This window comes from Pseudomonas oryzihabitans (assembly GCF_032027545.1).
In the GTDB taxonomy this organism is placed as follows: domain Bacteria; phylum Pseudomonadota; class Gammaproteobacteria; order Pseudomonadales; family Pseudomonadaceae; genus Chryseomonas; species Chryseomonas oryzihabitans_F.
In genome coordinates, this window is sequence record NZ_JAVSJB010000006.1 from 337,579 (window position 1) to 394,027 (window position 56,449).

Annotated in this window: 48 protein-coding genes and 2 tRNA genes (2 of these 50 running past the window's edge); 25 read left to right on the forward strand and 25 right to left on the reverse strand. The window is 66.5% G+C overall.

What is annotated here, in order from left to right; all coding sequences use genetic code 11:
* From RND78_RS13105 to RND78_RS13130, 6 genes are all read right to left on the reverse strand, one after another.
* On the reverse strand, positions 1-1,374 hold the 5' portion of the coding sequence (locus tag RND78_RS13105; protein WP_312729302.1) for a ligase-associated DNA damage response DEXH box helicase. Its footprint begins 1,248 nt before the window's first position; only the first 1,374 of its 2,622 coding nucleotides appear in the window; its start codon is at positions 1,372-1,374; its stop codon lies off the left edge, out of view.
* Positions 1,375-1,383: 9 nt separating this feature from the next.
* Positions 1,384-2,715: a deoxyguanosinetriphosphate triphosphohydrolase gene (locus RND78_RS13110; RefSeq protein WP_312729304.1), complete on the reverse strand. Its 1,332-nt coding sequence runs from the start codon at positions 2,713-2,715 to the stop codon at positions 1,384-1,386.
* A gap of 84 nt (positions 2,716-2,799) precedes the next feature.
* On the reverse strand, positions 2,800-3,987 hold the full coding sequence (locus tag RND78_RS13115) for an EAL domain-containing protein (RefSeq protein ID WP_312729306.1): 1,188 nt from the start codon (positions 3,985-3,987) through the stop codon (positions 2,800-2,802).
* Positions 3,988-4,087: 100 nt separating this feature from the next.
* The gene (locus tag RND78_RS13120) at positions 4,088-4,435 is read right to left on the reverse strand and encodes a hypothetical protein (protein WP_312729307.1); all 348 of its coding nucleotides are present in this window, start codon (positions 4,433-4,435) and stop codon (positions 4,088-4,090) included.
* A complete protein-coding gene (locus RND78_RS13125) occupies positions 4,432-4,821 on the reverse strand; it encodes a phage holin family protein (protein ID WP_059227254.1) in 390 nt (129 codons plus the stop codon). Before RND78_RS13125 ends, RND78_RS13120 begins: the two co-directional genes overlap by 4 nt.
* 15 nt (positions 4,822-4,836) lie before the next feature.
* Positions 4,837-5,232 (reverse strand): DUF883 family protein, encoded by a 396-nt coding sequence (locus RND78_RS13130; protein ID WP_312729309.1) that lies wholly within the window; start codon positions 5,230-5,232, stop codon positions 4,837-4,839.
* A 321-nt stretch (positions 5,233-5,553) separates the two neighbouring features.
* Here RND78_RS13130 and RND78_RS13135 point away from each other — a divergent pair, with 321 nt between their 5' ends.
* The gene (locus RND78_RS13135; protein ID WP_059227258.1) at positions 5,554-5,841 is read left to right on the forward strand and encodes a DUF3509 domain-containing protein; all 288 of its coding nucleotides are present in this window, start codon (positions 5,554-5,556) and stop codon (positions 5,839-5,841) included.
* Positions 5,842-5,973: 132 nt separating this feature from the next.
* On the opposite strand, the gene RND78_RS13140 is transcribed toward RND78_RS13135, so the two are convergent.
* The 4 genes from RND78_RS13140 to RND78_RS13155 all read right to left on the reverse strand — a co-directional run bounded on the left by RND78_RS13140 (position 5,974) and on the right by RND78_RS13155 (position 11,715).
* Entirely contained in the window at positions 5,974-6,387 is a 414-nt protein-coding gene (locus RND78_RS13140; RefSeq protein ID WP_312729311.1) for a hypothetical protein, read from the reverse strand.
* Positions 6,388-6,411: 24 nt separating this feature from the next.
* Complete coding sequence (locus RND78_RS13145) at positions 6,412-6,693, reverse strand: DUF3509 domain-containing protein (protein ID WP_312729312.1); 282 nt, start codon at positions 6,691-6,693, stop codon at positions 6,412-6,414.
* Between the two features lie 97 nt (positions 6,694-6,790).
* The gene (gene rfbD / locus RND78_RS13150) at positions 6,791-7,669 is read right to left on the reverse strand and encodes a dTDP-4-dehydrorhamnose reductase (protein ID WP_312729313.1); all 879 of its coding nucleotides are present in this window, start codon (positions 7,667-7,669) and stop codon (positions 6,791-6,793) included.
* Between the two features lie 575 nt (positions 7,670-8,244).
* Positions 8,245-11,715 (reverse strand): PAS domain-containing hybrid sensor histidine kinase/response regulator, encoded by a 3,471-nt coding sequence (locus tag RND78_RS13155; RefSeq protein ID WP_312729314.1) that lies wholly within the window; start codon positions 11,713-11,715, stop codon positions 8,245-8,247.
* 159 nt (positions 11,716-11,874) lie between these two features.
* Here RND78_RS13155 and RND78_RS13160 point away from each other — a divergent pair, with 159 nt between their 5' ends.
* The gene (locus RND78_RS13160) at positions 11,875-12,441 is read left to right on the forward strand and encodes a GNAT family N-acetyltransferase (protein ID WP_059227267.1); all 567 of its coding nucleotides are present in this window, start codon (positions 11,875-11,877) and stop codon (positions 12,439-12,441) included.
* Positions 12,442-12,627: 186 nt separating this feature from the next.
* The gene (locus RND78_RS13165) at positions 12,628-15,084 is read left to right on the forward strand and encodes an EAL domain-containing protein (RefSeq protein ID WP_312729315.1); all 2,457 of its coding nucleotides are present in this window, start codon (positions 12,628-12,630) and stop codon (positions 15,082-15,084) included.
* Here the strand turns inward: RND78_RS13165 and RND78_RS13170 are convergent.
* Positions 15,034-15,975 (reverse strand): bile acid:sodium symporter family protein, encoded by a 942-nt coding sequence (locus RND78_RS13170; RefSeq protein ID WP_312729316.1) that lies wholly within the window; start codon positions 15,973-15,975, stop codon positions 15,034-15,036. The two genes, RND78_RS13165 and RND78_RS13170, sit on opposite strands and share 51 nt — an antisense overlap.
* Before the next feature lie 110 nt (positions 15,976-16,085).
* Positions 16,086-17,006: a recombination-associated protein RdgC gene (gene rdgC / locus RND78_RS13175; protein ID WP_312729318.1), complete on the reverse strand. Its 921-nt coding sequence runs from the start codon at positions 17,004-17,006 to the stop codon at positions 16,086-16,088.
* Between the two features lie 219 nt (positions 17,007-17,225).
* Between rdgC and RND78_RS13180 the strand changes: the two genes are divergently transcribed.
* Together RND78_RS13180 and RND78_RS13185 are read left to right on the forward strand one after the other, a co-directional pair.
* A tRNA-Val gene (locus RND78_RS13180) sits at positions 17,226-17,301 on the forward strand.
* 13 nt (positions 17,302-17,314) lie between these two features.
* Positions 17,315-17,391, forward strand: a tRNA-Asp gene (locus RND78_RS13185).
* A gap of 458 nt (positions 17,392-17,849) precedes the next feature.
* On the opposite strand, the gene RND78_RS13190 is transcribed toward RND78_RS13185, so the two are convergent.
* Entirely contained in the window at positions 17,850-20,879 is a 3,030-nt protein-coding gene (locus RND78_RS13190) for an FAD-binding and (Fe-S)-binding domain-containing protein (RefSeq protein ID WP_312729416.1), read from the reverse strand.
* Between the two features lie 151 nt (positions 20,880-21,030).
* Between RND78_RS13190 and RND78_RS13195 the strand changes: the two genes are divergently transcribed.
* Together RND78_RS13195 and RND78_RS13200 are read left to right on the forward strand one after the other, a co-directional pair.
* A complete protein-coding gene (locus tag RND78_RS13195; protein WP_312729319.1) occupies positions 21,031-21,936 on the forward strand; it encodes a LysR substrate-binding domain-containing protein in 906 nt (301 codons plus the stop codon).
* Entirely contained in the window at positions 21,933-22,640 is a 708-nt protein-coding gene (locus RND78_RS13200; RefSeq protein WP_312729321.1) for a GntR family transcriptional regulator, read from the forward strand. Before RND78_RS13195 ends, RND78_RS13200 begins: the two co-directional genes overlap by 4 nt.
* 263 nt (positions 22,641-22,903) lie before the next feature.
* Here RND78_RS13200 and RND78_RS13205 read toward each other — a convergent pair whose 3' ends face one another.
* Together RND78_RS13205 and RND78_RS13210 are read right to left on the reverse strand one after the other, a co-directional pair.
* On the reverse strand, positions 22,904-23,857 hold the full coding sequence (locus RND78_RS13205; protein ID WP_312729323.1) for a PDR/VanB family oxidoreductase: 954 nt from the start codon (positions 23,855-23,857) through the stop codon (positions 22,904-22,906).
* An 11-nt stretch (positions 23,858-23,868) separates the two neighbouring features.
* Positions 23,869-24,927, reverse strand: coding sequence for an aromatic ring-hydroxylating dioxygenase subunit alpha (locus RND78_RS13210; protein ID WP_312729324.1), 1,059 nt, complete (start codon positions 24,925-24,927; stop codon positions 23,869-23,871).
* A gap of 255 nt (positions 24,928-25,182) precedes the next feature.
* On the opposite strand from RND78_RS13210, the gene RND78_RS13215 reads away from it, so the two are divergent.
* From RND78_RS13215 to RND78_RS13225, 3 genes are all read left to right on the forward strand, one after another.
* Positions 25,183-26,013: a p-hydroxycinnamoyl CoA hydratase/lyase gene (locus RND78_RS13215; protein WP_312729325.1), complete on the forward strand. Its 831-nt coding sequence runs from the start codon at positions 25,183-25,185 to the stop codon at positions 26,011-26,013.
* 51 nt (positions 26,014-26,064) lie between these two features.
* Positions 26,065-27,513 (forward strand): aldehyde dehydrogenase, encoded by a 1,449-nt coding sequence (locus RND78_RS13220; RefSeq protein WP_312729326.1) that lies wholly within the window; start codon positions 26,065-26,067, stop codon positions 27,511-27,513.
* Between the two features lie 263 nt (positions 27,514-27,776).
* Positions 27,777-29,645: a feruloyl-CoA synthase gene (locus RND78_RS13225; protein ID WP_312729327.1), complete on the forward strand. Its 1,869-nt coding sequence runs from the start codon at positions 27,777-27,779 to the stop codon at positions 29,643-29,645.
* 300 nt (positions 29,646-29,945) lie between these two features.
* Here the strand turns inward: RND78_RS13225 and RND78_RS13230 are convergent, their stop codons facing one another.
* Entirely contained in the window at positions 29,946-30,674 is a 729-nt protein-coding gene (locus RND78_RS13230; RefSeq protein ID WP_059227289.1) for an IclR family transcriptional regulator, read from the reverse strand.
* 501 nt (positions 30,675-31,175) lie between these two features.
* Between RND78_RS13230 and RND78_RS13235 the strand changes: the two genes are divergently transcribed.
* The 3 genes from RND78_RS13235 to RND78_RS13245 are packed head-to-tail and all read left to right on the forward strand — an operon-like array spanning position 31,176 to position 34,077.
* Positions 31,176-32,129: a tripartite tricarboxylate transporter substrate binding protein gene (locus RND78_RS13235; RefSeq protein ID WP_312729330.1), complete on the forward strand. Its 954-nt coding sequence runs from the start codon at positions 31,176-31,178 to the stop codon at positions 32,127-32,129.
* Positions 32,117-32,569 carry a tripartite tricarboxylate transporter TctB family protein gene (locus tag RND78_RS13240; protein ID WP_312729331.1) on the forward strand — a complete coding sequence of 151 codons (453 nt, stop codon included), beginning with the start codon at positions 32,117-32,119 and terminating at the stop codon, positions 32,567-32,569. The genes RND78_RS13235 and RND78_RS13240 overlap by 13 nt, the downstream gene beginning before the upstream one ends.
* Positions 32,569-34,077, forward strand: a complete 1,509-nt coding sequence (locus RND78_RS13245) for a tripartite tricarboxylate transporter permease (RefSeq protein WP_312729332.1) — start codon at positions 32,569-32,571, stop codon at positions 34,075-34,077. Before RND78_RS13240 ends, RND78_RS13245 begins: the two co-directional genes overlap by 1 nt.
* Before the next feature lie 43 nt (positions 34,078-34,120).
* Here the strand turns inward: RND78_RS13245 and RND78_RS13250 are convergent, their stop codons facing one another.
* Positions 34,121-34,987, reverse strand: a complete 867-nt coding sequence (locus RND78_RS13250) for a LysR family transcriptional regulator (protein WP_059227295.1) — start codon at positions 34,985-34,987, stop codon at positions 34,121-34,123.
* Positions 34,988-35,107: 120 nt separating this feature from the next.
* Between RND78_RS13250 and RND78_RS13255 the strand changes: the two genes are divergently transcribed.
* Complete coding sequence (locus RND78_RS13255; protein ID WP_312729333.1) at positions 35,108-36,310, forward strand: alpha-hydroxy acid oxidase; 1,203 nt, start codon at positions 35,108-35,110, stop codon at positions 36,308-36,310.
* A gap of 10 nt (positions 36,311-36,320) precedes the next feature.
* Here RND78_RS13255 and RND78_RS13260 read toward each other — a convergent pair whose 3' ends face one another.
* From RND78_RS13260 to RND78_RS13275, 4 genes are read right to left on the reverse strand one after another with little or no spacing between them, the layout of a single operon-like run.
* Positions 36,321-37,361: an amidohydrolase family protein gene (locus RND78_RS13260; RefSeq protein ID WP_312729334.1), complete on the reverse strand. Its 1,041-nt coding sequence runs from the start codon at positions 37,359-37,361 to the stop codon at positions 36,321-36,323.
* Positions 37,362-37,406: 45 nt separating this feature from the next.
* Positions 37,407-38,285, reverse strand: a complete 879-nt coding sequence (locus tag RND78_RS13265; protein ID WP_312729336.1) for an ABC transporter permease — start codon at positions 38,283-38,285, stop codon at positions 37,407-37,409.
* A complete protein-coding gene (locus RND78_RS13270; protein WP_312729338.1) occupies positions 38,278-39,102 on the reverse strand; it encodes an ABC transporter ATP-binding protein in 825 nt (274 codons plus the stop codon). The genes RND78_RS13265 and RND78_RS13270 overlap by 8 nt, the downstream gene beginning before the upstream one ends.
* Position 39,103: 1 nt before the next feature.
* On the reverse strand, positions 39,104-40,147 hold the full coding sequence (locus RND78_RS13275) for an ABC transporter substrate-binding protein (protein ID WP_312729340.1): 1,044 nt from the start codon (positions 40,145-40,147) through the stop codon (positions 39,104-39,106).
* Between the two features lie 208 nt (positions 40,148-40,355).
* Here RND78_RS13275 and RND78_RS13280 point away from each other — a divergent pair, with 208 nt between their 5' ends.
* Together RND78_RS13280 and RND78_RS13285 are read left to right on the forward strand one after the other, a co-directional pair.
* Positions 40,356-41,276 (forward strand): SMP-30/gluconolactonase/LRE family protein, encoded by a 921-nt coding sequence (locus RND78_RS13280; RefSeq protein WP_312729342.1) that lies wholly within the window; start codon positions 40,356-40,358, stop codon positions 41,274-41,276.
* A 56-nt stretch (positions 41,277-41,332) separates the two neighbouring features.
* Positions 41,333-42,676, forward strand: coding sequence for an MFS transporter (locus tag RND78_RS13285; protein WP_312729344.1), 1,344 nt, complete (start codon positions 41,333-41,335; stop codon positions 42,674-42,676).
* 388 nt (positions 42,677-43,064) lie between these two features.
* On the opposite strand, the gene RND78_RS13290 is transcribed toward RND78_RS13285, so the two are convergent.
* Positions 43,065-43,739 (reverse strand): RraA family protein, encoded by a 675-nt coding sequence (locus RND78_RS13290; protein WP_059227309.1) that lies wholly within the window; start codon positions 43,737-43,739, stop codon positions 43,065-43,067.
* Positions 43,740-43,954: 215 nt separating this feature from the next.
* Between RND78_RS13290 and RND78_RS13295 the strand changes: the two genes are divergently transcribed.
* The 3 genes from RND78_RS13295 (at position 43,955) to RND78_RS13305 (ending at position 47,345) form a co-directional block, all read left to right on the forward strand.
* A complete protein-coding gene (locus RND78_RS13295; RefSeq protein WP_312729346.1) occupies positions 43,955-44,932 on the forward strand; it encodes a hydroxyacid dehydrogenase in 978 nt (325 codons plus the stop codon).
* 79 nt (positions 44,933-45,011) lie between these two features.
* Positions 45,012-46,343, forward strand: a complete 1,332-nt coding sequence (locus tag RND78_RS13300) for an MFS transporter (RefSeq protein ID WP_312729347.1) — start codon at positions 45,012-45,014, stop codon at positions 46,341-46,343.
* A 69-nt stretch (positions 46,344-46,412) separates the two neighbouring features.
* On the forward strand, positions 46,413-47,345 hold the full coding sequence (locus tag RND78_RS13305; protein WP_312729348.1) for an amidohydrolase family protein: 933 nt from the start codon (positions 46,413-46,415) through the stop codon (positions 47,343-47,345).
* Positions 47,346-47,811: 466 nt separating this feature from the next.
* Here the strand turns inward: RND78_RS13305 and RND78_RS13310 are convergent, their stop codons facing one another.
* Both RND78_RS13310 and RND78_RS13315 read right to left on the reverse strand, forming a co-directional pair.
* Complete coding sequence (locus RND78_RS13310; protein WP_059227316.1) at positions 47,812-48,273, reverse strand: MarR family winged helix-turn-helix transcriptional regulator; 462 nt, start codon at positions 48,271-48,273, stop codon at positions 47,812-47,814.
* A gap of 54 nt (positions 48,274-48,327) precedes the next feature.
* Entirely contained in the window at positions 48,328-50,061 is a 1,734-nt protein-coding gene (locus RND78_RS13315) for a sigma 54-interacting transcriptional regulator (RefSeq protein WP_312729350.1), read from the reverse strand.
* 228 nt (positions 50,062-50,289) lie between these two features.
* On the opposite strand from RND78_RS13315, the gene RND78_RS13320 reads away from it, so the two are divergent.
* From RND78_RS13320 to RND78_RS13330, 3 genes are all read left to right on the forward strand, one after another.
* Positions 50,290-51,762 carry a benzaldehyde dehydrogenase gene (locus RND78_RS13320; protein ID WP_312729352.1) on the forward strand — a complete coding sequence of 491 codons (1,473 nt, stop codon included), beginning with the start codon at positions 50,290-50,292 and terminating at the stop codon, positions 51,760-51,762.
* Positions 51,763-51,945: 183 nt separating this feature from the next.
* Positions 51,946-52,713: a coniferyl-alcohol dehydrogenase gene (locus RND78_RS13325; RefSeq protein ID WP_312729354.1), complete on the forward strand. Its 768-nt coding sequence runs from the start codon at positions 51,946-51,948 to the stop codon at positions 52,711-52,713.
* Positions 52,714-52,784: 71 nt separating this feature from the next.
* The gene (locus RND78_RS13330) at positions 52,785-53,729 is read left to right on the forward strand and encodes a transporter (RefSeq protein WP_312729356.1); all 945 of its coding nucleotides are present in this window, start codon (positions 52,785-52,787) and stop codon (positions 53,727-53,729) included.
* A gap of 23 nt (positions 53,730-53,752) precedes the next feature.
* On the opposite strand, the gene RND78_RS13335 is transcribed toward RND78_RS13330, so the two are convergent.
* Complete coding sequence (locus RND78_RS13335; protein ID WP_312729358.1) at positions 53,753-54,235, reverse strand: DUF4124 domain-containing protein; 483 nt, start codon at positions 54,233-54,235, stop codon at positions 53,753-53,755.
* A gap of 178 nt (positions 54,236-54,413) precedes the next feature.
* On the opposite strand from RND78_RS13335, the gene lpxO reads away from it, so the two are divergent.
* The 3 genes from lpxO to RND78_RS13350 all read left to right on the forward strand — a co-directional run.
* Entirely contained in the window at positions 54,414-55,313 is a 900-nt protein-coding gene (gene lpxO, locus RND78_RS13340) for a lipid A hydroxylase LpxO (protein ID WP_312729360.1), read from the forward strand.
* A 131-nt stretch (positions 55,314-55,444) separates the two neighbouring features.
* A complete protein-coding gene (gene imuA, locus RND78_RS13345; protein WP_312729362.1) occupies positions 55,445-56,059 on the forward strand; it encodes a translesion DNA synthesis-associated protein ImuA in 615 nt (204 codons plus the stop codon).
* A 7-nt stretch (positions 56,060-56,066) separates the two neighbouring features.
* Positions 56,067-56,449 carry the start of a DNA polymerase Y family protein gene (locus RND78_RS13350; protein ID WP_312729364.1) on the forward strand. 1,027 nt of this gene lie beyond the right edge of the window, so only the first 383 of its 1,410 coding nucleotides appear in the window; it begins with the start codon at positions 56,067-56,069; its stop codon lies beyond the right edge, outside the window.

The following is a 56,449-nucleotide window of genomic DNA, read 5'->3' on the forward strand; positions in this document are numbered from 1 at the left end:
GTCGCCGCCGGTGCGGACGAAGGCCAGGGCCCAGGCGAATTCACCCTCGCTAAGCTCGCGGTAGGCCCAGGCGCTGCGGAGCTCCGGCAGCAGGTCGGCTGGCGTGAAGCCGCCGCCGAGGGCCACCGTCACCAGGTGCTGGACCAGGACGTCCAACGGCTTGAGCGGGGCGCTGCGTGCCTCGATCTCTCCGGCGGTCACCGCACGGCGCGCCGCCGCGGCGTCGAGCAAATCGAGGCTATAGGTGGGCACCAGGGTGGCGCGGGAGGCGCGCCCCGGGGCATGGCCGCTGCGCCCGGCACGTTGCAGCAGCCGGGCGATGCTCTTGGGCGAACCGATCTGCAGCACCCGCTCCACCGGCAGGAAGTCCACGCCGAGGTCGAGACTGGAGGTGCAGATCACCGCCTTGAGCTGGCCGTTCTTGAGACCGCCTTCCACCCACTCGCGGGCCTGTTTCTCGATGGAGCCGTGGTGCAGGGCGATCAGGCCGGCCCAGTCCGGGCGTGCCTGCAGCAGCGCCTGGTACCAGAGCTCGGTCTGGGCGCGGGTGTTGGTGAAGACCAGGGTGGTGGGGCTGTTGTCGAGTTCGCGGATCACCTGTTGCAGCAGGCGCATGCCCAGATGGCCGGCCCAGGCGAAACGCTCGACCCCGCCTTGGGGCAGCAGGGTATCGACCTGCAGGCGCTTGTCCTGGCGACCCTGCACCAGATGGCCGGGTGCTCCGCCCAGCAGGACGTCTAGGGCATGGGCCTGGTTGCCGAGGGTGGCCGACAGGCCCCAGGTGAGCAGGTCGGGATTCCAGCGCCGCAGTCGCGCCAGGGCGAGTTGCGTCTGGGTGCCGCGCTTGTTGCCGAGCAACTCGTGCCACTCATCGATGACCACCAGGCGGACCTGGCCCAGGGCTTCCTGGGCATCCTCGCGGGACAGCAGCAGGGACAGGCTCTCCGGGGTGGTGACCAGGGCCGTCGGCAGGCGACGATTCTGCCTGGCTCGCTCGCTGCTGCCGGTGTCGCCGGTGCGCAGGCCGAGGGTCCACTCCAGTTCTTCATCGAGTACCGGCCGTTCCAGGGCGCGCAGGGTGTCGGCCGCCAGGGCGCGCATGGGGGTGAGCCAGAGGACCGTGAGCGGCGGTGGTGCCTGCTTGCGCTTGCTGGGCAGGCCCTTGGCGGTGAGGGCTTTGGGCGCCACGAAGGCATCCAGGGCGGCGAGCCAGACGGCGTAGGTCTTGCCCGAGCCGGTGGTGGCGTGCAGCAGCCCGGATTCCCCGGCGGCGATGGCGCCAGCCACCTCGCGCTGGAAGGGGAAGGCCTTCCAGCCCTGGGCAGCCAGCCAGCGGCTGCCAGGGCCCTTGCGCATTCGCGTAGCGGTGGCCATCTGCACTCCTCAGACCGGACTGGAGCGCCCGGTCATCTCGGCCGCCATGGCGGTGGCGTAGCTGTCGGTCATGCCGGCGATGAAGTCGATCACCCGCATGAAGGCCTGGTGCAGCGTCCAGGAAGGATCGGGGGCATTGTTGCCCAGCAGGTCGAGGATGCGTCGGCTCTTGAACGAGGGTTCGCGTCCGCGGTGCTGCTCCAGAGCGGCGCCGCAGAAGGCATTGAGCAGGATCTCCAGGGTGGTGTAGGCGCCGATCTCGTGCAGGGTCTTGCGTTTGTCGTGGAAGATCTTCTCCCGCGCCAGGGCCTTGGCCCGCTGCACGCAGAGCTTGGCCGGACCGGCCATGTGCTCGACCAGGTCATCGCCCAGGGTACCGGCGAGCAGGGCATCCTGCTGCTCGACGAAGGCGCGGGCGGTGGCATTGGTCAGGTGTTCGATGGCCTTGCCGCGCAGGATCGCCAACTTGCGCCGGCGGGAATCCCGCGGGCCCAGTTGCCGATAGGTCTCCGGCAGGTCATCGCCGACCAGGCCCAGCAACAGGGCCTCGACCTCGGCATAGTCCAGCAGCTCCATTTCGAGCCCGTCTTCCAGGTCGATGAGGCCGTAGCAGATGTCGTCGGCGGCCTCCATCAGGTAGACCAGCGGATGCCGTGCCCAGCGCTCCGGGCCCAGCAGCGGCAGTTCGAGTTTCTCGGCGATCTGCTCCAGCAGCGGCAGCTCGCTCTGGTAGCAGCCGAACTTGTGCTTCTTGTAGCCCGGGGCCGCCGCATAGCGGGAGGTCCAGGGATACTTGAGATAGGTGCCGAGGGTGGCGTAGGTCAGGCGGGTACCGCCGTCGAATTGGTGGTATTCGAGCTGGGTGAGCACTCGAAAGCCCTGGGCATTGCCTTCGAAGTGCAGGAAGTCCTGGCGCTCCGGCTCGCTCATGTCGTCCAGCCAGCCGCGGCCGGCGGCCTGGGTGAACCAGTAGCGGATGGCGTCCTCGCCGGAGTGGCCGAAGGGCGGATTACCGATGTCGTGGGCCAGGCAGGCGGATTGCACCACCATGCCGAGATCGCTGGGGTCGCACCAGTCGGGCAGGGCGCCTCTCAGGCTCTCGCCGACGCGCATGCCCAGCGACCGCCCGACGCAACTGACTTCCAGGCTGTGGGTCAGGCGGGTGTGGATGTGATCGTTGCTGGTGACGGGGTGCACCTGGGTCTTGCGGCCCAGCCGGCGGAAGGCGCCGGAGAAGATGATGCGGTCGTGGTCCTTGTGAAAGGGGCTGCGCCCCAGTTCATCCGGGCTGTGCAGGGGTTTGCCCAGCCGTTCGCGGATAAGAAGTGTCTGCCAGTCCAAGGCCGTCCTCGAGCTATCACCGGTAGGGGGAGCGCCGGCGATTGCCGTTAAGCGCTTCTGCGTTCTGACCTCGGCAACATACGATCATCTCCCCTCACTTGCAAAACCAGGCAGCAGGCTGGCATCCAGGTCGATGAGCAGCAGGCGCTGGCCGCTTTCCATGAACTGGCTGGCGGTGAGGCAGTACTGGTTGGTGGTGGCGTCGCGATAGACCGTCGAAAGGGTCAGACGACGTTCGTTCCAGCCCTCGGCCAGCAGGGCGTAGAAGTAGGGCCGCCAGGACCAGTTGTGGTTGAGGTAGCGCCGATTCTCGCGCCAGAACATGCCATTCCATTCGAGGTTGGGGGTGATCTGGGTACCGCTGCGATCGCACTGGTAGATGCGCAGCAGGCCGGGAAACTCATGGGGATCGGGGAGGGCGCTGAGCGGGCCGCCCAGTTCTGCCCAGGGCTTCAGGCGGAGCATGAAGTCGGCCAGGCGCTGGCGCAATTCCAGCATGCGGGTCTGTTGTGCCAGCTTGGCGTCGACGAAACGCGTGCGCAGGGCGGCGAAGCGCTCCCGATACTGCTCGCTGGCAGCCAATTCGGCGGTGGCCTCGGCGAAGAGGAAGCCCTGGACGTAGCGCGCCCCGCATTCCAGGGCGAAGTCCAGTTCGGCCTCGGTCTCGACGCCCTCGGCGATCAGCCAGCAACCGGTTCTTTCGGCCATCTGGGCCAGGGCCTTGACCGCATCGCCACGGGGGCCACCACGGGCTGCGGCCTGGAACAGGCGCATGTCCAGTTTGAGGATGTCGGGCTGCAGGTCGAACACCCGGTCCAGTTGCGAGTAGCCGGAACCGAAGTCGTCGATGGCGATGCGGATGCCCATCGCCCGATAGCGCGCCACCGCCTCGATCAGGCGCGGCAGGTCGCCTGCGGCTTCGGTGATCTCGTAGACGATGCGATGCGGGGCGATACCGGAGCGCTCCAACTGCGAGAGACTGGGCAGGTTGGCGCCGGGCTCCAGCTGGCTGATCCAGAGTGGGGAGAGGTTCAGGCTCAGGAACCAGTCGTCCGGTGCGGCGGCGAAGCGCCGCAGGGCGTCGTCCCGCAGCACGCGGTCGAGTTGCAGCAGGTCGCCGGTCGCCAGGCTCGGATCGGCGAACAACGGGCCGACCGAGGCATGGGAGCCGTCGGGCTGACGCAGGCGGCCGAGGGCTTCGACGCCGGCGATGCGACCGGTTGCGGTATCGATGAAGGGTTGAAAGAAGGCAGCAGGCTGGCCTTGCAACACGAGGGAATCCTTATCTGCGGCAGCAACGCTCGCCGGTAAAGGGAGAACCTATGCGAGAAGGATGCCACAAAACCAAACGGCTCCCTAGGGAGCCGTTCGTTCAACGCGGGGGTGGTAGCGGATGGTCCGTCTGCTGCTGTTCGCGATGCCGCGTCTGCAGGCGATTGACGAGGGGATAGAGCGCCAATCCGATGCGGGCGAGGCGGCCTACCGCCCCGAGACGCTTGCCGAACAGCGAGAGGAACACCGTGGCCCCCAGTATCAGCGGTTTCTTCGCCGTGCTGGCGACCTTGTCCCGGTTCGGTCGTACCAGATCACCGATGAGGCTGATGGGGTTGTGCAGGGGCTGGGCGTTGTAGATGAGCTGCTGGCGGTACATCTCCATGCGTAGCCTTACCAGCTCCTTGCGCTTCTCACGACTCGTGGCGGCTGTCAGAGGCTGATTCATGGCAGTAGACGCTCCCGGTTGCGATTCAACTCTTCCAGGGTGGCATGGAAGGGGGCTGCACCCTTCACCAGGCTCAGGGCCCGCACGATGCATATCACCAGCGCCACTGCATAGAAGCCGCACAGCGCCAGGGTGGCGGTCATGCGATGGGTATCCCAGAAGGCGATGATGATCGCCGCGGAAACACCCACCAGCACCAGCAGCCCGAAGATCAGGCTGAGCCCGGTGAAGAGGAACAGTTGGAAGGTACGGACCTTCTCTTCCTGAACCTCGATTCCCAGCAACTCGAGATGACTCTGCAGCAACCCGACCACGGCACCGGCGAGGCGCTTGACCGATGGCTTTGGCGCTTCGTCCGGTAGCTCGCGTGGCGGTGAGGTATCCATGGACATCCCCCAGGCTCAGCGGCGCGAAGCCAGCAGGCCGATCAAGAAGCCGACGCCGGCTGCGATGCCCAGGGCCTTGAACGGATTGTCGACCACATACTCCTCGGTGGTCTCCTTGGCCGCGACACCCTGGCGATAGAGGTCTTCCTGCTTGGTCTTGAGCACGTCGCGCGAGCGCTCCAGGCTGGAGCTCAGCTTGGCACGCAGCTCGTCCGCCTGCTCGCCGGCGATACTGGCGGTGTGCTTGAGCAGTTGCTCGGCATCGGCCAACAGGGTGTGGAATTCATCGGTGAGCGCCTGCTCGGCCTCGCCGAGATGACGACGGACCCGCTCGGCGTTGTGCGTGTGCGCCTGCTTGTCGATATCGGCGGCGAGCTCGTCTTTGATCACGGGAGGGATTTTGTCGGTCATGGCACGCTCCTGTCAGGTAGTGGGTATCCGTTTCAGCCCTTTCGAGTGAGCGCCCGGAGCAAAGGTTCCTCGCGCCAGGGCCACCCGCGGCTGGCCACTGTCGGCAACGCTGCGCTTCAGGCCCGCGGCGAAGGGCCAGGATGCGCTTCGCTGGGAAAGTTCCAGATACTTACTCAATAACCGCCGTGGCTCACAAATTCAAGCGCTAGCGCCATTGGGCGACTTATTCAAGTCCCCAGTGAGAACTTTGCTGTTTTTATCACTGTCAGTTGCGTCGTATTTGATCGTCCATGCACTTCTAGGCAAATAAAAGGGGGAAGAATGGAAAACGCCATTGATAGACTCACGGCCGCTTTCAGTACCTATAAATGCTCGGTGACGGCACCGCGTCCCGACGGCAGCATCGTGCTGACCGTGCAAGACCAGCAGTGCGACGACGCCCGCGTCAATCGAGTGATCAGCGCCCGGCAACTGGGTGAAAGCCAGCTGCTCAAGACGGTGATCGACGAGGTGCGCAAGGACGTTTCGCTGCGTGCCGGCGCGCTGGCTCCACAGTCGATGGCGGTACTGCGCGCCACTGGCGCCAACATGCTGAGATACTCGGAGTAACAACTGCCGAGGAGGGGTTCAGATCGAGACTTGCAGTACGGATGCGCCCGCATTCGTTGGTCTCGAATGCTGGACGTCAGCCCCACCAGGCGGTGGCTGGGCGTACCTCTTAAAAATCTTAAAAATATTGCCCTAGCTCTTGCACTTCAGCAGGCGACATTGCGCACAAGGCAATTGTGCGGCGGGGACGCTGTACATGGGACAGGCGACATCGGCCACGCCCCAAGAGGGAAATCCCTGGCCTACCTGCGTAGCGGCCAACCGCGCATTGGCGATGACCCCATTGAGCAGTTCTTCTTCGCGATACAGCGCCTGGCGCAATGCCGGCGAGCGATAGAGGATGCGTCCGCACCTGTCCAGCAGGGTGAAGGAGAAGCGCCCGAAGCGATCCGGCAGAGTCGGCCAGACCTTCAACGGTGCCAGCTGGTCATCGAGTCGGGCGCAGGTCAGTTGGTAGACGGAAGGCTCGGCCGGATCTGCACCGGACAGGGTCGCATCGAACAGCGTGGCAGGGTTCGAGGGGTACAGCAGACTGGCACCGTCCATGGCTTGTATGCCTCTCATCCTGGTTCAGTTCGCGACGGACAGGCGATTGGCGGTACTACAACCGTTGGCGAGAAGTGCCGTGACACCCTGACCCGCGTCTATGGCCATGCCGAGGCGGATGCTGTCGATCAATCGTGCCAGGCGCGTCCGGTCGTGCAACTGTTGCTTGCTGATCAGGCGCTTCACCTTGATGCCCGTGTCGTCGGACAGGGTCAGGCTGACGCTGCCGTCGAGGCGCTCGATACGGAAATTGACCCGATAGTCGTGCTCGAAAGCCGCGGCGATGAGTTGGAAAGGGTTATCCATGGCGTACCTGACTGGCATGAGCGGGGTCAGAGCCATTGACTTCGCTGGGCAAGCGTAGTTCTGGAGCAATCTCCAGAAGTATGACCGACGGCCCGTTTCAGCCGCCCACCTGTCCCGTCCGTTCCGCCCAGCACTGGTCGAAGGCGCTCTGCCAGTCGGGCAGCGGCTGGCCCAGCACCCCGGCCAGCTTGTCGGTGGACAGGCGCGAATTCTTCGGACGGTAGGCCGGCGTGGGATAGGCGCTGCTGGGAATGGGGTTGAGCCGGGCCTTGAGCAGGCCTTCCTCGCGGAGCCGTTGCGCGATCTTCTCGGCGAAGCCGAACCAGGAGGTCTCGCCGGTGGAGGTCAGGTGATAGGTTCCCCAGAGTTCGTGTTGCTCGCTGCACGCCAGCAGACGCTGGGTAGCGTCGGCGATGGTGCGGGTCCAGGTCGGAGCGCCCACCTGGTCGGCGACGATGTTCAATTCGTCCCGCTCGCTGAGCAGGCGCACCATGGTGCGCAGGAAGTTGTTGCCCTGCCAGGAATACACCCAGCTGGTCCGCAGGATCAGGTGGCGTTCGGCGATGTCTCGTACGGCGTTCTCACCGGCCAGTTTGGTGCGGCCATAGACATTGAGCGGGCAGGTGGGGGCGTCCTCGCGATAGCGGCCTTCCTGGGTGCCATCGAAGACGTAGTCGGTGGAATAGTGCACCAAGGGTACGCCCAGTTGCTGGGCCGCCTCGGCAAAGACGCGCGGTACGCGCTCGTTGATCAGGGTAGCCGTCTCGGCGTCGCTCTCGGCGGCATCCACCGCGGTATAGGCGGCGGCATTGATGATGACGTCGGGTTGGGCTGCCAGTACCCGCTGGCGAAGCTCGTCCAGCTGGGTGAAATCCACCTGGGCACGACCGACCACGGTGACCTGGGCCTGCTCGGCCAGCAGCGCCTGGAGGGCTTGAGAGAGTTGTCCGTGTTGACCCGCGATGAAGACATTCATGTACTGATCGATTCCAGAAGGGCTGGCGCGTCCATGCCTGGGGTGACAGGTTGGCCGTCGCCACGACAGCCCTTGGCAAAAGGCGCCAGTCTACCCGATGACCGGCACAGAACAAGGATGGCGATTGGCCGGTGTACGGATGGCTCGACGGGCTCTAGTCCAGGGTCATCGTGCCGCTAGGCTGGGAAGGCCTGGATGATAAAATTTGTTTCACGAATACTTGACAATCGCGCGACGGATCGATGACGGCAGCGGGTCCTGTTCCTGCATAGTTGTGCACAACCTGTACTGGCGCTTGTCAAGCCCCTTTGGCAGTCGTGCGCTTTGCCCAAAAAACCGCTCTTTTGAATTAAGTTGTTGATAGTATTGAATTTATTAAAGTGGTTAAAAAATGATCAACTTGTTCCGGGAGCCCGCGGAGCAAGGCTCAGGGTTCTTTTCCACCATGTTTTCAACAAAGTTATCAACAGAAGCTGTGGATTGTTCCGTCCGGCTAGGGCGCCGCAACCTTAATCGGTGCTGAACGAAAGCGCCCTGACGCAGGCGCCCACGGCGGCTCTTTCGGCGGGGCGATTTCAGCCGGAAAGAGCCAGTTGTCGACTCAGTAGCGCGCGCAGCGAGGCTGGCTTGACCGGCTTGGGCAGGAAGTCCAGGCGCGCGGCGCGCACCCTGGCCAGGCACTCGGGGCGGCCGTCCGCGCTGATGACGATCCCGGGGATGTCCTGGCGGAGGGTCCGGCGAATCCACTCGGCGACCTCCGGGCCGATATCGGCGTCGCTCAGGTGGTAGTCGACGATCAGCAGTCGCGGTACCACGCCCTGTTCGAGCAGCTCCGCGCATTCTTCCCGGCTGCGTGCGGTCCAGACCTGGCAGCCCCAGCGCCCGAGCAGGCTGCGCAGGCCCAGCAGGATGCTGTCTTCGTTGTCGATGCACAGCACCGGGTCGCCCGGCAGCGGCTGGCTGGCCTCGGCGGCCGCAGCCGCCTGGACCGCCAGGGGGGGTGCCAGGGGCACCTTGACGCTGAAGACGCTGCCATGGCCCGGCCAGGAGCGTACCGACAGTTCGTGGCCGAGCACCCGGCAAAGGCGATCGGCGATGGCCAGGCCGAGCCCAAGGCCCTTTTCCGCGCGGGTCTGGTGGCTATCCAGGCGCTTGAACTCCTCGAAGATGAGATCAAGCTTGTCCGGCGGGATGCCGGGGCCGCTGTCCCAGACTTCCAGGCTCACGTGCTGTGCCTGACGGCGGACGCCGAGCAGTACCCGGCCGTCGGCGTATCTCAGGGCGTTGGTGAGGAAGTTCTGCAATACCCGACGCAGCAGCTTGCTGTCGCTGTTGACGACCAGCCGGCTGTTGCGGATCCGCAGGCTGGTGCCCTGGTCCTGGGCCAGGGCCTTGAACTCGACGCCGAGGGCGTCGAACAGGGTGGCCAGGGGGAAGGGTGCCGGATTGGCGAGGATGCGGCCGTTTTCCAGCCGCGAGATGTCCAGCAGGTCGGCGATCAGGTCTTCGCTGGATCTCAGGGCGCTGTCCATGTTGCGCACCAGCTCCTGGGCCTCGCGGGCCAGGCCGTCCTGATGGGCGAGGGCCGCGGTGAACAGGCGGGCGGCGCTGAGCGGCTGCATCAGGTCATGGCTGACCGCAGTGAGGAAGCGGCTCTTGGACTGGTTGGCCGCTTCGGCGTGGGCCTTGGCCTCCACCAGCGCCTGGTTGAGCTGGGACAGCTCGCGGGTGCGTTCCTCCACCCGCTGTTCCAGGCCTTCGTTGGCTTCGCGCAGGGCGCGCTCGGCCTCGCGGAAGGCGGTGATGTCGGTGAAGCTCATGACGAAGCCACGCCCCGGCATGGGGCTGCCGATCAGCTCGATCACCCGGCCATTGGGAAAGGTACGCTCGGAGGTGTGGGGAATGCCCTGGCGCATTCGCTCCACCCGGCGCGCCACGTGGTCATCGGGATCGCCCGGGCCGCAGAGGCCACGCAGGGCGTTGTAGCGGATGATCTCGGCGATGGGCCGGCCGACCTGGATCATGCCCTCGGGATAGTCGAACAGCTCCAGGTAGCGCTGGTTCCAGGCCACCAGCCGCAGGGACTGGTCGACCACGCTGATGCCCTGGGAGATGTTCTCGATGGCGCCCTGCAAGAGCGCCCGGTTGAATTCCAGTACCTCCGAGGCTTCGTCGGCGATGCGCACCACGTCGTCGACCTGCATGTCGCGGCCTTCGATGGCGGCCTTCACTACGGCCCGGGCGGAGGACGCGCCGATCACCCCCGCCAGCAGGCGTTCGGTGTGGGCGATCCATTCGTTGTTGGCATTGCTGCCGGGCCGGTAGGTCAGGCCACTCTGCTCGGCGAAGCGACTGAAGCTGAGGCGGGCGCGCTCATCGCCGACGAAGCGGGCGGCGAGCAGGCGCAGGTCTTCCAGCTTGACCGCCAGCAGGGCGCGGTTGCGTGGCTTGGGCAGGGCGTACTGGGCGATGAAGCGCCCGGCCTGCCAGTATTCCGAGACCCGGGTACGCGACAGCAGGGAGACCAGGGCGAACAGCAGGAAGTTGCCGGCTAGGGAGACCAGGGCGCCGACGGTAGTGGGCTGTAGGGTCCAGCCATTGCTGGGGTGCTCGAACCAGGCCAGACCGGGGAAGCCGTGCAGCGGCCAGTGCAGGCTGACGGCGACCACCGGCAGTACCATCAGGTAGCCCCACAGCAGGGCGCCGGCGGTGAGGCCGGCGAAGACGCCGCGGCGGTTGGCGGCTTTCCAGAACAGCGCCCCGACCATGGCCGGGCCGAGCTGGGCGATGGCCGCGAAGGCGATCTGGCCGATGGTGGCAAGGCTGGCGCTGGAGCCCAGCAGGCGATAGCTGCAGTAGGCCAGCACCAGGATGACCACGATGCTGGCGCGGCGCACCGTGAGCATCCAGTGGCTGAAGACCTCGTGGGGGCTTTCCACCTGGCCGCGGCGCCTGAGCAGCCAGGGCAGCACGATGTCGTTGGAGACCATGGTGGAGAGCGCCACGCAGGCGACGATCACCATGCCGGTGGCGGCCGAGGCGCCACCAAGGAAGGCCAGCATGGCCAGCCAGGGGCGATCCTGGGCCAGCGGCAGGCTGATGACGAAGGAGTCGGGCAGCACGCCGCCGGGCAGGTGCAGTTGGCCGGCCAGGGCGATGGGAATGACGAACAACGCCGCCAGCGCGAGGTAGAGAGGGAACACCCAGCGCGCCAGGTTGACGTCCCGGGTGTCGGTGTTTTCTACCACGGTGACGTGGAACTGACGCGGCAGGCACATCACCGCGATGAAGGCGACGCCGGTCTGGATCAGCAGGCCGGGCCAGTCGAGGGTCTCGCGCCAATAGTCCTGCAGTTGCGGCGCCTGCTGCGAGCGCTCGAGCAGATCGCCGAAGCCCTGGTGCAGTCCGTAGGTGACCCAGAGGCCCACGGCGAGGAAGGCGGCGAGCTTGACCAGGGATTCGAAGGCGATGGCCAGCATCATGCCGCGGTGATGCTCGGTGACGTCGAGGTTGCGGGTGCCGAAGAGGATGGCGAAGACCGCCAGCACCAGGGAGACGAACAGCGCCGTGTCCTGGGCGCGGGTGCCCTGGGTCTCGGCATTGATGCCGGTCAGCAGGTTGACGCCGATGACGATGCCCTTGAGTTGCAGCGCCAGATAGGGCAGTACCCCGACCAGGCAGATCAGGGCGACCACGATGGCCAGGGTCTGGGATTTGCCGTAGCGGGCGGCGATGAAATCGGCAATGGAGGTGATGTTCTCCTTCTTGCTGATCAGCACCATCTTCTTCACCAGTTGCGGTGCCAGCAGCAGGAAGAGGATGGGACCCAGGTAGATGGGCAGGAACGACCAGAGCTGATCGGCGGCCTGGCCCACGGCGCCGAAGAAGGTCCAGCTGGTGCAGTAGACGGCCAGCGACAGGCTGTAGACCCAGGCCCGCAGCCGCGGCCGGAGTGGCGGGCGACGGTCGCCATAGAAGGCGATGCCGAACAGCAGGGCCAGGTAGCCGAGGGTAACGGTGATGATCAGCCCACTGGGCAGGGACATGGCGACTCCGAACGTTCCGGGGCGCCCGTCGCGCCCGGACAAAGTGTCGCACCTTGGGCCACCAGACGTCAGGTCTGCGGATCTGTACGGCGACATTGGGTTGAGCCCAGCCGCTGGCCCTGTTAGGTTGGCGGGCTGATTCAAGCGAGAGAGACCGTCATGTTCCAAGCGCAGCCCATTTCCCTGCAACGTGGTGCGCTGCGCCTGGACCCCCTGGCGGAGGCCGACGTACTGGAACTGGTCAGCCTGGCCGAGCGCAATCGCGAGGCGCTGCACTATCTCAGCGGACCGCTGCGGCCGGACTGGTATCGCCAGGCCCTGGCCGAACAGCGCGAGGGGCGGTCGCTGCCCTTCGCCGTGCGGGTGGCCGATCGGCTGGTGGGCACTACCCGTTTCGCCGACTTCCTGCCGGCCCTGCCCGCCGCGGAGATCGGCTGGACCTGGCTCGACCAGGAGCAGCATGGCAGCGGCCTCAACGGCAATCTCAAGTACCTGATGCTCCGGCACGCCTTCGAGCACTGGCAACTGGTCCGGGTGCAGCTCAAGACCGCCGCCGCCAACCTCAGGTCGCAGGGCGCCATCGAGAAGCTCGGCGCCGTGCGCGAAGGCTTGCTGCGCAACCACCGTCGGCTGGCCGACGGGCGTCTGGACGACACCGTGATGTACAGCATCACCGATCGCGAATGGCCCGAGGTGAAGGCACGCCTGGAGGCCTCCTTCAACTGATCGGCCAGGGCTCCGCTACCATTCGTCGGGACGGATCGGTGGTGGTACCTGGGCGACAGGTCTACGTCGCGACTTTGGCGCCGGTATTCCAACGGTGGTCGTCAGCTACTCACCAGTTTTCCGCGGGGCGGTCGACACTCTTGCTCAATGGCAAGAATTCGCCTGCATTCATCCGCGGACCACTGCATGTTTCCTCTCTCGGCTTCCTCTGCGTTGCGCACGCTCAAGGTGGTCTGGCCCTTCGTCATCATCCTGTCGTGCCAGGCCCTGGTCGCCATCGTCAGTCTGCAACTGCTGTCGACGGTGCGCGCCTATGTCTCGGCGGAAAGCCTGTGGAGCAAGAGCCTGGGCAACGCCATGCTCTCCCTGGGCGCCTATCTCGACGAGGGGCGGCCAGAGTCCTACCAGGCATACCTGGCCTCGATCAGCGTCAACGATCTCGACCGCGCCGCTCGCTACGAGCTGGATAACGGCGGCAGCCGGGAGGAGGCCGCACGGCTGCTGCGGCTGGCTGGCAACGATCTGGACGACATCGACGGTCTCATCCGGCTCTTCCGGCTGGCCCGCCACGTCGAGCCGTTCCAGGGGGTTATCGCCTGCTGGCAGGCCACCGACCCCTACCTGGACGAATTCCAGGCGCTGGCGCAGACCGGCTTCGAGCTGATCAAGCTGGAGGGGGCTGGGCCGCTGCTGATCCCGCTGAAGCGCCACCTGCTGGATCTGCACGACCGGATGATGCCGGAGACGGTGGCTTTCTCGGAGCGGCTCGGCCTGGCCTCGCGCCAACTGGTCTGGGGGTTGCTCGTCGCCAACGTCCTGGTCGGGGCGCTGCTGGTGCTGCTGACCGTCCGGCGCATGCATCGCCTGGTGCAGCAGCGCTGGGTTTCCGAGCGCGCCCTGCAGGCGGAAAAGCAGCGGGTCCAAGTGATCCTCGCCTCCATCGGCGATGCCGTGTTCGCGGTAGATGCCCAGGGGCGGCTGCTTTATCACAATCCCGCCGCGGAGCAGCTGTTGCGGCAGCCGCTGCTCGTCGTCGGGACGCCCGTTACCCAGCTGTTCGATATCCAGACCGAGGACCAGCAGGGATCCACCGAGCCCCTGGCCGAGCGGCTGCTGAGCGAGGCGTGGCTGCAGGGCAACGAATCCCTGGCGCAGCAGCTGGTGCTGACCGATGGCTCGCGCCTGCCCGTGGCCCTGACGGTAACCGCCTTGCCGGCTGACGAATCCGCTGCCGGGGTGGTGCTGGTGATGCACGACCAGACCCGGGAGCGTGCCTTTCTCCGTGATCTCGCCTGGCAGGCCAGTCACGACGCCCTGACCGGGCTGCTCAATCGCCGGGAATTCGAGACCCGGCTGGAGCGCCTGCTGGCGCGGGAGGACCTGAGCCTGGCCTCGTTGCTGTTCATCGATCTGGATCAGTTCAAGATCGTCAACGATACCTCCGGGCATTTCCACGGCGATCGGCTGTTGCGGCAGTTGTGCACCTTGCTGGGCACCCAACTGGATGAGGACGACTGCCTTGCCCGGCTGGGGGGCGACGAATTCGGGGTGCTGCTGGAGAGACGCACCCCGGGCGAGGCCGAGGCCCTGGCGGAGCGGCTGCGCGGTTGCGTCGGCGCCCAGCAGTTCGAGGCGGTGGGGCAGAGCTTCCGGATGGGCCTGAGCATCGGGGTGGTGCATCTGGGGGATCATCCGCTGACGCCGGAGGAGGCCTTGCGCCTGGCCGATCTGGCCTGCTACGCGGCCAAGGACAAGGGACGCAATCGCGTCCAGGTGTTCGCACCGGGGGATGTGGAGCTCGGCCAGCGCCACGACGAGATGACCTGGGTGCAGCGCCTGCATCGGGCGCTGGACGAGGATAGATTCCGCCTCTATGTCCAGCCGATCCTTGGTCTGGGCGAGCGGACGGCGGCTGACCGCCACGTCGAGGTACTGGTGCGATTGGAGGAGGGGAGCCAGCTGATCGCCCCGGGGGCCTTCATTCCGGCGGCGGAGCGCTACGGCCTGATGCCGGACCTGGATCGCTGGGTGATCGCCGCGGCCCTGGCGCGTTTCGCCGAGCTGCCCGACGGGCTGCTCGACACTCTGGCCATCAACCTGTCCGGGCATTCACTGGGCGAGGTGGGTCTGGCGGATTTCGTCAAGCAGCAGCTGCACCGCTGGCGGATCGCCCCGGCGCGAATCTGCTTCGAAATCACCGAAACCAGCGCCGTGGCCAATCTGGGGGCGGCGCGGCTCTTCATGGAGGAGTTGCGCGGCCTGGGGGTGAGATTTTCCCTGGACGACTTCGGCGCCGGCATGTCGTCCTTCACCTATCTCAAGCACCTGCCGGTGGACTACCTGAAGATCGATGGCAGCTTCGTCCGTCACCTGCTCGAAGATCCGGTGGATGCCGCCATGGTGGAGGCGATCAACCGGCTGGGGCATCTCACCGGCAAGAAGACCATCGCCGAATTCGCCGAGAACGACGCCGTGGTGGCGGCGCTGGGGGCGCTGGGAGTCGACTATGCCCAGGGCTATGGCATCGCCCGGCCGCAGCCCTTCACTGAGGAGACCTGCCGGGCCTTGCTCCGGCAGGTGTGGCGCGAGGGTTCAGGCGCGGGTGTCGTCGTCCTTGAAGCGGCGGAAAACGGTCGCCAGTAGCGCCCCGGAGATATTGTGCCAGACGCTGAACAGCGCACTGGGCACCGCCGCCAGGGGCGAGAAATGCGCCGTCGCCAGGGCCGCGCCGAGGCCGGAATTCTGCATGCCCACCTCCAGCGCCAGGGATTTGCGCTGGGCCACCGGCAGCTTGCAGAACTTGCCGGTGAGATAGCCGAGCAGGAAGCCGAAGCCGTTGTGCAGGATCACCACCGCCATGATCAACAGACCGGACTCGGCGATGCGTGCCTGGCTGGCGGCCACCACCGCAGCGACGATCACCACGATGCTCACCACCGAGGCCAGCGGCAGCACCTCCACGAGGGCGCCGACGCGGTTGCCCAGCAGGCGCTGGGCGATCAGGCCCAGGGCGATGGGTAGGAGCACCACCTGCAGGATCGACCAGAACAGACCGGCGAAGGAGATCGGTAGCCAGGTGGAGGCCAGCAGCCAGATCAGTGCCGGGGTCAGCAGCGGCGCGAGCAGGGTGGTCACAGCGGCGATGGCCACCGACAGCGCCAGATCGCCCTTGGCCAGCCAGGTCATGACGTTGGAGGCGGTCCCGCTGGGGCAGCAGCCGACCAGGATGACGCCCACGGCAATCTCCGGCGGCAGGTGGAACAGCTGGCACAGCGCCCAGGCCACACCCGGCATGATGACGAAGTGTGCCACCACGCCCAGCAGGACCCGCCAAGGATGCCGACCCAGGGCCGCGAAGTCTTCCAGCTTGAGGGTCAGGCCCATGCCGAACATGATCACCCCCAACAGCGGCACGATGGCCACGCTCAGCGGCTTGAACACGGCGGGGGCGAAGAAGGCCAGCAGGGCGGCGAACAGCACCCAGAAGGCGAAGGTATTGCCGACGAAGCGGCTGAAGGCGGCGAGGGCACGCATAGGTGATTCCTATCAGAAGGGCAGAAAAAAGGCCGGTCTCTGCCGGCCTTGGAGCCTGTCCACGTGATCGTATGGGCCTTGGGCCTCAATCGATCACGCGCAGGTCGTGATTACAGCCCCTGGGGCAGCTCTTCGCCACCCAGGGCTTCGATCAGCTGTGGCAGGAATTCCGCCAGGGTCATCATCATCAGCACGAAGCTGGCGTCCTGCTGGCCGAGGGCGTCTTCGCCGCCGTCCTGCTCGGCCTGGTCCTGCAAGAGGTCCTCGAACTTGAGTCTCTTGATGGTGACCTTGTCGTCCAGCAGCAGCGCCAGCTTGTCCTGCCAGGCCAGTGCCAGCTTGGTGACCAGCTTGCCGGCGGCGAGGTGGTTCTGGATCTCTTCGCTGGTGAGGTCCTGGCCCTTGCAGCGGACCACGCCGCCGTCTTCGCCGGCATCGCGCAATTCGCACTCGTCGAGGATGAACAGGCCATGGGTGGCGTCACCGGCCTTGACCCAGTCGGTGAAGGTGGCCATGGGCGCCTGCTTGACGCCCAGCGGGCGCACCGGCAGCGAACCCAGGGCATCGCGCAGGGTGGACAGCAGGTCCTCGGCGCGCTTGGCGCTGGAGGCGTCCACCAGGATCCAGCCCTGCTTGGGATCGATGGCGGCATAGGTGGTCTGGCGACGGATGAAGGCGCGCGGCAGGAAGGCCTGGACGATCTCGTCCTTGATCTGCTCCTTCTCCTTCTTGTAGACCTTGCGCATCTGCTGGGTCTCGATCTCGTCGACCTTCTCCTGCACGGCTTCCTTGACCACGCTGCTGGGCAGGATGCGTTCTTCCTTGCGCGCGGCGATCAGGAAGAAGCCCTGGCTTTCGTGGACCAGCGGCAGGTCCGGGCCCTTGCCGAAGGGGGCGACGAAACCGTAGGTGGACAGCTCCTGGCTGGCGCAGGGGCGGGCGGGCTTGGCGGCGAGGGCGGCTTCGAGGGCTTCGGTCTCGAAGGCGACTTCCTGGGTGAGACGGTAGACGAGCAGATTACGGAACCACATGGTGTCACTCCCAAAAACGAAGCGCGCATTATCCGCGTCGCTCGCCCCAGAGGCCAACCCCGGATTGCGGTGGTCGTCGGGAATGCCCGCTTGGGCACGCTTTCCCCCGGGTCGCGAAGGGCAACGCTAAGCCTTTGGAAGTGCTGGGAAATTTTTTTCAAAAAGGGGTTGCCAGGTAGGGAACCCCTCCGTAGAATGCGCCCCACTTCGAGAGCAAACGGGTGATTAGCTCAGCTGGGAGAGCATCTGCCTTACAAGCAGAGGGTCGGCGGTTCGATCCCGTCATCACCCACCACTCGAGGTAATGCGCAGCGGTAGTTCAGTCGGTTAGAATACCGGCCTGTCACGCCGGGGGTCGCGGGTTCGAGTCCCGTCCGCTGCGCCATTCAAGGTTGTCTGGTCCTGAACGCCAGCAGCCATCGAGAAGCGGCCCTAGTGGCCGCTTTTTCGTTTGGGCGCGATTTTTCTGGTCGGGCTTTCTCGGGTTTTCCTTCTTTATATGAGTTGCTTGGGTCGAGGATATTTGCACCTCGGCCTGAGCACCCGTGCGTGGAAAACGCTGCGCGGTTTTCCACGCTACGTGTTAATCGGCGTTCCTAAAGAGCGTAGTGTGGAAAACGGCGCAGCCTTTTCCACGGGCAGTTCGCCGCGAGGGATTCCCTCACCCCAGCCCTCTCCCGGAGGGAGAGGGGGCGCTTCGAGCGGGTATTCGTCTTCGGTAGCTCCTGCTAGACACCAGGCCGTTGTAGGGGCAACGGTCTTATCGCGGCCATGGGCCGCTCCTACAGGGTGTCACGTTTTTGTAGGAGCGGCCCATGGCCGCAATAGAGTCAGCAGACGGATTCAGCCCCTTACCGCCTCGAGTACCGCCTCCAATGGATGGCGCAGGCGGCGGTCGTCGATCCGCTTGACCTGGCTGCGGCAGGAGTAGCCGGTGGCCAGGGCTTCGCCCTGGTCGGCCGGGACCGCCACGGCGCGGGCCCAGGATAGGTCGTAGATCACCTTGGAGGTCGCCAGGTTGCGTGCCTCGTGGCCGTAGGTGCCGGACATGCCGCAGCAGCCGGTGCTTTCCGGCTTGAGCCCCAGGCCCAGGCGTTCGAAGACCTGTTGCCACTGGCTGACGCTGGCCGGGGCATTGGTCTTCTCGGTGCAATGGCCGAGCAGGCGATAGACCTTGTCGCCAACTACCTGCTTTTCTCCCGGCAATACCTGCAGCAGCCACTCCTGGGGCAGCAGCACCTCGGGCATCCGGGCGATGCCGGGCACCTTGGTGTACTCCTGGCGGTAGACCAGGGTCATGGCCGGGTCCAGCCCCACCAGCTTGACGCCGAAGCCCGCCAGGCTGGCGAGTTGGGCCGCGTTGCGCCGCGCGGTGCGCTCGAAGGCGCCGAGGAAGCCCTGCACCTGCAGTGGCTTGCCGTTGGCGCGATAGGGGGCGAGGAATACCCGCTGGCCGAGCCGCGCCGCCAGTTCGAGGAAGGCGGCGGTGAGTGGCGTCTCGAAGTAGCGGGTGAAGGCGTCCTGCACCACCACGATGGTCCTGGCGCGCTCTTCATCGCTCAAGGCCAGCAGGCGTTCCGGGGTGGCGATCTGGACTTGCCACTGATGCATGACCGGCACCAGGTCGAAGCGGCTGAGCAGGGGGCTGTCGACCATGCCGATGCGTTCGGCGAACAGGCGCTGGATCGGCGTGGCGCCCATGACGGCGTTGTAGAGACCGGGCGCGCGAGCGAACAGCGGCAGGCTGAACTCCAGGGAGCCGATCAGGTAGTCACGCAGCGGCCGCAGGTAGCGACGGTGATAGAGCTCGAGAAAGCGCGAGCGGAATTCCGGCACGTTGACCTTGATCGGGCACTGGCCCGCGCAGGACTTGCACGCGAGGCACCCAGCCATGGCGTCGTAGACCTCGTGGGAGAAGTCCGCCTCGGCCTGGCGGCCATTGCGCCAGCGTTGCGGCAGGGCCTTGAGCCAGTTCAGCGCGCCACGCGGGGCCGGGGCCAGGACATCGATGCCGGCCTGGCCTTGCAGGCGCAGCCATTCGCGGATCAGGGCGGCGCGGCCCTTGGGCGAGTGGATACGCTGGCGGGTGGCCTTCCAGGACGGGCACATGGCGTCGTCGGGATCGTAGTTGTAGCAGGCACCGTTGCCGTTGCAGTGCATGGCGGTGCCGTAGCTCTGCCAGACGCGCTCGTCGAGGGTGCGGTCCAGCTCGCCACGCAAGGTCACGCCGTCGATCTTCAGCAGCTCGGCGCCGCTGGCGAGCGGGGTGGCGATCTTGCCCGGGTTGAGCTGATTGTGCGGATCGAAGGCACCCTTGAGCGCCTGCAAAGCCGGGTAGAGGTCCCCAAAGAAGGCCGGCGCGTATTCCGAGCGCACGCCCTTGCCGTGTTCGCCCCAGAGCAGGCCGCCGTATTTCTGGGTCAGCGCGGCGACCTGGTCGGAGATCGGCCGGACCAGGGCCGCCTGGCGCGGGTCCTTGAGGTCCAGCGCCGGACGCACGTGCAGCACCCCGGCGTCGACGTGGCCGAACATGCCGTATTGCAGGTTGTGGCCGTCGAGCAGGGCGCGGAATTCGGTGATGAAGTCGGCCAGGCGCTCCGGCGGGACCGCAGTGTCCTCGACGAAGGGCTGCGGACGTATCTCGCCCTGGACATTGCCCAAGAGGCCCACGGCGCGCTTGCGCATGGTGTAGACGCGGGTCACGGCGCTGCGGCCCACGGCCAGGGTGTGGCCCAGGCGTTCGACGGTGGCGTCCTGGCGCAGATGGTCGAGGAAGCCCTGGACGCGGGCATCCACGGCCTCGGGATCGTCGCCGCTGAATTCCACCAGGTTGATGCCCAGGGTGGGACGCGCGACGTCCTCGGGGAAGTATTCCGCCACGCTGTGCCAGACGATGTCCTGCATGGCCAGCAAGAGCACCTTGGAATCCACCGTCTCGATGGACAGCGGCTTGAGTTGGATCAGGGCGCGGGCATCGCGCAGGGCGTCCATGAAGCTGGCATAGCGGACGTTGACCAGCACCGAATACTTGGGAATCGGCAGGACGTTGAGCTTGGCCTCGGCGATGAAAGCCAGGGAGCCCTCGGCGCCGCAGAGCACGCTGTTGAGATTGAAGCGGCCGTCCGGTTCGATCAGGTGCGCGAGGTCATAGCCGGTGAGGCAGCGATTGAGCTTGGGAAAGCGCGCCTCGATCAGTTCGGCCTGTTGCTCGGCGATGTCCCGCGCACAGCGGTAGACCGCACCGGTGCGATCCTGGCGCGCGCAGAGGGCGTCCAGTTCGGCGGCGTCCACCGGACGACTTTCCAGGCGTTCGCCACCGATCAGGTAGGCGTCCAGTTCCAGCACATGGTTACGGGTCTTGCCGTAGGTCACGCTGCCCTGGCCGCTGGCGTCGGTATTGATCATGCCGCCGATGGTGGCGCGGTTGGAGGTGGACAGCTCCGGGGCGAAGAACAGGCCGTGGGGCCTGAGCGCGGCATTGAGCTGGTCCTTGACCACCCCCGCCTGCACCCGCACCCAGCCCTGCTCGACGTTGATCTCGAGGATGCGGTTCAGGTGACGGGAGAGATCGACCACGATGCCATCGGTGAGGGATTGGCCGTTGGTGCCGGTGCCGCCACCACGCGGGGTGAGGACCACGCCCTGGAAGCGCGACTCGCCCATCAACTGGGCCAGGCGCTGGACGTCGGCGCTGTCCTTGGGAAAGACCGCCGCCTGGGGCAGGCGCTGGTAGATGGAGTTGTCGGTGGCCATGACCGTGCGGCTGGCGTGGTCCGGCGCGATCTCGCCCTGGAAGCCGCTGGCAGCGAGGGCGGTGAGGAAGTCGGTGTAGGCGGTGGCAAGGGGCGCCGGGGCCGGCAGGCGGGCGATCATGTTCATCAGGCGGGCTCTCTGGCGGCGGACGGCCATCTCCTTCACCCAGCGAAGGAATGGCGTCGACCTTTTCTGGCTATAGTAGGCATTCTCACCAGAGGGCGCCGGGGCCACAACCGAAGATTCCGCCGCCTATGCCGGAAGAACTTGAATGAATCACCGTCGGCTGACGCCGTCCATGTCGCTGCTGCTGGCCTTCGAGGCGGCGGCGCGCCACGAGAGCTACACCCGGGCGGCCGAGGAGCTGTCCCTGACCCAGAGCGCCGTGGGCCGCCAGGTGCAGGCGCTCGAACAGTTGCTGGGGCTGACGCTGTTTCGTCGCGAGGGCCGGCAGATCGTGCTCACCGATGTGGGGCGCGCCTACAGCAGGGAACTGGGGCTGGCGCTGGGGCAGATCCGCAGTGCCACCCTGCAGGCCATGGCCTTCGCCTCCGGCCAGGGCACCCTGCGCCTGGCAGTGCTGCCGACCTTCGGCTCCAAGTGGTTGCTGCCACGCCTGGGCGGGTTCTACGCCGCCCACCCCGGCATGCTGGTGCACCTGCATTCGCGCATCCAGGCGGTGGACTTCGCCGCCAGCGAGATCGATGCCGCCATCAGCGTCGGCAGTGGCGACTGGCCGGGGCTCCGGGCCCATCCGTTGCAGGCCGAGCAACTGGCCGTCATCGCCAGTCCGGCCACCCTGGCGGAATTGCCGGACGCGACACCCGCCACCCTGGCCGGGCAACTGCTGCTCGGCGTGGCCAACAATCCCCAGGCCTGGGGCGAATGGTTCCGGCACCACGAGCTGCCGCACCGGGCCATGCGACCGGGGCCGAGTTTCGAGCTGACCTCGCACCTGATCCAGGCGGTGCGCGCCGGCATCGGTATCGGCCTGGTGCCGCGGGTACTGGTGGAGGACGAGCTGGGCCAGGGCGAGCTGGTGGCCTGCGGTATGCCCCTGGTCAGCCGGCGCAGCTACTACCTGGTCTATCCGCCGCGCAACGAGGGGCTGCCGTCGCTACAGGCCTTTCGCCAGTGGCTGCTGGCCGAGATCAACGACGCAGAGGTACATCCATGAGCAAGCCGGGACAGCGGGTACTGGCCGCGCTGCGGCAGATGATCCTGTCCGGCGAACTGGCGGCGGGCGAACGCCTGGCGGAGATACCCACCGCCGAGCGCTTCGCCGTGTCGCGCATGCCGGTACGCCTGGCCTTGCGCACCCTGGCCCAGGAGGGCCTGCTGGAAAGTAGCGGCGCCCGGGGCTACCAGGTGCGCGCCTTGACCGGTGCGGATCTGGAGGGTGCGGTGGAGGTACGCGGCGTACTGGAAGGCCTGGCCGCGCGCCAGGCGGCCGAGCGGGGATTGGACGCCGCCACCCGGGCCAAGCTGGAAGATTGCCTGCGGCGTGGCGATCGGCTGTTCGCCAAGGGACATGTGCTGCTGGAGGATCTGGAGGAGTACCACGACCTCAATCGCGCCTTTCACCAGGCCATCGTCGCGGCCAGCGGCAATCCGGCCATCGCCGTGGCCCTGGGGCGCCACGAGCACCTGCCCTTCGCCTCGGTCAGCGCCCTGGCGGTGGACGCGCAGAATCTTGGACGAGAATATCGCCGTTTCAACTTCGCCCATCTGCAGCACCATGCGGTGTTCGATGCCCTGGTACGCGGCCAGGGTGCCCGCGCCGAGGGCATCATGCGCGAGCACGCCCAGGCGACCCTGGGCTATGCACGGTGGTTCGGTGGGGAAGAGGGGGAGGCAGGGGAAATGAGGGTGCTGGTGTAGGGCGGGCCCTCACCCCGGCCCTCTCCCAAGGGGAGAGGGGAGTAAGAACCTGTTCACGATCTGCTGCGAGTCGGCCAAACCGCGTTGAAAATGCCCTGGGTCGCCAGCCCGGCCTGGGCGGCCCCGTCGCAATGCTCATTTACCACTCGTAAACCCGAGCGCGGGTCCGATCCGCTTCCTCAGCTATTTTCGTGGGGCCGCCTAGGCCTTGTTTGGCTCTGGCTCGCGAGATGGTGAACAGGTTCTGAGGTGGGCTCGGGGTGTTAGAGATCCAGCACCAGGCGCTCGCCCTTGGCGCGGGAGCAGCAGGGGGTGAAGCGGTCGTTGGCAGCGTGCTCGGCCGCGGAGAGGAAGAGGTCGCGATGCTCCGGTTCGCCGGCTAGCACCTGGGTCAGGCAGGTGCCGCAGAGGCCCTGGCCGCAGGACACCGGCAGGACGATGCCGAGATCTCCCAGCACCTCGACCACGCTGCGTTCGGCCGGTACCTGCACGCGGCGACCGCTGCGCGCCAGCTCTACCTCGAAGGGTCTTTGCTCGCCCTGGGCGGCGGGATCGGCGGCGAAGAACTCCCGATGGATCTGGCCGGGTTGCCAGCCCTGGGCCCGGGCGGCGTCCACCACCGCGGCCATGAAGCCGGCCGGCCCGCAGACATAGAGGTGGTCGTCCGGTGCCGCCGGACCGAGCAGGTGCTGGAAGTTGGGACGTAGCGCCGGGTCCTGCTGGTCGAAGTGGACCTTGACCCGGTCGGCATAGGGGCGTGCCTTGAGCCAGGGGATGAAGGCCGCATGGTCGCGATCCCGCACCAGGTAGCGCAGCTGGAAATGGGCACCTTGTTGATGGAGCTGCTCGGCCATGGCCAGGATGGGGGTGATGCCGATGCCACCGGCCAGCAACTGGGTGCGGCGCGCGGTGGGGACCAGGGCAAAGAGATTACGCGGCTCGCTGACCTGCAGGCGGTCGCCCACCTGAAGCCGGTGCATGGCCTGAGAGCCGCCGCGGGATTCCGGCACCAGTAGCACAGCGATGCGATAGTGGCTGGGCGCCGGTTCCGGGGTGGCGCAGAGGGAATAGTGGCGCACTAGGCCGTCGCCCAGGGTGATCTCCAGATGGGCCCCAGCGGCGAAGCCGGGTAGGGGGCCGCCGTCGGCCCGGGTCAGGTCGAAGGCCAGGATGGTGGGGGCCTCGCGCTGCACGGCGGTGACGATCAGATCGAGCATGGGGTGTCCTCCTAGGCGATCTGCCGGACCGGGATGCCGGTGGCGGCCTGTTCGGCGTCCAGCAGGCGGTCGATGATCTGCCGCGACTGCACGCCACCGGCATCGATGTTGAGTTTGAGCAGGCCGCGCTCGGGATAGCGCAACAGGTTCTGCTGTTGGCGTTCGAGCATCTCCAGGTCCTCGCTGAAGATCTTGCCCTGGCCCTCGCGGATGCTGGCGGTGAGTTCGGTATCGTCCGGCTTGAAGTTGCGCGCCATGCCCCAGAAGTACCAGATGGAGGTCTCGGTCTCGGGGGTGATGAAGTCCACCACCACGCTGGACGCCTTGACCGCGGCCGGGGCCTCGTAGCCGCCATGGCCGGCATGGGCTACGCCTACCTCGATCATCACGTGGCTGGGCGGGGTGAAGCGGCAGATCTGCCAGCGATCCACCGGGACATCGTCGGCCAGGCCGTTGCCACGCAGGGCCATGCGCCAGAAGGGCGGAGCGGGGATGTTCTCCATGTGGCGGCTGGTGATGACCTCGTCACCCTCGACGCGGGTAGCAGGCGGCGCCTCGTCGATCTCCTTCTGGCCGATGCTGGAGGCGTGGACATAGGTCTCGTGGGTGAGATCCATGAGGTTGTCGATCATCAGCCGGTAGTCGCATTGGATGTGATAGAGGCCGCCGCCATAGGCCCAGTCGGGGCTCTCGGCCCATTCCAGGTGCGGGATCAGCGCCGGATCGGCCTTGGCCTGATCGCCCGGCCAGACCCAGACGAAGCCGTGGCGCTCGATGGCAGCATAGGGGCGCACCGCGGGAAAGACGCCGACTCGCTGCCCCGGCATGCCCAGGGTCTTGCCACCGCAACCCATCTCCAGGCCGTGATAGCCGCAGACCAGGGTGCCGGCGCGGACGAAGCCCAGGGACAGCGGCGCGCCGCGGTGCGGGCAGAAGTCTTCCAGGGCCACCACCTGGCCATTGGCGTCACGGTAGAAGACCAGGGGTTCGCCGCAAATCTGGCGACCCAGGGGTTTGTCCTGGACTTCGTCGGGGGTGCAGGCGACGTACCAGGCGTTCTTCGGGTACATGATCGGGACCTCTTGTTGTTGTCTATTGGATCCAATAGTTATGAGATTTAACCATTCCTGTCAACGTGATTCCGTGGCGAAGGCCTCTATCAGGACGAATGGCGCTGCCATCTCCTCTGCTATTGGATCCTGTCTACCGAATCATCTCCATCGTTCATCGCTATCGTTCAAGCTAGGCAAAATAGTTAATTGACATAACTAAATGCCCAGCGTAGCTTCTGCTCCATATTCCCCAGACAACAAGAGGCACACGCCATGGGCAGCTACGACGGACGCTGGCAGACAGTCAAGGTGGATATCGAGGACGGTATCGCCTGGGTGACGCTCAACCGCCCCGAGAAACGCAACGCCATGAGTCCCACCCTCAACCGCGAGATGGTCGAGGTGTTGGAAACCCTGGAACAGGACGCCAGTGCGGGCGTACTGGTGCTGACCGGCGCCGGTGAGGCCTGGACCGCGGGCATGGATCTCAAGGAATACTTCCGCGAGACCGACGCCGGTCCGGAGATCCTGCAGGAGAAGATCCGCCGCGAGGCCTCCCAGTGGCAGTGGAAGCTCCTGCGCATGTACGCCAAGCCGACCATCGCCATGGTCAATGGCTGGTGCTTCGGCGGTGGCTTCAGCCCGCTGGTGGCCTGCGACCTGGCCATCACCGCCGACGAGGCCACCTTCGGCCTGTCCGAGATCAACTGGGGCATTCCGCCCGGCAACCTGGTGAGCAAGGCGCTGGCCGACACCGTGGGCCATCGCACCGCTCTCTACTATGTGATGACCGGCAAGACCTTCAGCGGTCCCGAGGCGGCGGCCATGGGCCTGGTCAACCAGAGCGTGCCGCGCGATCGGTTGCGCGAGGCGACCATCGCCCTGGCGCGGGAGCTGCTGGACAAGAATCCGGTGGTGCTGCGCGCCGCCAAGGTCGGCTTCAAGCGCTGCCGCGAACTGACCTGGGAGCAGAACGAGGACTACCTCTATGCCAAGCTGGACCAGTCGCGCCTGCAGGACCCGGAAGGCGGTCGTGAGCAGGGCATGAAGCAATTCCTCGACGAGAAGAGCATCAAGCCGGGTCTACAGACCTATAAGCGCTGAACCGCCAGCAGTACCTGTGCAGTACCGATAAAGACAACAAGAGGTAGCGTCATGGTCGAGGTATCCCTGCTCATCGGCGGCGCGAGCCGCCCGGCCGGCGACGGTCGCAGTTATCAGCGTTGCCATCCGGTGACCGGCGAGGTCGTCTCCACGGTGGCCGCCGCTACCCTGGAGGATGCCGACGCCGCCGTGGCCGCGGCCCAGGCTGCCTTTCCCGCCTGGGCGGCGCTGCCGCCGGGCGAGCGTCGCCGGCGCCTGCTGGCGGCGGCCGATGGCCTGGCCGCGCGCAGTGGCGAATTCATCGCCCTGGCCGGCGAGACCGGCGCCATGGCCAACTGGTACGGCTTCAACGTGCACCTGGCTGCCAACATGCTGCGCGAGGCGGCGGCCATGACCACCCAGATCCAGGGCGAGGTCATTCCTTCCGACGTCCCCGGCAGCTTCGCCATGGCCTTGCGCCAGCCCTGCGGCGTGGTGCTCGGCATCGCGCCCTGGAACGCCCCGGTGATCCTCGGTACCCGCGCCCTGGCCATGCCCCTGGCCTGTGGCAATACCGTGGTGCTCAAGGCCTCGGAGCAGAGCCCTGGGGTGCACCGGCTGATCGGCCAGGTGCTGCAGGACGCCGGGCTGGGCGATGGGGTGGTCAATGTCGTCACCAATGCCCCGGCGGATGCCCCGGCCATCGTCGAACGGCTGATCGCCAACCCGGCGGTGCGGCGGGTCAACTTCACCGGTTCCACCCGGGTCGGCCGCATCGTCGGCGAGCTGGCGGCGCGCCATCTCAAGCCGGCCGTGCTGGAACTGGGCGGCAAGGCGCCGTTGCTGGTGCTGGCAGACGCCGACCTGGACGCCGCGGTCGCCGCGGCGGCCTTCGGTGCCTACTTCAACCAGGGCCAGATCTGCATGTCCACCGAGCGCCTGCTGGTGGACAGCCGCATCGCCGATGCCTTCGTCGAGCGGTTGGCGGCCAAGGTGCGCACCCTCAAGGCCGGCGATCCGGGCGCGCCCGATTCGGTGCTGGGTTCCTTGATCGATGCCAGCGCCGGGACTCGCATCAAGGCGCTGATCGACGATGCCGTGGCCAAGGGCGCCCGCCTGGTCTGCGGCGGCCAGCTCGATGGCAGCATCCTGCAACCGACCCTGCTGGATGGCGTCACCGCCGAGATGAAGCTCTATGCCGAGGAATCCTTCGGTCCGGTGGCGGTGGTGATCCGCGCCGAGGGCGACGAGGCCCTGCTACGGTTGGCCAACGACTCCGAATTCGGCCTTTCGTCCGCCATCTTCAGTCGCGATACCGCCCGCGCCCTGGCGCTGGCCCAGCGGGTGGAGAGCGGCATCTGCCATATCAACGGCCCCACGGTGCACGACGAGGCGCAGATGCCCTTTGGTGGCGTCAAGGCCAGCGGCTATGGCAGCTTCGGCTCGCGGGCCTCCATTGAGCATTTCACCCAGTTGCGCTGGGTGACGCTGCAGACGGAGCCGCGCCACTACCCGATCTAGTTTTCCTTAATTAAGGCTTGTTTGAAAAGTCGCCGAACTAAGGTTAGGCAAGGCAAAAATCAGCGAGGAAGCGGATCGGACTCGCGCTCGAGTTTACGAATGGTAAATGAGCATTGCGACGGGGCCGCCCAGGCCGGGCTGGCGATCCAGCTGATTTTTAACGCAGCATCACCGATGTGCAGGCACTTTTCAGACAAAGCCTAGCTCCTGTCGCGACAACAATAAGAGGCGCCTCCTGGCGCCAGCCCAGAGGAGAGTTCAAGGTGAGCCACGTCACGCAAACCCGTGCGCCCGCGGATCGGCCGCTGCGCTATCGCCCGGTGGCCCTGGGGCAACCCGGTGTCAAGGTCGAAGAGCGGGGTGGGCTGCTCTACATGGTCTCCCAGGAGGCCCTTGTGCCACCGCCACCGCGGTTGCTGGATCGCCTGTTGCACTGGGCCGAGGTGGCACCGGCCCGTACCTTCTTCGCCGCCCGCGAGGCCGGCGGTGCCTGGCGCGAGTTATCCTACGGCGAGATGCTGCAACGGGTGCGCCAGCTGGCCGCCGCGCTGCTGGAGTTCGGCCTGTCGGCCGAGCGACCCTTGGCGATCCTGTCCGGCAACGATCCCGAACACCTGCAACTGGCCATGGCGGCGCTCTATGCCGGCATTCCCTTCTGCCCGGTGTCGCCCGGCTATGCGCTGTTGTCCCAGGATCACGCCAAGCTGCGCCATGTCTGCGGTCTGCTGCAGCCCGGGTTGGTGTTCGTCAGCGACGGCCCGGCCTTCCAGAAGGCACTGGACGCCGTGCTGCCGGCCGACGTTCCCGTCGTGGCGACCCGTGGCCAGGTGGCGGGGCGCCTTACCCTGGCCTTCGAGGCGCTGTTCGCTCGTGGTGAGCTGGGTGCGGCCGAGCGAGCCTTTCTCGCCACCGGGCCGGACAGCATCGCCAAGTTTCTCTTCACCTCCGGCTCCACCAAGCTGCCCAAGGCGGTGACGACCACTCAGCGCATGCTCTGCGCCAACCAGCAGATGCTCTTGCAGACCTTTCCGGTGTTTGGCGAAGAGCCGCCGGTGCTGGTGGACTGGCTGCCCTGGAACCACACCTTTGGTGGCAGTCACAACCTGGGGATCGTGCTCTACAACGGCGGCACCTTCTATCTCGACGAAGGCAAGCCGACCCCCCAGGGCTTCGGCGAGACCCTGCGCAATCTGCGCGAGGTGTCGCCCACCGCCTACCTCACGGTGCCGCGCGGCTGGGAAGAGCTGGCCAATGCCCTGGAGCGCGACGCTGACTTGCGCGAGAGATTCTTCGCCCGCATGCGGCTGTTCTTCTTTGCCGCGGCGGGGCTATCGCAAAGCGTCTGGGATCGCCTGGACCGTATCGCCGAGGCCCATTGCGGCGAACGCATCCGCATGATGGCCGGCCTGGGCATGACCGAGGCCTCGCCCAGCTGCACCTTCACCACCGGTCCGCTGGCGGTGGCCGGCTACGTCGGGGTGCCGGCACCGGGCTGCGAACTCAAGCTGGTGCCGGTGGACGGCAAGCTGGAAGGGCGCTTTCGAGGTCCGCACATCATGCCTGGCTACTGGCGCGATACGGCCCAGACCACGGCCTGCTTCGACGAGGAGGGCTTCTACTGCTCGGGCGATGCACTCAAGCTGGTCGACCCGGCCAATCCACAACTGGGCCTGATGTTCGACGGCCGCATCGCCGAGGACTTCAAGCTCTCGTCCGGGGTCTTCGTCAGCGTCGGCCCCCTGCGCAATCGCGCGGTGCTGGAAGGCACGCCGCTGGTGCAAGACGTGGTGGTGGCGGCGCCGGATCGCGAGTGTCTGGGACTGCTGGTCTTTCCGCGCCTGGCGGATTGCCGGCAACTGGCCGGGCTGGACGACGGCGTCGATGCCGCCACGGTGCTGGCCAGCGCCCCGGTGCAGGACTGGTTCGCCGCCTGGCTCAAGCGCCTCAATCGCGAGGCCTCGGGCAACGCCAGCCGCCTGGAATGGATCGCCCTACAGGAAGAGCCGCCATCCGCCGACCGCGGCGAGATCACCGACAAGGGCTCGCTCAACCAGCGCAGCGTCCTGACCTATCGGGCGGAGCGGGTCGCGGCCTGCTACCAGGGCACGGCGCCTCTGTTGATTCGGGCGTGATTGGGGGCGTTGGGCTTCCCTCACCCCAGCCCTCTCCCGGAGGGAGAGGGGGCATTGAGTGCCACTGTGCGATTTTCGTAGGTTGCGGTTGAGCGCCGCGAAGCTCAACACAGGGAGCAAGTGGCTGAAGGCATCCCTCACCCCAACCCCTCTCCCTGAGGGAGAGGGAGCGCTAGGGGCCGTGCCTGACAGCGGGTGCGGCTGCCGTAGGTGGGGGCGAGTGCGGCGAAGCCCAGCCAAGGCGGCGGTGGCTGACGCCACCGTTCTTCCCCGACCTTCTTCCAGGAGGGGAAGGAGCGCTCAACCCTTGCGTGACTTGGTCGTCGCGCCGGTGCCGTACAGGGGTTTGCCGCCCAGGCTGCGGGTCAGTTCATCCGCGGCCTTGCGCAGCACCTCGTATAGGGTTTCGGCGCGTTCCAGGCTGAGGCGGTTCGCCGGGCCCGATATCACGATGGCGCCCAGCAGCTCTTCCTGGGCGTCGTAGATGGGCAGGGCCAGGGAAGAGGCGTGCGGGTCCGTGGCGCCGCAGGAGTAGTAGGGGGTGATCCCGGCCTTGGCCACCTCGTAGGGGGTCTGCAGCGCCAGGGCGCCGGCTGCCTTGTCCATCGGCCGCATGTCGCCGGGCTGCAGGTGCAGGCGCAGGCGGTGCGGGGAATTCACCCGGTACTGGCAGAGGCGGTAGGCTCCGTGCCTGACGTAGTAGGAGGCGGTTTCCCCGCTTTCCTCGGTGAGCTGATGCAGACGCGGCATGATGTGGCGGCCGACGTCGTGGGAATCCTGGTAGACGGCATTGAGGCGTACCACCTCGCTGGCCAGGATGTAGTTGCCATCGGCGAGCCGGGTGACCAGGCCGTATTTCTCCAGCGACACCACCAGACGCATGATGGTGCTCTTGATCAAGCCGGTGCGGCTGGCCAGTTCGGCGAGGCTCAAGGCAGCGTCGCCGACGCGAAAGGCGGTGAGAACGGTCAAGACGCGGTCAGCGGAAGCGACGCCGGAAACGCCTGGGCGAGGACGGGTGGTGTTCAAGCTCAAGTTCCTGAGTGGGCAGCTATCCGCTCATTATCCGCTAGCGTCCGCGCAGCGCATAGAGAGTCGCACCTGTCAGCCGCTCGGGCTGCCTGATGGCGCGTCACCCGATTGGGTCTGGATGTTTCTCGGCTGCTCAGGCGCCGACCGAACGAGGCTCCACCCGGGTGACGCTCCCGGCAGGGCGTCGCACCCGATCTGGCTTTATCAATAAAAAGAAAATTACATTCTGAAAATTTGAATGGAGCCTTTTGGCTGGTCGACCTTCTGCCGGGGCTGAAGTCCTGTTGAGCGACTATCCGTCTTTTCTGGTTACGATTTCTCTGAGCATTGCTTGGTCTATCGGCTCGTTTATGAAATGGCATTGCATTATCTTGGTTTCGCAGGGAAGGTCCTTGCCAGCGTATCCGCGCAGGGACACCGCTGGCCAGGGCGCCCGATGCCTCGGGTGTGCCCGGCGCGGTGACCCGCCATTCCAACAAGAACAACAGAGAGCCATCCATGACCAAGACCGCGAGCGCTTTAGTAGCCTCTTTCCTGGCGCTGTCCCTAGGCCCCGTCACGGCACACGCCGCCTGGCCGGAAGATCGGCCCATCGAATTCCTGGTCGCCTATGCCCCCGGTGGCAGCACCGATGTCATGGCGCGCGCGATGCAGCCCTATCTGGAGAAGCGCCTGGGCGCGAAGATCGTCATCGTCAACCGCCCCGGCGCGGCGGGCGAGATCGCCTACACCATGCTGAGCAAGGCGAAACCCGATGGCTACACCTTCGCCTTCATCAATACCCCCGGCTTCCTGAGCACACGGGTCCAGCGCAAGGTGGGCTACGACCCGGCGAAGATCCGCCCGGTGGCGCGCATCGTCGATGATCCCACGGTGCTGGCGGTCCCCAAGGATTCCACCTACAAGACCCTGGCGGATTTCACCGCGGCCGCCAAGGCCGCACCTGGCAAGTTCTCGATTGGCACCTCCGGCGTCGGCACGGATGACCACTTGATGATGGTGGAGCTGCAGCAGCTGACCGACATCAAGCTCACCCACGTGCCCTTCAGTGGCGCCTCCGAATCCCGCACCGCCCTGATGGGTGGCCATATCAGCGCGGCGGGCCAGAACATCAGCGAGATGAACGCGGACGACGACTTCCGCGTCCTCGCGCAGTTTTCCGCCGAGCGCATGCCCCAGCAGCCCGACCTCCCCACCGCCAAGGAGCAGGGCGTCGACCTGGTCATGACCTCCGAACGGGGCATCGCCGCGCCGTCCGGGGTGCCCGAGGCCATCGAGCAGCGCATGGCGCAGGCGGTGAAGGAGGTCATCGAGGATCCGGCCTTCGTCAAGCAGGCCCAGGATCTGTCGCTGCCGCTGGCCTATCTGTCCGGAGAGGACTGGGCCGCCCAGATGCCGGCGCAACTCGCGGGCTACCAGAAGCTGTGGAGCGTCTCGCCATGGGTGCAGTGACGCGCGGCAATCGTCCCGACTTGCTCGCCAGCGGCATCTTCATCGGCCTGGGGGCGCTGGTGCTCTGGTCGTCGAAGGACCTGCCGTTCGGCAGCGCGGCCATGATGGGGCCGGGCTATCTGCCGGTATTGGTCGGCTCGCTGGTGATCATCCTCGGCGTCGTCATCGGCCTGCTGGGCCTGTGGCAGCACGCGGAGTCCATCGGCGCCGTGCAGCTCAGGCCCTTGCTGATCCTGCTGGCCTCCGTCGGCGGCTTCGCCCTGGCGGCCGAGTACGCCGGCTTCATCGTCGCGGCGGCCGGGCTGGTGATCTTCGGCAGCCTGGCCGACCGCGAGTGGCGGCTGCGCGAGGTATTGATCTCCAGCGTGGTGCTGACCCTGTTCGGCGTGCTGGTCTTCATCTACGGGCTGGATGTCCAGATGCGGGTAGGGCCTTTCTGATGGAGATCTTCGACGCGCTCTACCTGGGCTTCTCCGAAGCTATGAGTCCGACCAACCTGGCGTTCTGCCTGATCGGGGCCCTGCTCGGGACGCTGATCGGCGTGCTGCCGGGCATCGGGCCCACGGCCACGGTGGCGATCCTGTTGCCGATCACCTATTTCCTGCCACCACTGGCCGCCCTGATCATGCTGGCCGGCATCTTCTACGGCGCCCAGTACGGTGGCTCGACCACGGCGATCCTGGTCAATCTGCCGGGTGAGGCCTCGGCCGTGGTCACGGCGCTGGACGGCCATGCCATGGCCAAGCGCGGGCGGGCGGGGGCAGCGCTCGCCACCGCTGCCCTGGCGTCCTTCTTCGCCGGAACCGTTGCCACCATGGCCCTGGCGGTGGCCGGGCCCGTGCTGTCGCGCTTCGCCCTGTCCTTCGGGCCAGCGGAATACGTGGCGCTGACCGTGTTCGGTCTGCTGGCGGCGACCATCCTGGCCAGCGGCTCGGTGATCAAGGCGGTCGGCATGGTCTGCCTGGGACTGCTGCTCGGCATGGTGGGCATGGATGTCAGCAGTGGCACCACGCGCCTGACCTTCGGTTCCACCGACCTCTACGACGGCATCGATTTCGTGGTGATCGCGGTAGGCCTGTTCGGCATCGCCGAGATCGCCGTCAACCTCGAATCCCGCGAAGCCCGCGGCACCCTCGCCGGCAGGATCACCCGGTTGTGGCCCACCCGCGAGGACTTCCGCAGGGCCTGGCCGGCCACCTTGCGCGGTACGGCCCTGGGCACCTTCCTGGGCGTATTGCCCGGCGGCGGCGCGACCCTGAGCGCCTTCAGTGCCTATTCGCTGGAAAAGAAGGTCTCGAAGACGCCGGAGCGGTTCGGCACCGGGATGGTGGAGGGCGTCGCCGCGCCGGAGTCGGCCAACAATGCGGGCGCCCAGTCGTCCTTCATCCCGTTGCTGACCCTGGGCATCCCCTCCAACTCGATCATGGCCATGATGCTCGGCGCCATGATGATCCACGGCATCACCCCCGGGCCTTCGGTGATCACCAACCAGCCGGCGTTGTTCTGGGGGCTGATCGCCAGCATGTGGATCGGCAACCTGATGCTGCTGGTCATCAACCTGCCGCTCATCGGCGTCTGGGTGCGGCTGCTGCAGGTGCCCTATCGGTTGCTGTTCCCGGCCATCCTGCTGTTCTGCTGCGTCGGGGTATATAGCGTCAACAACCGTGGCTTCGACGTCGCCCTGGTGATCATCTTCGGCCTGCTGGGCTATCTGTTCCGCAAGGCCAGGTGCGAACCGGGTCCGCTGTTGCTGGGCTTCGTCCTCGGGCCCTTGCTGGAAACCAACCTGAGGCGCGCCTTGCTGATCTCCCAGGGTGATCCGGCCGTGCTGGTCCAGCGGCCGATCAGCGCCACCCTGTTCGCCGCCTCCGCCATCCTGCTGGTGATGATGGTGCTGCCGGCCTTTCGCCGGAAGCGGGAGGAAGCCTTCCAGGAGGAAGAGGCCTGAGCGGGAAGGGGGCGACGGGCTGCGCTCGCCCCCTGTCGTGGCGCTATCGGCAGGCGACGTCGAAGGCCTGGGCGATGGTGTCGAGCAAGGCGTTCTCGGAGTCCTGCTTGCGCCGTGCCAGGGCGAGCTGGCGAGTGGGCGCCGCGGCGCCGAGGGAGACCTCCCGTATCTCATAAGGACCCAGGTGTTCCGGGCGCAGCCGCGGCAGCACCGAGACGCCCAGACCCAGGCCGACCATGGCGATGATGGCGTCGGCGCTGGGGACGTCGAGCAAGGCCTCGCACTGGGGCACCAGGCCGTCGACGAAGCGGGCCGCCAGGCGACCGACCACCAATTTGCGATCCAGCCTGATCCAGGGATAACGCCGCAGATAAGCCTCGGGCGCCAGGGGAGCGAGCTGCGCTGGCACCACCAGTACCAGGGGTTCGCGGAGCAGATCATGCCAATGCAGCCGGGCCGAGCCGCCGCCCGGTGGTCTGACCAGGATGGCGGCATCCAGGCGGTCCGCTTTCAGGGCGGCGATCAGTTCGGGCGTATTGTGCCGTTCCAGTTGCAGGGTGATGCCGGGGGCCCGCCGCTGCAGTTCGGCAACCGCTCTGGGCAGCAATGTGGTCAGGATCGAACCCGTCACCCCGAGACGGACGCGACCGGTCAGCGGCTGGGCGCGCTGATTGCGCAGCTTCTCGAGATCGGCCAGCGGCCGGGCCATGGTGTCGAGCAATCGTCGGGCGAAGCCGGTGGCCTGCACCGCCCGACCCGACCGATCGAACAGTGACTGGCCGAAGTAAGCCTCGAGCTGCTTGATCTGCAGGCTGACCGCACTGGGGGTCAGGTTCACCGCTTCCGCGGCGGCGGCGAAGGAGCCGCGCTCCACCGCCGCCTGCAGAGTCAGGAAGGCTTCGATCTTCATGAGTTTTTCTCGTCTTTGGAGCGACGAAGAATAACTTTTCTTGGCGGGTCGAGCGCCTAAGATGGCCAAAACGACCAGGCCAGCGGCATGAACCAGACGAGCAGACTGCAAGACTATCCCTTGGCGTCCCACACGCTGCCCAAGGGCAGTGGCGGCTACCGGATACCCCGGCGCCTGCGCGCCATCCTGTCCCTCGATGATTTCGAGGCGGCCGCCCGCCGCCGCCTCCCCAAGCCGCTCTTCGCCTATGTCAGCGGCGGCGCGGAGGAGGAAAGGTCGTTGCGCGGCAACCGCGCGGGCTTCGATCGTTATGCCTGGGTACCCCGCGCCTTCACTGATACCTCGACGCGTAGCCTCGAAACGACCCTCCTGGGGCAGCGCTATGGCGCGCCTTTCGGGATCGCGCCCATGGGCATCAGCGCACTCACCGCCTTCGAGGGGGACCTCATCCAGACCCGGGCGGCCAGGGAAGCCAATATCCCGGCGATCATGAGCGGTTCCTCCCTGCTGCCCATGGAGGCGGTGATCCGGGAGAATCCGGACGCCTGGTTCCAGGCCTATGTACCCGGCGAGGATGCCAGGATCCTGGCCCTGCTTGATCGCGTGCAGGCTGCGGGTTTCAAGACGCTGGTCATCACCGCCGATGTGCCGGTGTCGGCCAATCGCGAGAATCTGATCAGGGCGCGCTTTTCCACGCCGCTCAAGCCGGATCTGCACCTGGCCTGGGAGGGATTCACCCACCCTCGCTGGTTGCTCGGTACCGCCCTGAAGACCCTGCTGCGACGGGGCATGCCGCACTTCGAGAACGCCGGCGCGGGCCGCGGCGCACCCATCGTGTCGGCCAAGGTGATGCGCGATTTCGGCGCCCGCGATCACCTGAGCTGGCGGCATCTGGAGCTGATCCGCCGCCATTGGCCGGGCGCCCTGGTGGTCAAGGGCATCCTCGCTCCGGCGGACGCCGTGCGCGCCAGGGAGGCCGGCGCGGAGGGCGTCATCGTTTCCAACCATGGTGGGCGCCAGCTGGACGGCAGCGTCGCGCCCCTCGCCATCCTGCCGCAGGTGGTCAAGGCGGTCGGGCCGGACTATCCGGTGATGATCGACAGCGGCTTTCGCCGCGGCGGCGACATCCTCATGGCCCTCGCCCTGGGCGCCGCCTTCGTGTTCGTCGGCCGACCGATGAACTATGCCGGCGCCGTGGGCGGCCAGCCGGGTATCAAGCATGCGATCGGCATCCTGGCCACCGAGCTGGCACGCAACATGGCGCTGCTGGGGGTCCAGCGACCGACCGACGTCTGCCGCGACAGCCTCAGGATCGTGCGGTAACCACGGCTGATCAGCTATTTAATGAAAGGCGGTAGGTGTCCATCGCCGTGCCGCTGAACAGCGCTTCCCGGTCTTCCTGTCCCCAGTCCTGGGTCAGGCGCTTGAACGCGTTCCAGAGCACCCCGTAGGAGAACATGCCCTTGTCCACGGGAAAGTTGCTTTCGAACAGGCAGCGCTCGGCGCCGAAGGCTTCCACGCAGGTCAGCACATAGGGTCGCCACAGTTCCGCCAGTTCGGCCGAGGCGGGCGGCATGGCCCTTTCATCCAAGGCGAAGCCGCCGACCTTCATGCCCAGGCCGCCCAGCTTCAGGCGCAGGTTGCTGCAGCGTGCCAGTTCCTTGATGGCCAGGGACCAGGTCTGGAAGACCTCCCGGCGCTGCTGCGCATAGGGGCCGGCGCCCAGGGGGCCGCCGAAATGATCGAGCACCATGGGCTGGTCGGGGAATTTCCGGGCGAGGGCGAGCACCTCGTCGAGCTGGGTGTGGTATGCCCAGATGTCCAGCGACAGATCATGGCGGGCGAGACAGGCCACCCCGGCATGGAAGCGCTCATCCATGAGGATGCCCGCCGGCGGTGGCCGCGGATTGGACACCAGCCGCGGATCGGCATGCCAGGCGGTGGCGTTGCGGATGCCGCGTAGCCGCCCGCCACTGCGTGCCTGCATCTCTTCCAGGACCGGGATGACACCCTCGCCTTGGCAGAGATCGGCGCCGGCGACGATGGCGGCGCAGAGCCGGCTCTCGCCGTACAGACCGCTGGCGCTCTGGGCCGCCACCCCGGCGGCGAATTCCACTTCGCCCACGGCATCGAAGGGCGGGGCGCGATCCGCGCTGTACATCGACCGGCACTGCACATAGACCGAGGCCAGGATGCGATGACCACCGCTGGTATCCGCCAGGTACTCGGGCAGCAGATAGCGCTGGCCGGGGCGGTCCCAGAGGTGGTGGTGGGCATCGACGATGGGCAGCTCGGGCTCCAGGATCGGCTCCTGGACCTGGGCCAGCCAGGCCTCGCGTACCGGAGCGTGAGGGGAAGCCGGGACATCAGCCATGACGACGGCTCCTGGTGCTGACCTTGGCGGTTGGCACGCGGCGGCTCAATTCTGCATGCCCCAGCGGCGCACCGTGAGCACCTCGATGCTGCGGAACACCAGGCCTTCCACCACCAGGCCGATGATGATCACCATCAGCAGGCCGGCGAAGACATTGGAGGTCTCCAGGGCGTTGCGGTGCTGGAAGACGTACCAGCCCAGGCCGCCTGAGTTGCCGGAGACACCGAAGACCAGTTCGGCGGCGATCAGGGTACGCCAGGCGAAGGCCCAGCCGATCTTCAGGCCGGCGAGGATCGAAGGCACTGCCGCCGGGATCAGTACCTTGGCCACCAGCCGAATGCCGCGCAGGCCGTAGTTGCGCCCGGCCATGCGCTGGGTCTGGCTGACCGAGAGGAAACCCGAGTAGGTGTTGAGCGCCACCGCCCAGAGCACCGAGTGGACGATGACCAGCATCAGGCTCTGCACGCCGAGGCCGAACCAGAGCATGGCCAGCGGCAGGATGGCGATGGCCGGCAGCGGATTGAACATGGCGGTGAGGGTGGCGAGGATGTCGGTACCCACCCGGGTGGATACCGCCAGGGTGGTCAGCAGCATGGCCAGGGCGATGGCCAGGCCATAGCTCACCATCAACACCTTGAGCGAGCTGAGCACGGCGAGGGGCAGGGCGCCATTGAGCAGATCGGTCCACAGCGCCACGACGGTGTCGCTGAAGGTCGGGAACATCAGGGCGTTGTCCAGATAGCGGGCATAGACCTCCCAAATGATGGCCAGGGCGACCAGTACCAGGGTGCGGCGCACGCCGGCCTGGGCGAACAGACGCTCGGCCAGGCCCAGGCGGCGGGCGATGTCGCCGACCTGGCCGGGGGCGATGGGGGTGTACTCGATATCCGGGCGCGATTGCAGGATGACGGCGGGCTTAGTCATGGGCGGTCTCGCTGGCATTGGGGCCGAACAGCATCTGGCTGATGCGCTGGTGGAAGGCGGTGAAGCCGGCGGCGCCCTGCTGGCGGAAGCCGTACTGGCTGGCATCGAGTTCGGCACGGACCTGGCCGGGATGGGGGCTGAGCACCAGGATGCGCGAGCCGAGCAGGATGGCCTCCTCGATGGAGTGGGTGACGAACATCAGGGTGAAGGGTGACTGCTCCCAGAGTCCGAGCAACTCCTCCTGCATGCGCCGCCGGGTGAGGGCGTCGAGGGCGGCGAAGGGTTCGTCCATCAGCAGGATGGCCGGCTCCATGGCCAGGGCGCGGGCGATGGCCACGCGCTGCTTCATGCCGCCGGAGAGCTGGTGTGGATAGGCATCGACGAACTTCTCCAGGCCTACCTTAACCGCGGCGGCCCGGGCGCGGTCGCGCAATTCCTTGGCGGGGAAGCGACGGGTTTCCTGAAGCGGGAAGAGGATGTTGCCCAGCACCGTCTTCCAGGGCATCAGCTGGTCGAATTCCTGGAACACCATCATGCGATCCGGGCCGGGTTCGCGGACGTCCTGGCCGTTGAGACGGATATGGCCCGCCGCCGGTTCGAGAAAGCCGGCGACGCTCTTGAGCAGGCTGGATTTCCCACAGCCCGAGGGGCCGAGCAGGATGAACCTGTCGTATTCCCGGACTTCGAAGGACACCTGGTGGGTGGCGGTGATCAGCTGTTCGCGGGTCTTGTACTGGAGGGTGACCTCGTCCACCTGCAACAGGCAAGCGGCGTTGGCGGGGGTGGCGACGGGCGACTGACTGGCTGCGGTGTTCATGTCAGTTGCCCTCGCCCCTGGCCACGGGATCGAAGAAGACCTGTTGCCAGCGCTGGGGGGCTTCCTTGAGGGCGCCGGTGCTGACCATGAAGTTGGCCAGGGCCATGACGCCGATGGGTTGTACCGACCAGTCGCCGCTGACGCCGCGCAGCATGTCTTCCACCTGGTCGAGGCTCAGGCTGGAGGGTTCGGACTGCAGGAAGAGTTCGGCGGCCTTGCGCGGCTCGGCCTTGATGAAATCCTGGGCCTGGCCGATGGCGGCGACCACCGCGGCGCTCAGCCCCGGATTGCGCTTGACGAACTTGCCCGTGGTGGTGAGCACCCCGCTGGTCATGCGCATGTCCAGTTCCTTGGAAAAATCGAAGAGCTTGGTGACCTTCGGGTCCTTGGCCAGCAGGTAGCTGTAGGGGTTGGGGCCGATGTAGCCGGTGATCCCGGCCTTGTTGAGCAGGCTGGCGGTGGCGTCCGGATGGGGCAGCGCGACCATCAGGTTGTCCAGTCGATGCGCCTGACCCGGGCCGAAGGTACGCTCGGCGGCCATCTGCAAGAGCAGGGCCTGCTGGCCGGTGGGGGAGCTCACGGCTATCTTCTGGTCGGGCTTGAAGTCCTTGAGCGTCTTGATCGAGGGGTCGTTGACGAACAGGGCATTGTCGCCGGCGACCAGGGCGCAGAGGGCGCGGATGTCGAGGGATTTCTGGGTCTTCTGCCAGGCCACCAGGGTGCCCGGCAGTGCATAGCCGCCGATGTCGATGTTGCCGCTGATGAGAGCATCGTTGATGGCGGGCGAGCCACTGATGCGCTTGATGTCGAACTGGGTGTCGGGCTGGCCGGCCGCCTTGGCCTGCTCGCGGAAGAAGCCCAGTTTGTCGGCCAGGGTCACCGGTAGATAGGCATAGCCATACTGGATCGCCAGGGTGACCTGGGCCTGTTCGGTCTGGGCCTGGACGGGCAGGGCGCTGCCGAGGGTGAGGCTGGTGGCTAGGCCCAGTAGCTGGACGAGTCGGCGCAGGGCACGACGGGATGGGTGGCCGAAGGGCTGCAGCATGGCGTTCTCCTTGTTATTTTTGAAATGCCATTTCTTTTATGAGTATTGAGAAAAGCCAGTTCTGTCAAGACAAGCGGTAGATTCGTGAAACTTTCGCTTGCAATTGGCCTTGGCTGTTTTATTTTTGGAACGCCATTCCGCAAATAACAAAATCTCGAAGACCTCGGTTTCCTCGGGGACGACTTCGACCTTTCTCAGGTGCTTGTTCATGAGCTTCTTCGCCGCGCCGCCGACGCTGGAAACCACCCTCTTCACCCGCCTGCCCGACCGTTATCGTCAGCCCAAGCGAACGGCCTGGGCCGATGCCAATCGCCAGGGCCGGGCCATCGATTCCTTCCTGGAGGGGCCGTCCTTCGATCGCCAGGGCAATCTCTACGTCACCGATATCCCCAATGGGCGCATCTTCCGCATCGATCCGCGGGGCGAATGGGAGCTGGTCTGCGAATACGATGGCTGGCCCAACGGCCTGAAGATCCATCGTGATGGCCGCATCTTCATCACCGACTACAGGCGCGGCATCCTGCTGCTCGACCCGATACGCGGCGAAGTGGAGACGGTGCTGGGGAGTGCGGGCTCGGAAGGTTTCAAAGGGGTCAACGACCTGGTGTTCTCGCCGGCTGGCGATCTCTACTTCACCGATCAGGGCCAGACCGGTCTGCAGGACGCCAGCGGCCGGGTCTATCGCCTGGGCGCCGACGGCCAGCTCAGCTGCCTGCTGGCCACGGTGCCCAGCCCCAACGGCATCGTCTTCGATCCGCGGCTCAATCACCTGCTGGTGGCGGTGACCCGGGCGCAGCAGATCTGGCGCATTCCGTTGGGCAACGGCTCGCTGATCGGCAAGGTCGGCGTCTTCGCCCAGTTGCACGGCGGACTCGGCGGTCCGGACGGTCTGGCGCTGGACGAGCAGAGCAACCTCTATATCGCCCATACCGGCTTCGGTTCGGTCTGGCAGCTGTCGCCGGTGGCCGAGCCGCTGGCCCGGCTGAAATCCTGCGCCGGCATCAGCAATACCAACCTGGCCTTCGGCGGTCCCGAGGGGCGCAGCCTGTTCATCACCGAATCCGAGACCGGCAGCATCCTGCGCGCAGAGACCGGCGTCCGGGGGCTGCCGATGTTCTCTCACCTCTAGCCAGCCGCGTATCGACATCCCTGTCAGCACCACAACAATTACAACAGAGGTTACCCATGAGTCAGATCCCGCCGGGCGCCGAGGCGCCCATGACCGATGCCGAAGGTGAGAAGGTCCTGCAGCGCGCCCTGTGGCGCATCCTGCCGTTCATCTTCGCCTGCTACGTGATCAGCTATCTGGATCGCACCAATGTCGGCTTCGCCGCCATCAGCATGAACAAGGACCTGGGGCTGACCGCGACCATGTTCGGCTGGGCGGCCGGCCTGTTCTTCTTCGGTTATTTCATCTTCGAGATTCCCAGCAACCTGCTCATGCAGCGCTTCGGCGCGCGGATCTGGATCGCGCGGATCATGATCACCTGGGGCTTGATCTCCGTGGCCACGGCCTTCGCCACCGGCCCGGTCAGCTTCAGCATCCTGCGCTTCCTGCTGGGGGTGGCCGAGGCCGGTTTCACCCCGGGGGTCTATCTCTATTTCACCTACTGGTTCCCCGGGAAGTGGCGCGCCAAGGCCACCGCCGCCTTCCTGCTGGGCATCCCGACCGCCAACATCATCGGCTCGCCGCTGTCGGGCTTCCTGTTGGACGTCCACGACTTCATGGGGCTGAAGAACTGGCAATTCCTGCTGGTGGTGGAGGCCCTGCCGGCGGTGCTGCTGGGGATCGTCTGCCTCTTCGTGCTGGTCGATTCGCCGGCCAAGGCGCGCTGGCTGTCCACCCGCGAGCGGACCTGGCTGACCGAGCGGCTGGCTCGTGAGCAGCGTGAGATAGGTGCGACCCATGGCTCCACCCTGCGCGCGGCCCTGACCAATCCCAAGGTGTTCATGCTGGCCGCCATCAATTTCTGCGGCATCGTCGGCTCCGTGGGCATCGGCATCTGGATGCCGCAGATCATCAAGAGCCTGGGTATGCAGAACAGCACCGTAGGCCTGGTGGCTGCGATCCCCTACATACTGGGTGCCGTCGCCATGACGCTCTGGGCGCGCCAGGCCAACCAGAGCACCCACCGCCTGCCCTATGTGGCGGGCGCCCTGGGGTTGGCCGCCTGCGGCCTGGTCGGTGCCGCGCTGTCGGCCGATCCGCTGCTGCGCATGAGCTGCCTGAGCGTGACGGTGGCGAGCATCCTGTCCTTCCAGGCGACCTTCTGGGCCATTCCCTCCAGCTTCCTGACCGGTCGGGCCGCGGCGGGTGGACTGGCGCTGATCGTCTCCATCGGTAACCTCGGGGGCTTCGTCGGACCCTTCGCCATCGGCCTGGTCAAGGATGCGACCCAGAGTTACTCCGGGCCCTTCTATGTGGTGGCCTCGGTACTGGCGCTGGGTGTCATCCTGATGCTCTGGCTGGGCGATCCGAGTCGTCGGGCGCCGCTCAAGACCGGTGGCGAGGCACCGCTGCGGACCTGAGTCCGGGTTGAGCGACACAGAAGGCGGCCACGAGCCGCCTTCTGCTTTGGTGGCGCTATCACCGGTGCTGGGCGCGGGTTTGCCGGCGCCAGCCGCGACGAGGGCGAGAGTTGTTACTGCCTGAACGAGAAGGCGCCGGCGCTCGATAAGAGGACTGGCACGACCACCCGGACGCCCGGACCGAGCGCAGCGGAGGTCTTCAAGGCCTGGTTATCCAGGCAATCGCCAAGAGGTAATGGAAGAGACGCGCGGAGTCCGAGCGCCGTTACCACACCGTGCGGCGTTACCAAGTCCTGAACGGTAAAACGCCCGCTGCAGGCAGCGGGCGTTTGGTGGTCCAGCGGTCCAGCCCGGCGGGTGTTGCACCCCGGCTTGGACAGGAAGACGACTAGGGCAGGGCGCAGCCCTTCTTCTTGAGCGATTCCAGCACCCAGCTGCGGTCGTTGGTGCCTTCGGCGATCTGCCGCATCTGTTTCTCTTCGGCGGCGTGCTTGGCAGTGGCGCGGTCGTAGACCTCGGCGACCTGGTCGTAGGGCACGCAGAGCAGACCGTCGTCGTCACCGATGATCAGGTCGCCCGGCTCGATGACCATGCCGTCGATGGCGATGGGGACGTTGATCTCGCCCGGGCCGTCCTTGTAGGGACCGCGGTGGGAGATGCCGGCGGCGAACAGGGGGAAGTCGCCCGCGCCGATGTTGGCGGCATCGCGGATGGCGCCGTTGATGACGATGCCGGCCACGCCGCGCTTGACCGCATAGGCCACCATCATCTCGCCGATCAGGGCATTGGTCAGGTCGCCGCCGGCATCCACCACGATGACGTCACCCGGCTGGGCGATGTCCAGGGCGTAGTGCAGCATCAGGTTGTCGCCCGGGCGCGCCTTCACGGTCAGCGCCGGGCCGGCCAGCACGCCCTGGCGATGCATGGGGCGCAGGCGCGAGCCGCCGGCGGTCATGCGGTTCATGGAATCGCTGACGTTGGCGACCGGGACTTCGCGGTAGCGTGCGACCCATTCGGCTGCGACCTTGCGCTGGGCATTGAGAACTCTGAATCCGATGGTCATGGGCATTTCTCTTGTGGGCTTTGTTGGATGCCGCTGGAGCGGGTGTCGAATTTCAGAATGGCATTTCTTTTTTGAACATTCAATGGTCGGATGATCGGTAGGTAATTCGTAGTTAGGTCAAGTATTGCAACGCTGTTCCATTATGCTAAGGTCAAATCCTGCCTTTCTGGCTGTCCGCCCGACGGACGACGTCATAACAACAAGGGATTACCCACATGACCCGCACCCTGCTTCTCACCGGCCCCGAACTCGCTCCCGACGCCATGGCCCTGGCCGCTGCCCATGGCATCCGCGTCGTGCCGACCCAGCCCTACATGCCCCAGGACGAGCTGGTCGCGCTGATCCGCCAGGAGCAGCCCGACGCCATCATCGTCCGCCAGGGCAAGCTGACCCGCGAGATGATCGAGGCCTCGGCCAAGCTCGAGATCATCGCCAAGCACGGCGTCGGCTACGACACCATCGACCTGCAGGCCGCTGCCGACCGAAACATTCCGGTCACCATCGCCCTGGGCGCCAACGCCCAGTCGGTGGCCGAGCACGCCTTCGCCCTGATGTTCAGCGTGGCCCGGCAGACGCCGTGGCTGAATGCGCGGATGCACGCCGGGCACTGGGACAAGGCCCAGGCCAACGGCACCGAGCTGTTCGGCAAGACCCTCGGCCTGGTGGGCCTGGGGTCCATCGGCAGCGTGCTGATGGACCTGGTGGCGCCGCTGCGGATGCAGGTGCGGGTCTACGATCCCTATCTCCAGACCCTGCCGGTGCGGGATCACGTGCAGCGGGAGGAGAGCTTCGACAACCTGCTGGCCGAGTGCGACATCATCAGCTTGCATTGCCCGCTGACCGAGGCCAACCGCCACCTGTTCGGTGCCGCCCAGTTCGCCCGGATGCGTCCCGGCAGCCTGTTGATCAACACCGCCCGTGGCGAACTGATCGACACCCAGGCGCTGGTAGCCGCCTTGCGTGAGGGGCGGATCGGTGGTGCCGGCCTGGATACCTTCCACCCCGAGCCGCCGCCGGCCGATAGTGCCCTCTGGGGCCTGACCAACCTGGTCGCCACCCCTCACGTGGGCGCCAACACCACCGAGGCCCGGGACCGGGTCGGACTGGTGGCGGTGCAGCAGGTGCTCGATCACTGGAACGGCAAGAACGTCGAGTCGCGTGCCGTGGTCAATCGTCACCTCATCGCTGCCTGATCCTTGCGTCAGTGCGGGCGGTCTCCTTCCGGGCCCGCCCGCTACGTCTATCTCCACAACAATAAGACGGAGAGCCTGCATGACCTCTTCCACGCCCGAGATCAGCGAACTGGAACGCAGCACCATGCGTCGCGTCGCCTGGCGCATCCTGCCGTTCCTGATCCTCTGCTACCTCATCGCCATCATCGACCGTGGCAACATCGGCATGGCCTCGCTGCAGATGAACCAGGATCTGGGCCTGACGCCGGCGATCTTCGGCTTCGCCAGCAGCCTGTTCTTCTTTTCCTATTTCCTGGTGGAGGTGCCGAGCAACCTGGCGTTGCAGCGCTTCGGCGCGCGCCTCTGGATTGCCCGCATCATGATCACCTGGGGCCTGATCTCGGCCGGTACCGCCTTCGTCCAGGGCGCCAACTCGCTGTACGTGATGCGCTTCCTGCTGGGTGCCGCAGAGGCCGGCTTCTTCCCTGGCGTGCTGCTGTACCTCACCTACTGGCTGCCCTCCAACTACCGGGCGCGCATGGTCGCCATCTTCATGGTGGCGATCCCCGGCGCCAACTTCCTCGGCTCGCCGCTCTCGGGCCTGCTGCTGAGCCTGGATGGCTGGCTGGGCATGCGTGGCTGGCACTGGCTATTCATCCTGGAAGGCATCCCGGCGGTGCTGCTGGGCATCGCCTGCCTGTTCGTACTCACCGACCGCCCGGAGCAGGCCAGGTGGCTGAGCGACGAACAGCGCAGCTGGCTGACCCTCAAGCTGGCCGAGGAGCGCGGGCGCAAGACCAGCATCGGCCATATCTCCCTGTGGCAGCTGCTCAAGCACAAGGATATCTGGGTCATGGCGCTGATCTATTCGGGCGCCTCGGCGGCCGGTAGCACCATGAGCGTCTGGGCGCCGCAATTGCTCAAGGGCTTCGGCCTGTCCAACCTGGAGGTCGGCCTGACCAATGCCATTCCCTATGGCCTGGCTTCCGTCGCGATGGTGCTCTGGGGGCGCAGCTCGGATCGCACCGGCGAGCGTCGCTGGCACACCTCGCTCACCATGCTGTTGATCGCCGTGGGCCTGCTGGCGGGCATGTTCACCTCGTCCCTGGCGGCCACCGTGATCCTGCTGAGCCTGGTGCTGATCGGGGCCTACTCGATGAAGGGCCCATTCTGGGCACTGGCCTCGGGCTGGTTGTCGTCCTCGACCGCCGCCGCCGGCCTGGCTGCCATCGGCGCCCTGGCCAACCTGATCGGGGGAGGGGTGATGGTCAACGTCTATGGTGCCATCCATGGGGCGACCCATAGCCACGCCCTGGCGGTATTGCCGCTGGCCACCCTGTGCGCCATCAGCGGCTTGCTGGTGCTGGTCATGGGCCGTAAGGCCGCGCGTGCCAAGGCAGACGCCCAGACCGTAGCCACCAACGCCGGCTAGCGGCTGGTCTGAAAAAGTCGCCTATCACTGCCGGCCCGCTGGGGCCGGCAGTCCTTCAAGGAATGCATCATGACCTTCAATCGTCGGCGTTTCCTGAAAGCGAGCGCCACAGCGAGTGCCGCCCTGTGCCTGTTCGATGCCCTCGGCGTCCAGGCCGCCACCCCGTTCTCCAGTATCCAGATGGCACCGAAACTCAAGGCCCCGGCCGGCAGCGTCGACTGCCACATGCATCTCTACGATGACCGCTACCCGGCCGCCCCGGGAGCCAAGCTGCTCCCGCCCAATGCCTCCCTGGACGACTACCACCGGCTCCAGGCACTGCTGGGGCTGCAGCGCATGGTCATCGTCACGCCGTCCACCTATGGCACCGACAATCGCTGCCTGCTCGACGGCCTGGCGCGCAGCCAGGGCCAGGCCCGCGGCGTGGCGGTCATCGACCGGAGCATCACCGATGCCGAGTTGCAGGAGCTGCACAAGGCCGGGGTGTGTGGTATCCGCTTCAACCTCAGCTACGGCGGCGCCGACCTGGCCGATCTGGAGCCCCTGGCGGCGCGGGTCGATGAGCTGGGCTGGAATGTCCAGGTGGTGGCGCCAGGCAATCAGCTGATAGAGCTGGAGAGTCGGCTGCGACGGTTGCCGGCGCGTCTGGTGATCGATCACATGGGCCACGTGCCGCAACCGGAGGGGATAAATTCGGCTGCCTTCGGCGTTATCACTCGTCTGCTGGACGGCGAGCGCACCTGGGTGAAGCTGTCGGGCCCCTACATCAAATCGCGCAGTGGTGCGCCGGACTATGTGGATGTCGGCGCCGTGGCCCGGGAACTGGTGCGGCGTCATCCAGAGCGGCTGCTGTGGGGCAGCGACTGGCCGCATCCCACGGTGGCGGTCGGCAACAAGCCGGACGATGGCCATATCTTCGACCTACTGGCCGACTGGGCACCCGATGACAGGGTGCGCAGCGCCATCCTGCGTGACAACCCGATCAGTCTTTATGGCTTTTGACGCTCGGGCGAGCTGGGCGGTGCAATGGGGGGAGCAGGGGGCCTGGATCAGGCTTCGGATGCCAACCTGATCCAGCGGTCCGTCGATGCGGCCGCGCCTGCAAAGCACCTCGACACCGTTGGAGGCAACTGTCTGACTGATCGCGGCGACGGGCTGCTCCTACCGAAGGAGGCATGACGGTTTATCGTGATTTTGCCGGGGTGGATGTAACTGAACGCCTGCTTGGATAGCCCCTCTCCCCTTGGGAGAGGGTTGGGGTAAGGGAGCCCCTCGGCGCGACGTCTCCCATGGAAAAGGCTGCGCCGTTTTCCACGCTGCGTGATGTAGGCCTGTAGCGATAATACAGTCGCTCCTACAGGGGGCAGTGCTCTTGTAGGAGCGGTAGCAGCGGACCGCCATGACCGCGATAGGGTACGCCTACCTGGGCGATAGCCAGAAGCAGAGGGGGCCGGACAGGCGTGGCGTACTACTGCAGATCCCCGTTGAGCTTGCGCAACAGGCGCAACAGCTCGGCGCGTTCGGCATCGTCCAGCGGGGCGCTCGCGGCGCGGTCGCTGGCGGCGGCGCGGTCCTTGAGTTCGCCGACCAGGGCGCGGCCCTGGTCGGTGAGGTGCAGGGCATAGGCGCGGCGGTCCTGGGTGCCGCGTACGCGCTCGGCCAAGCCCTGGCGTTCCAGCTTGTTCAGCAGCAGGACCAGTTGCGGTGGCTCGATGGCCAGGCGCCGGGCCAGGTCGGCCTGCATCAGGCCCGGCTCCTGTTCCAGGATCACCAGGGCGGTGAACTGGGCGGGGCGCAGGTCGTAGCTGGCCAGGCTATCCACCAGGTGCTGGAACATCTTCATCTGGGCGCGGCGCAGGGCATAGCCTACGGCAGTGTCCAGCCAGGGGGTGGCGGTGTCGCGAGGCACGGCGTCGTTGGGCGAACTCATCGGCGGGAAGGGTTTCCGTCGGTGGTGGCGAAGGGAGGAGACAGCTGCATCATTCTAATCCAGTTCCCGCGCTCCGTGCCGCCTCGCGCGCTGATGGCGATAGGCGAACTGGGCACGGCTCAGGCCCAGCAGCCGCGCGGCGGCGGCCACGTTGCCGCGGCTGCGGGCCAGGGCTTCGTCCAGCAGTTCGGCTTCGAGCTGGCCCAGGTGCAACGGACGGTCGCTGTCCACACCCAGGCGCGCCAGCCAGCCGATTGTCTCCGCTGCCGGCTCCCGGAGGTCGTCCGGCAGGGGTTCACCGCGAAACAGGTGGGGCAGATCGATCAGCTCACCGGGGTCGCTGGCGATCACGCCGCGCTCCACCAGGTTCTGCAATTCGCGCACGTTGCCGGGAAAGTCATAGCGCAGCAGCGCCTTGAGGGCACGCATGGTCAGGCCCACCGGCGGGCGTTCGTAGGCGGCGCAGAAGCGTCGCAGAAAAAGGTCCACCAGCAGGGGCACGTCGTCGCGACGATCCCGTAGCGGCGGGATGCCGATGGGATAGACATTGAGCCTATAGAAGAGGTCTTCGCGGAAGTCGCCGCGGCGTACCGCCTCGCGCAGGTCCAGGTTGGTGGCGGCGATCACCCGCACATCCACCTTGAGGGTGCGGCTGCCACCGACCCGCTCGATCTCGCGCTCCTGCAGGGCGCGCAGCAACTTGCCCTGGCCAGGCAGGCTCAGGCAGGCGATCTCGTCGAGGAACAGGGTGCCGTTCTGGGCCCGTTCGAAGCGTCCGGCGCGGGACTGGTTGGCACCGGTGAAGGCGCCACGCTCCACGCCGAACAGTTCGGCTTCGATGAGATTCTCGGGGATGGCCGCGCAGTTGAGGGCGACGAAGGGACCGTCCGCGCGCCGACTCAGGCGGTGCAGGTGGCTGGCGAACAGTTCCTTGCCCACGCCGGATTCGCCGGTGAGCAGGACCGTGGCCGGCGTGGGGGCTACCCGCTGCAGGGCGCGGAAGGCCGTGTTGAAGGCGGCCGAGGCGCCCACCAGCGGCTGGTCGGCGGCGGCCAGCGGCAGCAGGGCAGGCAGCCGCGCCGTGGTGGTGACGGGCGTGTCGGCGCCGGCGGCGTTGAGATAGCGCAGGTCCTCTTCCACATCGGGCCAGCGCTCGGCATTGCGGCCTTCCACCCGGCAGACGTGGTGACCCATGGCCCGGCATTCCACTTCGCGAAAGATCACCAGGCGGCCGAACAGGCTGCTGACATAGCCGATGGCGTAGCCGGTTTCCATCCAGCAGGCCGGGTCGCTGCCCTGGCCATGGGCGATCTGGTGCTCGTCGCATTCGGCCGAATGATGCCAGAGGAATTCGCCGCCGTAGCGACCCTGCTCGATGTCGAATTCGAAATGCAGCGGCTCGACCCGCACCAGACCCTCCAGACCGTGCAGGCGGGTCCCGGCGGCGAAGATGGCCGCCGCGTCGGCCTGGGGCCAGCGCTTGCGCACCAGCTCGGCGTCGCGCACCCCGGAGAGATAGCCGACCCGGGTCAGCAGGCCGCGGGCGCGTTCCTGGCCCAGGGCGCCGATCAGTTCCCGGCGTAGCGCACCGAATGACGAGGCATGCATCAGCAGCATGCGCTGATCGTTGAGCCAGATGCGACCGTCGCCGGGGGAGAAGAACAGGCACTCGGCCAGTTCCGCCTGGGTCGGGGTGGCGCTGTCGTTCCAGGCCGCGCTGTCGCCACGCTGGCAGCCGGGGGCGACCTGTTGCAGATCGCTGAGGGACAGACGTTCGGACAGGGCCATGGCACGACCTCTCGGGAGAACTGCGCAAATGCGCAATCGAGAAGATGGTTATACATCATAACTTTATCTTTTGAGTAAGGCTTTCGCCGGTATGGCCTGCCTCGGTTGTCTGTTCACGGCAGCAAGCGCTTGATGGCAATGGTCTTTTTTCTCCTGCCCGGTGCTGGGCACAGCCTTTGCTCCGTTCCTTGGAGCCCACCGAGGCTCGATAACAACAAGGAGAAGGCTATGAGCGAACATCCCACGCCATTCCTGGACGGTGCGTCCTGGCGCGAGCGAATTTTCGATGGCGACTGGATCTCCGCCCAAGGCGGTACCCTGGAGGTCAGCGAACCCGCCAGCGGTCGGCCCCTGCATCGCACGGGCCTCGCCAACGTCGCCGACATCGACCAGGCCTGCGGCAAGGCGGCCCGGGCGCAACCGGCTTGGGCCGGCTGGACGGCTCGGCAGAAGGCCACCCTGTTCCTGGCGGCTGCCGCGCACCTCGAGCTGAATCGTGCCGAGCTGGCGCCGCTGATCGCCCGGGAAACGGGCGGCATCCTGCCCAAGGCCGAGCTGGAGTTGCGTGAAGCCGGCGTCATCCTGCAGCAGGTCGCCGGCCAGTTGCTGCAACCCCATGGCGTGGTCCTGCCCAGCGAGCGCGGTGCGCTGTCCTATGCCCGCCGGCTACCTCACGGCGTGGTCGGGGTGATCTCGCCCTTCAACTTTCCGCTGATCCTCTCGCTACGGGCCGTGGCCCCGGCCCTGGCCTGCGGCAACGCCGTGGTACTCAAGCCGGATCACCAGACGCCGGTGAGCGGCGGCATCCTGATCGCCCGGCTGTTCGAGGCGGTCGGCCTGCCCAAGGGCGTGCTGCAGGTGCTGCCCGGACGCGCCGAGGCGGGGGCGGCGCTCTGCGCCCATCCCCAGGTGCGGATGATCGCCTTCACCGGCTCGACCCGGGCCGGGCGCCAGGTGGCCGAAACCGCCGGACGTCATTTGAAGAAGGTGGCCCTGGAACTGGGCGGCAAGAATCCGCTGATCGTGCTGGACGATGCCGATCTCGACCTCGCCGTCGGCTGCGCCGCCTGGGGCAGTTTCCTGCACCAGGGCCAGATCTGCATGGCCACTGGCCTGATCCTGGTGCAGGAACGCCTTGCCGCGGCCTTCACCGAGCGCCTGGTGGCCCGCGCCGCGGCCCTGCGTCTGGGCGATCCCCTGGAGCCCACCACCCAGCTCGGTCCGCTGATCAACGCCCAGCAATTGCAGCGCGTCCAGGGCATCGTCGCGGATAGCCTGGCCGCGGGGGCTCGCCTGGAGCAGGGCGGTCGTCACGAAGGGCTGTTCTATGCCCCGACCGTGCTCAGCGGCGTCCGCCCCGGCATGCGCGCCTTCGACGAGGAAATCTTCGGGCCGGTGGCCAGCGTGGCGACCTTCGCCGACGAAGACGAGGCCGTCGAGCTGGCCAATCGCACCCCCTACGGCCTGGCGGCTGGCGTGCTCTCCGGCTCCCTGGCCCGTGCCCGCGCCCTGGGTGCGCGACTGGACTGCGGGATGCTGCACCTCAACGACCAGACGGTGAATGACGAGGTGGTCAACCCTTTCGGCGGTCGCGGCCAGTCCGGCAATGGCGGCAGTGTCGGCGGCCTGTGCAACTGGGACGACTACAGCCAGTGGCAATGGGTGACTGAGCATAACGAGCCGCCACGCTACCCCTTCTGAGAGCCTGCTCAAAGGCTGCTGCGCGTCGGCCAAACCGCGTTGAACACGACTTCGGAATGCTCATTTACTACTCGTAAATTCCGCTTCCTCAGCCGTGTTCGCCTTGTTTGGCTCTAGCTCGCGAGCCTTTGAGCAGGCTCCAAGCCCCTGTTCCATCCCCAATAACAACAAGAGGAAAGTCCCATGACCCTGAATGGCAAGACCCTGGTGATCACCGGCGTAGCCTCCGGTATCGGCGCCGAACTGGCACGCCTGGCGCGCTTCCAAGGCGCCACCGTGATCGGTGTCGACCGCAACCAACCCCAGCTCAGCCTGGATGACTTCCACCAGGCCGACCTGGGCGATCCGGACAGCATCGCCACCCTGGTCAGCCGCTTGCCGGAGCGCCTGCACGGCCTCTGCAACATCGCCGGGGTGCCGGGTACGGCACCGGCGGCAACCGTGGCGCGGGTCAACTATCTCGGCCTGCGCCTGCTCAGTCAGCAACTGGTCGGGCGACTGGGGCAGGGCGGTGCCATCGTCAACGTCGCTTCCATCCTCGGTGCCGAATGGCCGGAGCGCCTGGCCCAGCATCGCGAGCTGGCGCGGATCGCCGACTTCGCCGAGGCCCAGGCCTGGCTGGAGGCTCATCCGGTGGCGCAGGCGACCTGCTACCAGTACTTCAAGGAGGCGCTCATCGTCTGGAGCTTCGTGCAGTCCCAGAGTTGGCTCCGCGAATTCGGCGTGCGCCTGAACTGCGTGGCGCCGGGGCCGGTGTTCACCCCCATCCTCGGCGACTTCGTCAGCATGCTCGGTGAGGAGCGCGTCGCCCGCGATAGCCAGCGCATGCTGCGTCCGGCGCTGGCCGACGAGGTGGCCGAGGTGATCGCCTTCCTCTGCAGCGACGCCTCGCGCTGGATCAACGGCGCCAACCTGCCGGTGGATGGCGGCCTGGCCGCCAGCTACGTCTGACCCGGAATCCCGTGCCCGCCCGGGCACGGGCTCGCGTTTTCCCACAACAAGAACAATCCAAGGATGACGTCATGCGCACCTCGCTTCGCTTCAGTCTGCTGGCTGCGGCCAGCTTCGGCTCCAGTCTGGTCCAGGCCTACGACCTGCCCAGTCTCAACCTCGGCTCCACCAGTTTCTACGACGGCGCCCCGGCACCGGATGGTCCCGGCTGGTACTGGGAGGAGTACCTGATCTACGGCAAGACCAGTCGCTTCAACGACCAGGACGGCCGCAAGCTGCCGTTGCCCAAGCAGGAGCTGACCACCTTCGCCCCGGTCAGCCAGATCATCTACGTCGGCCAGCCCCTGGCCAACGGCGCCATGCCGGGTTTCACCGCTATCCTGCCCTGGCTGGTCCATGCCGATGTCGACGACGGCCTCGGCGGCCAGGCCCTCAGTGCCCGCGAAGGGGTAGGGGACCTGACCCTGGGCGTCTTCCTGCAACTGCCCACCACCACCCGACCCGATGGCGGTCCGCGCTGGGCGCAACGCATCGAAGCCGAGGTCGTCGCCCCCACCGGGCGCTACGATCGCGACCGGGCGATCAATCCGAGCAGCAACTTCTGGTCCTTCAATCCCTATTACGCCACCACCTATTGGCTGACGCCCCAGTGGTCGGTTACCGGACGCTTCTGGTACCTGTGGAACGGCAGGAACGACCAGCCACTACGCAGCTTCGGCGATGTTTCCGATACCCAGGCCGGGCAGGCGCTGCACGCCAACTTCGCCACCCAGTACGCGCTGAACGACCGGCTCAGCCTCGGCCTGAGCGGCTATTGGCTCAGGCAGATCACCGATACCCAGGTGGATGGTCATGACGTGAGCGGTCGCCGCGAGAAGGTCTGGGCCTGGGGACCGGGCTTCACCTACGCCTTTTCCAAGCAGAACCTGATCACCTTCAACAGCTACTTCGAACAGGACGCCGAGAACCGCACCGAGGGGCATAAGTTCGTCGTCAACTTCCTGCACAAGCTGTAGCCGAGCGCCCGGTCGCGCCGCACTCAGCGGTCGATCGGGATGCCATTCGGCAGCGGTGGCGAGGGCGGTGGAGCGGGTGGCCGGGGCGCCTGCGGATGAGGCACCATGTGCCAGGTTTCGTTGCGCGGCCGGCGGTCGATGTAGACCGGATAGGGCTGATAGATGACGCCCGAGCCGCGCACCTCGGTCTGCTGGCTGCTGCGGGAAGAAGAGGAGCCGCCCACGATGGTGATGTCGTCCACCGGACGCGGGCGGCTGGGAGCCGGTGCCGGTACCACGATGATCTGCTGGGGCGCCGCCGGGGCCGGTGCCACCGCCTGGCGCGGTGGCGGGGTGAAACCGTTGCTGTCGGGCAGACTCTGCAGCGGGATGGTGGTGACCTGGCTGGCGGCCGGACAGGCGCTCTGGGTATAGGTCGTACGGCCCTGGTCGTCCACGCACTTGTAGACATCCTGGGCTGTCACGGCACCACTGGCGAGCAGCAGTCCAAACAGCAGCGAACGCATGATGAGGCACCCCGGGTACCTGAATTGTCACCTCGAGGATACAAGATGGCCGATCGGCCTCCCAGCGTCGCGGCGGCTTGGTCAGCGGCCGTTCAGGAAAAGGTCTGACTGTAGGACTAGGCTGGGCGGGGCGTGCGGCGTATAACATCCCGATACAGATGTCCTGAGGCAACGGCCCGTGAAGTGGTTCGTCATCGGTGTGTTCATCCTTTGCGTGCTGCTGGTGCATTTCCGCGGACGAGTGCGCCATCCCTTCCTGCGCCAGCTCGGTGACCATTCCACCTTCCTGGCACCGCTCAATGCCTTCATGTTCCTCACCTCGCGGGTGCCCAATGCGCCCTATCACGAGGTGGAGCGCTTTCCTGAACTCCAGGTGCTGCAAGACAACTGGCAGCTCATCCGCGACGAAGCCCTGACTCTGCTGCGCGCCGGCCAGATCAAGAAATCCGCCGAGCCCAACGACGCCGGCTTCAATTCCTTCTTCAAGAGTGGCTGGAAACGCTTCTACCTGAAGTGGTACGGCGATAGCCATCCTTCCGCCATGCAGCTCTGCCCGCGGACCACCGAACTGCTCAGGGGGCTGGGTACGGTCAAGGCCGCCATGTTCGCCGAGCTGCCGCCCGGTTCACGGCTGGTCCGGCATCGCGATCCCTATGGCGGTTCGCTGCGCTATCACCTGGGCCTGGTGACTCCCAACGATCCGCGCTGCTTCATCGAGGTGGATGGCCGGCGCTATCACTGGCGCGATGGCCAGGCGGTGGTATTCGATGAAACCTTCATCCACTACGCCGAGAACGCCACCGAGCAGGATCGCATCATCCTGTTCTGCGACGTGGAGCGGCCGTTGCGCTATCGCTGGGCCGACGCCTTCAACCGCTGGGTCAGCAGTACCTTGCTGGCCTCGGCCGCCTCGCCCAACGAGGCCGGCGATAGGACCGGTGGCCTCAATCGCGCCTTCAAGTACCTCCATCGCATCCGCCAGCGCGGCAAGGCACTGAAGAAGCGCAACCGTTTCCGCTACTACTTGGAGCAGTGGCTGCTGCTGGCGGCCCTGGTCGGCGTGATCCTCTGGATCTGAACCGGAGAACGTTCGTCCGCCGACTCGCCGGTTCGACTTGACCTCGGGCAGGTCCCCCGCCAATACTAATACTGTATAAATATACAGATAGAGGCATTGGCCATGGACAACACCCTTGCGAGTTCGGTGGCATGAACGGCGGCGCCAGCCTGGCCCGGCTGTTCGAGGAGCGACGGCTGTGGAAGGGGCAGGCCAGCGCCGAGGCGCGGCGCAGCCGGCAGCCCACGGGCGTTGCGGCGCTCGATGCCCATCTGCCCGGTGCGGGCTGGCCGGATGCGGCCCTCACCGAACTGCTGCTCGCCGGACCTGGCCAGGGGGAGTTGCAACTACTCTGGCCGACCCTGGCCCGCCTGAGCCAGGCTGCCGAACGCATCGCCCTGATCGGTCCACCGCTGTCGCCCTATCCGCTGGCCTGGCAGGCGGCCGGCGTCGCCCTGGAGGCCCTGGTGGTGGTCCGCGCCCAGGGCGCCGAAATCCTCTGGGCCGCTGAACAGTGCCTGCGTTCCGGTTGCTTCGGCGCGGTGCTCTGCTGGCCCGAACGAGCCGACGATCGCCAGTTGCGGCGGCTGCAGGTCGCCGCCGAGAGCGGTCGTACCCTGGCCTTCGCCCTGCGTCCGGTCGCGGCGCTGGAGAATCCTTCGCCCGCCGCCCTGCGCCTGCAACTGCGGGCGCCCCTGGAGCGGGTGCACGTCCTCAAGTGCCGGGGTGGCCAGCCGGGCGTCCTTAGCCTGGCCGACGGCGCTTGAGGCGGCCATGCGCTGGGCCTGTATCCTCTTTCCGCAACTGGCGCTCGATGCCGTGCTGCGCCGCCATCCGGACCCTGAGCAGCCCCTGGTGCTGCTCTCCGGGCCGCCACAGCGGCGCCTGTTGCAGGCGGTCAATCCGGCCGCCCGGGCCCTGGGGCTGCGCCCCGGCCAGACCCTGGCCGCTGCCCAGGCACTGACCCGCGACTTCGAGCAGCAGCTGCACGATCCGGCACTCATCGAGAGCGCCGAGGCGCTGCTGGCGGCCTGGGGCTATGGCTTCAGCTCCCAGGTCAGCCGCCACTATCCGCGGGCCTTGCTGCTGGAGGTGCACTCCAGCCTGCCGTTGCTGGGGCCCTGGCCGCGCCTGGAGCGGCGCCTGCGCCAGGAACT

What these genes read in the sequence shown, in the direction of transcription:
- RND78_RS13300 (WP_312729347.1), top strand. Translation starts at nt 45,012, where the DNA reads ATGACCTCTTCCACGCCCGAGATCAGCGAACTGGAACGCAGCACCATG.
- RND78_RS13235 (WP_312729330.1), top strand. Translation starts at nt 31,176, where the DNA reads ATGACCAAGACCGCGAGCGCTTTAGTAGCCTCTTTCCTGGCGCTGTCC.
- RND78_RS13280 (WP_312729342.1), top strand. Translation starts at nt 40,356, where the DNA reads ATGAGCTTCTTCGCCGCGCCGCCGACGCTGGAAACCACCCTCTTCACC.
- RND78_RS13205 (WP_312729323.1), bottom strand. Translation starts at nt 23,857, where the DNA reads ATGCTCGATCTGATCGTCACCGCCGTGCAGCGCGAGGCCCCCACCATC.
- RND78_RS13210 (WP_312729324.1), bottom strand. Translation starts at nt 24,927, where the DNA reads ATGTACCCGAAGAACGCCTGGTACGTCGCCTGCACCCCCGACGAAGTC.
- RND78_RS13290 (WP_059227309.1), bottom strand. Translation starts at nt 43,739, where the DNA reads ATGACCATCGGATTCAGAGTTCTCAATGCCCAGCGCAAGGTCGCAGCC.
- RND78_RS13200 (WP_312729321.1), top strand. Translation starts at nt 21,933, where the DNA reads ATGAGCAAGCCGGGACAGCGGGTACTGGCCGCGCTGCGGCAGATGATC.
- RND78_RS13165 (WP_312729315.1), top strand. Translation starts at nt 12,628, where the DNA reads ATGTTTCCTCTCTCGGCTTCCTCTGCGTTGCGCACGCTCAAGGTGGTC.
- RND78_RS13320 (WP_312729352.1), top strand. Translation starts at nt 50,290, where the DNA reads ATGAGCGAACATCCCACGCCATTCCTGGACGGTGCGTCCTGGCGCGAG.
- RND78_RS13140 (WP_312729311.1), bottom strand. Translation starts at nt 6,387, where the DNA reads ATGGACGGTGCCAGTCTGCTGTACCCCTCGAACCCTGCCACGCTGTTC.
- RND78_RS13155 (WP_312729314.1), bottom strand. Translation starts at nt 11,715, where the DNA reads ATGTCCCTGCCCAGTGGGCTGATCATCACCGTTACCCTCGGCTACCTG.
- RND78_RS13120 (WP_312729307.1), bottom strand. Translation starts at nt 4,435, where the DNA reads ATGAATCAGCCTCTGACAGCCGCCACGAGTCGTGAGAAGCGCAAGGAG.
- RND78_RS13305 (WP_312729348.1), top strand. Translation starts at nt 46,413, where the DNA reads ATGACCTTCAATCGTCGGCGTTTCCTGAAAGCGAGCGCCACAGCGAGT.
- RND78_RS13135 (WP_059227258.1), top strand. Translation starts at nt 5,554, where the DNA reads ATGGAAAACGCCATTGATAGACTCACGGCCGCTTTCAGTACCTATAAA.
- RND78_RS13250 (WP_059227295.1), bottom strand. Translation starts at nt 34,987, where the DNA reads ATGAAGATCGAAGCCTTCCTGACTCTGCAGGCGGCGGTGGAGCGCGGC.
- RND78_RS13190 (WP_312729416.1), bottom strand. Translation starts at nt 20,879, where the DNA reads ATGATCGCCCGCCTGCCGGCCCCGGCGCCCCTTGCCACCGCCTACACC.
- rdgC (WP_312729318.1), bottom strand. Translation starts at nt 17,006, where the DNA reads ATGTGGTTCCGTAATCTGCTCGTCTACCGTCTCACCCAGGAAGTCGCC.
- RND78_RS13285 (WP_312729344.1), top strand. Translation starts at nt 41,333, where the DNA reads ATGAGTCAGATCCCGCCGGGCGCCGAGGCGCCCATGACCGATGCCGAA.
- RND78_RS13295 (WP_312729346.1), top strand. Translation starts at nt 43,955, where the DNA reads ATGACCCGCACCCTGCTTCTCACCGGCCCCGAACTCGCTCCCGACGCC.
- RND78_RS13170 (WP_312729316.1), bottom strand. Translation starts at nt 15,975, where the DNA reads ATGCGTGCCCTCGCCGCCTTCAGCCGCTTCGTCGGCAATACCTTCGCC.
- RND78_RS13270 (WP_312729338.1), bottom strand. Translation starts at nt 39,102, where the DNA reads ATGAACACCGCAGCCAGTCAGTCGCCCGTCGCCACCCCCGCCAACGCC.
- RND78_RS13260 (WP_312729334.1), bottom strand. Translation starts at nt 37,361, where the DNA reads ATGGCTGATGTCCCGGCTTCCCCTCACGCTCCGGTACGCGAGGCCTGG.
- RND78_RS13315 (WP_312729350.1), bottom strand. Translation starts at nt 50,061, where the DNA reads ATGGCCCTGTCCGAACGTCTGTCCCTCAGCGATCTGCAACAGGTCGCC.
- RND78_RS13215 (WP_312729325.1), top strand. Translation starts at nt 25,183, where the DNA reads ATGGGCAGCTACGACGGACGCTGGCAGACAGTCAAGGTGGATATCGAG.
- RND78_RS13310 (WP_059227316.1), bottom strand. Translation starts at nt 48,273, where the DNA reads ATGAGTTCGCCCAACGACGCCGTGCCTCGCGACACCGCCACCCCCTGG.
- RND78_RS13240 (WP_312729331.1), top strand. Translation starts at nt 32,117, where the DNA reads ATGGGTGCAGTGACGCGCGGCAATCGTCCCGACTTGCTCGCCAGCGGC.
- RND78_RS13325 (WP_312729354.1), top strand. Translation starts at nt 51,946, where the DNA reads ATGACCCTGAATGGCAAGACCCTGGTGATCACCGGCGTAGCCTCCGGT.
- RND78_RS13335 (WP_312729358.1), bottom strand. Translation starts at nt 54,235, where the DNA reads ATGCGTTCGCTGCTGTTTGGACTGCTGCTCGCCAGTGGTGCCGTGACA.
- RND78_RS13330 (WP_312729356.1), top strand. Translation starts at nt 52,785, where the DNA reads ATGCGCACCTCGCTTCGCTTCAGTCTGCTGGCTGCGGCCAGCTTCGGC.
- RND78_RS13275 (WP_312729340.1), bottom strand. Translation starts at nt 40,147, where the DNA reads ATGCTGCAGCCCTTCGGCCACCCATCCCGTCGTGCCCTGCGCCGACTC.
- RND78_RS13125 (WP_059227254.1), bottom strand. Translation starts at nt 4,821, where the DNA reads ATGGATACCTCACCGCCACGCGAGCTACCGGACGAAGCGCCAAAGCCA.
- RND78_RS13195 (WP_312729319.1), top strand. Translation starts at nt 21,031, where the DNA reads ATGAATCACCGTCGGCTGACGCCGTCCATGTCGCTGCTGCTGGCCTTC.
- RND78_RS13220 (WP_312729326.1), top strand. Translation starts at nt 26,065, where the DNA reads ATGGTCGAGGTATCCCTGCTCATCGGCGGCGCGAGCCGCCCGGCCGGC.
- RND78_RS13245 (WP_312729332.1), top strand. Translation starts at nt 32,569, where the DNA reads ATGGAGATCTTCGACGCGCTCTACCTGGGCTTCTCCGAAGCTATGAGT.
- RND78_RS13265 (WP_312729336.1), bottom strand. Translation starts at nt 38,285, where the DNA reads ATGACTAAGCCCGCCGTCATCCTGCAATCGCGCCCGGATATCGAGTAC.
- RND78_RS13145 (WP_312729312.1), bottom strand. Translation starts at nt 6,693, where the DNA reads ATGGATAACCCTTTCCAACTCATCGCCGCGGCTTTCGAGCACGACTAT.
- rfbD (WP_312729313.1), bottom strand. Translation starts at nt 7,669, where the DNA reads ATGAATGTCTTCATCGCGGGTCAACACGGACAACTCTCTCAAGCCCTC.
- RND78_RS13130 (WP_312729309.1), bottom strand. Translation starts at nt 5,232, where the DNA reads ATGACCGACAAAATCCCTCCCGTGATCAAAGACGAGCTCGCCGCCGAT.
- RND78_RS13160 (WP_059227267.1), top strand. Translation starts at nt 11,875, where the DNA reads ATGTTCCAAGCGCAGCCCATTTCCCTGCAACGTGGTGCGCTGCGCCTG.
- imuA (WP_312729362.1), top strand. Translation starts at nt 55,445, where the DNA reads ATGAACGGCGGCGCCAGCCTGGCCCGGCTGTTCGAGGAGCGACGGCTG.